The organism is Anaerobacillus sp. ABD4_527, from assembly GCF_056160805.1.
In genome coordinates, this window is the sequence record NZ_JBSWXZ010000003.1 from 115,344 (window position 1) to 163,445 (window position 48,102).

The 48,102-nt window shown below is 40.8% G+C and carries 48 protein-coding genes, 16 tRNA genes and 2 rRNA genes (1 of these 66 cut by a window edge); 15 read left to right on the plus strand and 51 right to left on the minus strand.

Features of this window, described 5'->3' with window-relative positions:
- From ACXAHI_RS17640 to ACXAHI_RS17655, 4 genes are all read right to left on the minus strand, one after another.
- A protein-coding gene (locus ACXAHI_RS17640; protein ID WP_474850139.1) for an ATP-binding protein crosses the window boundary here: on the minus strand, nucleotides 1-2,597 show its 5' portion. The gene continues 142 nt to the left of window position 1, outside the view; the window shows 2,597 of its 2,739 coding nt (coding positions 1-2,597); the start codon lies at nucleotides 2,595-2,597; its stop codon lies off the left edge, out of view.
- On the minus strand, nucleotides 2,594-3,838 hold the full coding sequence (locus ACXAHI_RS17645) for a metallophosphoesterase family protein (RefSeq protein ID WP_474850141.1): 1,245 nt from the start codon (nucleotides 3,836-3,838) through the stop codon (nucleotides 2,594-2,596). The genes ACXAHI_RS17640 and ACXAHI_RS17645 overlap by 4 nt, the downstream gene beginning before the upstream one ends.
- Nucleotides 3,839-3,959: 121 nt before the next feature.
- The gene (locus tag ACXAHI_RS17650) at nucleotides 3,960-5,213 is read right to left on the minus strand and encodes an ABC transporter permease (RefSeq protein ID WP_474850143.1); all 1,254 of its coding nucleotides are present in this window, start codon (nucleotides 5,211-5,213) and stop codon (nucleotides 3,960-3,962) included.
- Nucleotides 5,206-6,102: an ABC transporter ATP-binding protein gene (locus tag ACXAHI_RS17655; protein WP_474850145.1), complete on the minus strand. Its 897-nt coding sequence runs from the start codon at nucleotides 6,100-6,102 to the stop codon at nucleotides 5,206-5,208. Before ACXAHI_RS17655 ends, ACXAHI_RS17650 begins: the two co-directional genes overlap by 8 nt.
- Before the next feature lie 147 nt (nucleotides 6,103-6,249).
- Here ACXAHI_RS17655 and ACXAHI_RS17660 point away from each other — a divergent pair, with 147 nt between their 5' ends.
- On the plus strand, nucleotides 6,250-6,435 hold the full coding sequence (locus tag ACXAHI_RS17660; RefSeq protein ID WP_270182423.1) for a YhzD family protein: 186 nt from the start codon (nucleotides 6,250-6,252) through the stop codon (nucleotides 6,433-6,435).
- 468 nt (nucleotides 6,436-6,903) lie between these two features.
- Here ACXAHI_RS17660 and ACXAHI_RS17665 read toward each other — a convergent pair whose 3' ends face one another.
- A complete protein-coding gene (locus ACXAHI_RS17665) occupies nucleotides 6,904-8,385 on the minus strand; it encodes an aldehyde dehydrogenase family protein (RefSeq protein ID WP_474850147.1) in 1,482 nt (493 codons plus the stop codon).
- Between the two features lie 167 nt (nucleotides 8,386-8,552).
- Nucleotides 8,553-9,404 (minus strand): Cof-type HAD-IIB family hydrolase, encoded by an 852-nt coding sequence (locus tag ACXAHI_RS17670; protein ID WP_474850149.1) that lies wholly within the window; start codon nucleotides 9,402-9,404, stop codon nucleotides 8,553-8,555.
- Between the two features lie 203 nt (nucleotides 9,405-9,607).
- Between ACXAHI_RS17670 and ACXAHI_RS17675 the strand changes: the two genes are divergently transcribed.
- Nucleotides 9,608-9,823: an FmdB family zinc ribbon protein gene (locus tag ACXAHI_RS17675; protein ID WP_474850151.1), complete on the plus strand. Its 216-nt coding sequence runs from the start codon at nucleotides 9,608-9,610 to the stop codon at nucleotides 9,821-9,823.
- A gap of 129 nt (nucleotides 9,824-9,952) precedes the next feature.
- Here the strand turns inward: ACXAHI_RS17675 and ACXAHI_RS17680 are convergent, their stop codons facing one another.
- Nucleotides 9,953-10,324 (minus strand): YlbF/YmcA family competence regulator, encoded by a 372-nt coding sequence (locus ACXAHI_RS17680; protein ID WP_270182419.1) that lies wholly within the window; start codon nucleotides 10,322-10,324, stop codon nucleotides 9,953-9,955.
- Between the two features lie 81 nt (nucleotides 10,325-10,405).
- Complete coding sequence (locus tag ACXAHI_RS17685; RefSeq protein ID WP_474850153.1) at nucleotides 10,406-11,548, minus strand: DUF445 domain-containing protein; 1,143 nt, start codon at nucleotides 11,546-11,548, stop codon at nucleotides 10,406-10,408.
- A gap of 128 nt (nucleotides 11,549-11,676) precedes the next feature.
- Here ACXAHI_RS17685 and ACXAHI_RS17690 point away from each other — a divergent pair, with 128 nt between their 5' ends.
- The 10 genes from ACXAHI_RS17690 to ACXAHI_RS17735 all read left to right on the plus strand — a co-directional run bounded on the left by ACXAHI_RS17690 (nucleotide 11,677) and on the right by ACXAHI_RS17735 (nucleotide 20,956).
- Complete coding sequence (locus tag ACXAHI_RS17690) at nucleotides 11,677-13,029, plus strand: YheC/YheD family endospore coat-associated protein (RefSeq protein ID WP_474850155.1); 1,353 nt, start codon at nucleotides 11,677-11,679, stop codon at nucleotides 13,027-13,029.
- 13 nt (nucleotides 13,030-13,042) lie between these two features.
- Entirely contained in the window at nucleotides 13,043-14,095 is a 1,053-nt protein-coding gene (locus tag ACXAHI_RS17695; RefSeq protein WP_474850157.1) for a YheC/YheD family endospore coat-associated protein, read from the plus strand.
- Between the two features lie 173 nt (nucleotides 14,096-14,268).
- Nucleotides 14,269-15,471, plus strand: coding sequence for a YheC/YheD family endospore coat-associated protein (locus ACXAHI_RS17700; RefSeq protein ID WP_474850159.1), 1,203 nt, complete (start codon nucleotides 14,269-14,271; stop codon nucleotides 15,469-15,471).
- A complete protein-coding gene (locus tag ACXAHI_RS17705; protein ID WP_474850161.1) occupies nucleotides 15,468-16,634 on the plus strand; it encodes a YheC/YheD family endospore coat-associated protein in 1,167 nt (388 codons plus the stop codon). Before ACXAHI_RS17700 ends, ACXAHI_RS17705 begins: the two co-directional genes overlap by 4 nt.
- 49 nt (nucleotides 16,635-16,683) lie before the next feature.
- The gene (locus ACXAHI_RS17710) at nucleotides 16,684-16,908 is read left to right on the plus strand and encodes a DUF5342 family protein (RefSeq protein ID WP_474850163.1); all 225 of its coding nucleotides are present in this window, start codon (nucleotides 16,684-16,686) and stop codon (nucleotides 16,906-16,908) included.
- A 55-nt stretch (nucleotides 16,909-16,963) separates the two neighbouring features.
- A complete protein-coding gene (locus ACXAHI_RS17715) occupies nucleotides 16,964-17,146 on the plus strand; it encodes a hypothetical protein (protein ID WP_474850165.1) in 183 nt (60 codons plus the stop codon).
- A gap of 81 nt (nucleotides 17,147-17,227) precedes the next feature.
- The gene (locus tag ACXAHI_RS17720; protein WP_474850167.1) at nucleotides 17,228-18,112 is read left to right on the plus strand and encodes a PucR family transcriptional regulator; all 885 of its coding nucleotides are present in this window, start codon (nucleotides 17,228-17,230) and stop codon (nucleotides 18,110-18,112) included.
- A 141-nt stretch (nucleotides 18,113-18,253) separates the two neighbouring features.
- Complete coding sequence (locus ACXAHI_RS17725; RefSeq protein ID WP_474850169.1) at nucleotides 18,254-19,351, plus strand: ABC transporter ATP-binding protein; 1,098 nt, start codon at nucleotides 18,254-18,256, stop codon at nucleotides 19,349-19,351.
- 167 nt (nucleotides 19,352-19,518) lie between these two features.
- Nucleotides 19,519-20,304 (plus strand): transporter substrate-binding domain-containing protein, encoded by a 786-nt coding sequence (locus ACXAHI_RS17730; RefSeq protein WP_474850171.1) that lies wholly within the window; start codon nucleotides 19,519-19,521, stop codon nucleotides 20,302-20,304.
- The gene (locus ACXAHI_RS17735) at nucleotides 20,297-20,956 is read left to right on the plus strand and encodes an amino acid ABC transporter permease (protein WP_474850173.1); all 660 of its coding nucleotides are present in this window, start codon (nucleotides 20,297-20,299) and stop codon (nucleotides 20,954-20,956) included. The genes ACXAHI_RS17730 and ACXAHI_RS17735 overlap by 8 nt, the downstream gene beginning before the upstream one ends.
- A 34-nt stretch (nucleotides 20,957-20,990) precedes the next feature.
- On the opposite strand, the gene ACXAHI_RS17740 is transcribed toward ACXAHI_RS17735, so the two are convergent.
- The 9 genes from ACXAHI_RS17740 to ACXAHI_RS17780 form a co-directional block, all read right to left on the minus strand.
- Nucleotides 20,991-21,245 (minus strand): hypothetical protein, encoded by a 255-nt coding sequence (locus ACXAHI_RS17740; RefSeq protein WP_474850175.1) that lies wholly within the window; start codon nucleotides 21,243-21,245, stop codon nucleotides 20,991-20,993.
- Nucleotides 21,246-21,329: 84 nt separating this feature from the next.
- Complete coding sequence (locus ACXAHI_RS17745; protein ID WP_474850177.1) at nucleotides 21,330-21,548, minus strand: small, acid-soluble spore protein, alpha/beta type; 219 nt, start codon at nucleotides 21,546-21,548, stop codon at nucleotides 21,330-21,332.
- A 570-nt stretch (nucleotides 21,549-22,118) separates the two neighbouring features.
- A complete protein-coding gene (locus ACXAHI_RS17750) occupies nucleotides 22,119-23,471 on the minus strand; it encodes a TrkH family potassium uptake protein (protein ID WP_442865211.1) in 1,353 nt (450 codons plus the stop codon).
- A 197-nt stretch (nucleotides 23,472-23,668) separates the two neighbouring features.
- Complete coding sequence (locus ACXAHI_RS17755) at nucleotides 23,669-24,259, minus strand: hypothetical protein (protein WP_474850179.1); 591 nt, start codon at nucleotides 24,257-24,259, stop codon at nucleotides 23,669-23,671.
- Nucleotides 24,259-25,668, minus strand: coding sequence for a SpoVR family protein (locus ACXAHI_RS17760; RefSeq protein WP_474850181.1), 1,410 nt, complete (start codon nucleotides 25,666-25,668; stop codon nucleotides 24,259-24,261). The genes ACXAHI_RS17755 and ACXAHI_RS17760 overlap by 1 nt, the downstream gene beginning before the upstream one ends.
- Nucleotides 25,669-25,805: 137 nt before the next feature.
- Nucleotides 25,806-25,997: a hypothetical protein gene (locus tag ACXAHI_RS17765; RefSeq protein ID WP_270182402.1), complete on the minus strand. Its 192-nt coding sequence runs from the start codon at nucleotides 25,995-25,997 to the stop codon at nucleotides 25,806-25,808.
- A gap of 88 nt (nucleotides 25,998-26,085) precedes the next feature.
- Complete coding sequence (locus ACXAHI_RS17770) at nucleotides 26,086-26,643, minus strand: redoxin domain-containing protein (RefSeq protein WP_474850183.1); 558 nt, start codon at nucleotides 26,641-26,643, stop codon at nucleotides 26,086-26,088.
- A complete protein-coding gene (locus ACXAHI_RS17775) occupies nucleotides 26,640-27,263 on the minus strand; it encodes a hypothetical protein (protein WP_474850185.1) in 624 nt (207 codons plus the stop codon). Before ACXAHI_RS17775 ends, ACXAHI_RS17770 begins: the two co-directional genes overlap by 4 nt.
- Nucleotides 27,264-27,306: 43 nt before the next feature.
- Complete coding sequence (locus tag ACXAHI_RS17780; RefSeq protein ID WP_270182399.1) at nucleotides 27,307-27,567, minus strand: metal-sensitive transcriptional regulator; 261 nt, start codon at nucleotides 27,565-27,567, stop codon at nucleotides 27,307-27,309.
- A gap of 156 nt (nucleotides 27,568-27,723) precedes the next feature.
- Here ACXAHI_RS17780 and ACXAHI_RS17785 point away from each other — a divergent pair, with 156 nt between their 5' ends.
- Nucleotides 27,724-27,912: a hypothetical protein gene (locus ACXAHI_RS17785; RefSeq protein ID WP_270182398.1), complete on the plus strand. Its 189-nt coding sequence runs from the start codon at nucleotides 27,724-27,726 to the stop codon at nucleotides 27,910-27,912.
- A 79-nt stretch (nucleotides 27,913-27,991) separates the two neighbouring features.
- Here the strand turns inward: ACXAHI_RS17785 and ACXAHI_RS17790 are convergent, their stop codons facing one another.
- The 14 genes from ACXAHI_RS17790 to ACXAHI_RS17855 form a co-directional block, all read right to left on the minus strand.
- Nucleotides 27,992-29,728 (minus strand): phospho-sugar mutase, encoded by a 1,737-nt coding sequence (locus tag ACXAHI_RS17790; protein WP_474850187.1) that lies wholly within the window; start codon nucleotides 29,726-29,728, stop codon nucleotides 27,992-27,994.
- A gap of 179 nt (nucleotides 29,729-29,907) precedes the next feature.
- A complete protein-coding gene (locus ACXAHI_RS17795) occupies nucleotides 29,908-31,443 on the minus strand; it encodes a GNAT family N-acetyltransferase (protein WP_474850189.1) in 1,536 nt (511 codons plus the stop codon).
- A gap of 118 nt (nucleotides 31,444-31,561) precedes the next feature.
- Nucleotides 31,562-31,999, minus strand: a complete 438-nt coding sequence (locus ACXAHI_RS17800) for a CBS domain-containing protein (RefSeq protein WP_270182395.1) — start codon at nucleotides 31,997-31,999, stop codon at nucleotides 31,562-31,564.
- A gap of 76 nt (nucleotides 32,000-32,075) precedes the next feature.
- Nucleotides 32,076-32,927 (minus strand): ComEC/Rec2 family competence protein, encoded by an 852-nt coding sequence (locus ACXAHI_RS17805; RefSeq protein ID WP_474850191.1) that lies wholly within the window; start codon nucleotides 32,925-32,927, stop codon nucleotides 32,076-32,078.
- A 97-nt stretch (nucleotides 32,928-33,024) separates the two neighbouring features.
- Entirely contained in the window at nucleotides 33,025-34,191 is a 1,167-nt protein-coding gene (gene yhbH, locus ACXAHI_RS17810; protein ID WP_270182393.1) for a sporulation protein YhbH, read from the minus strand.
- 331 nt (nucleotides 34,192-34,522) lie between these two features.
- Nucleotides 34,523-34,687 (minus strand): hypothetical protein, encoded by a 165-nt coding sequence (locus tag ACXAHI_RS17815; RefSeq protein WP_474850193.1) that lies wholly within the window; start codon nucleotides 34,685-34,687, stop codon nucleotides 34,523-34,525.
- Nucleotides 34,688-34,747: 60 nt separating this feature from the next.
- Nucleotides 34,748-35,305 carry a signal peptidase I gene (gene lepB / locus ACXAHI_RS17820; RefSeq protein WP_474850195.1) on the minus strand — a complete coding sequence of 186 codons (558 nt, stop codon included), beginning with the start codon at nucleotides 35,303-35,305 and terminating at the stop codon, nucleotides 34,748-34,750.
- A 158-nt stretch (nucleotides 35,306-35,463) separates the two neighbouring features.
- Nucleotides 35,464-37,359: a PrkA family serine protein kinase gene (locus ACXAHI_RS17825; protein WP_270182390.1), complete on the minus strand. Its 1,896-nt coding sequence runs from the start codon at nucleotides 37,357-37,359 to the stop codon at nucleotides 35,464-35,466.
- A 151-nt stretch (nucleotides 37,360-37,510) separates the two neighbouring features.
- Nucleotides 37,511-37,816, minus strand: a complete 306-nt coding sequence (locus tag ACXAHI_RS17830; protein WP_270182389.1) for an antibiotic biosynthesis monooxygenase family protein — start codon at nucleotides 37,814-37,816, stop codon at nucleotides 37,511-37,513.
- A gap of 307 nt (nucleotides 37,817-38,123) precedes the next feature.
- The gene (trmL, locus tag ACXAHI_RS17835; protein WP_474850197.1) at nucleotides 38,124-38,597 is read right to left on the minus strand and encodes a tRNA (uridine(34)/cytosine(34)/5-carboxymethylaminomethyluridine(34)-2'-O)-methyltransferase TrmL; all 474 of its coding nucleotides are present in this window, start codon (nucleotides 38,595-38,597) and stop codon (nucleotides 38,124-38,126) included.
- Nucleotides 38,598-38,662: 65 nt separating this feature from the next.
- Entirely contained in the window at nucleotides 38,663-39,556 is an 894-nt protein-coding gene (locus ACXAHI_RS17840) for an amidase domain-containing protein (protein WP_474850199.1), read from the minus strand.
- Nucleotides 39,557-39,682: 126 nt separating this feature from the next.
- The gene (locus ACXAHI_RS17845; RefSeq protein WP_270182386.1) at nucleotides 39,683-40,222 is read right to left on the minus strand and encodes a methylated-DNA--[protein]-cysteine S-methyltransferase; all 540 of its coding nucleotides are present in this window, start codon (nucleotides 40,220-40,222) and stop codon (nucleotides 39,683-39,685) included.
- A 67-nt stretch (nucleotides 40,223-40,289) separates the two neighbouring features.
- Nucleotides 40,290-41,429 carry a tRNA epoxyqueuosine(34) reductase QueG gene (queG, locus tag ACXAHI_RS17850; RefSeq protein WP_270182385.1) on the minus strand — a complete coding sequence of 380 codons (1,140 nt, stop codon included), beginning with the start codon at nucleotides 41,427-41,429 and terminating at the stop codon, nucleotides 40,290-40,292.
- A gap of 35 nt (nucleotides 41,430-41,464) precedes the next feature.
- Nucleotides 41,465-43,165, minus strand: coding sequence for an ABC-ATPase domain-containing protein (locus ACXAHI_RS17855; protein WP_474850201.1), 1,701 nt, complete (start codon nucleotides 43,163-43,165; stop codon nucleotides 41,465-41,467).
- Between the two features lie 80 nt (nucleotides 43,166-43,245).
- Here ACXAHI_RS17855 and ACXAHI_RS17860 point away from each other — a divergent pair, with 80 nt between their 5' ends.
- Together ACXAHI_RS17860 and yvfG are read left to right on the plus strand one after the other, a co-directional pair.
- Nucleotides 43,246-43,914 (plus strand): B3/B4 domain-containing protein, encoded by a 669-nt coding sequence (locus tag ACXAHI_RS17860; protein WP_474814295.1) that lies wholly within the window; start codon nucleotides 43,246-43,248, stop codon nucleotides 43,912-43,914.
- A gap of 243 nt (nucleotides 43,915-44,157) precedes the next feature.
- Nucleotides 44,158-44,379 (plus strand): protein YvfG, encoded by a 222-nt coding sequence (gene yvfG, locus ACXAHI_RS17865; protein ID WP_270182382.1) that lies wholly within the window; start codon nucleotides 44,158-44,160, stop codon nucleotides 44,377-44,379.
- Nucleotides 44,380-44,422: 43 nt separating this feature from the next.
- Here the strand turns inward: yvfG and ACXAHI_RS17870 are convergent, their stop codons facing one another.
- The 20 genes from ACXAHI_RS17870 to ACXAHI_RS17965 form a co-directional block, all read right to left on the minus strand.
- Nucleotides 44,423-45,121 carry a DsbA family oxidoreductase gene (locus tag ACXAHI_RS17870; protein ID WP_474850203.1) on the minus strand — a complete coding sequence of 233 codons (699 nt, stop codon included), beginning with the start codon at nucleotides 45,119-45,121 and terminating at the stop codon, nucleotides 44,423-44,425.
- Nucleotides 45,122-45,195: 74 nt separating this feature from the next.
- Nucleotides 45,196-45,822, minus strand: coding sequence for a DUF421 domain-containing protein (locus ACXAHI_RS17875; RefSeq protein ID WP_474850205.1), 627 nt, complete (start codon nucleotides 45,820-45,822; stop codon nucleotides 45,196-45,198).
- A 170-nt stretch (nucleotides 45,823-45,992) separates the two neighbouring features.
- Nucleotides 45,993-46,077: transfer RNA gene (locus tag ACXAHI_RS17880), tRNA-Leu, on the minus strand.
- A 32-nt stretch (nucleotides 46,078-46,109) separates the two neighbouring features.
- Nucleotides 46,110-46,199, minus strand: a tRNA-Leu gene (locus ACXAHI_RS17885).
- A 26-nt stretch (nucleotides 46,200-46,225) separates the two neighbouring features.
- A tRNA-Cys gene (locus tag ACXAHI_RS17890) sits at nucleotides 46,226-46,300 on the minus strand.
- Between the two features lie 10 nt (nucleotides 46,301-46,310).
- Nucleotides 46,311-46,385 (minus strand) — tRNA-Gly (locus ACXAHI_RS17895).
- A gap of 8 nt (nucleotides 46,386-46,393) precedes the next feature.
- A tRNA-Gln gene (locus ACXAHI_RS17900) sits at nucleotides 46,394-46,468 on the minus strand.
- 6 nt (nucleotides 46,469-46,474) lie between these two features.
- Nucleotides 46,475-46,550, minus strand: a tRNA-His gene (locus tag ACXAHI_RS17905).
- A gap of 27 nt (nucleotides 46,551-46,577) precedes the next feature.
- Nucleotides 46,578-46,651 (minus strand) — tRNA-Trp (locus ACXAHI_RS17910).
- A 7-nt stretch (nucleotides 46,652-46,658) separates the two neighbouring features.
- Nucleotides 46,659-46,743, minus strand: a tRNA-Tyr gene (locus tag ACXAHI_RS17915).
- 71 nt (nucleotides 46,744-46,814) lie between these two features.
- Nucleotides 46,815-46,890, minus strand: a tRNA-Thr gene (locus ACXAHI_RS17920).
- Between the two features lie 4 nt (nucleotides 46,891-46,894).
- A tRNA-Phe gene (locus tag ACXAHI_RS17925) sits at nucleotides 46,895-46,970 on the minus strand.
- Between the two features lie 115 nt (nucleotides 46,971-47,085).
- A tRNA-Met gene (locus tag ACXAHI_RS17930) sits at nucleotides 47,086-47,162 on the minus strand.
- Nucleotides 47,163-47,184: 22 nt separating this feature from the next.
- Nucleotides 47,185-47,260: transfer RNA gene (locus ACXAHI_RS17935), tRNA-Asp, on the minus strand.
- 7 nt (nucleotides 47,261-47,267) lie between these two features.
- Nucleotides 47,268-47,343: transfer RNA gene (locus tag ACXAHI_RS17940), tRNA-Val, on the minus strand.
- Between the two features lie 24 nt (nucleotides 47,344-47,367).
- Nucleotides 47,368-47,442, minus strand: a tRNA-Glu gene (locus ACXAHI_RS17945).
- 15 nt (nucleotides 47,443-47,457) lie between these two features.
- Nucleotides 47,458-47,549 (minus strand) — tRNA-Ser (locus ACXAHI_RS17950).
- A gap of 1 nt (nucleotide 47,550) precedes the next feature.
- Nucleotides 47,551-47,625: transfer RNA gene (locus tag ACXAHI_RS17955), tRNA-Asn, on the minus strand.
- 10 nt (nucleotides 47,626-47,635) lie between these two features.
- A 5S ribosomal RNA gene (rrf, locus tag ACXAHI_RS17960) occupies nucleotides 47,636-47,752 on the minus strand.
- A gap of 257 nt (nucleotides 47,753-48,009) precedes the next feature.
- Nucleotides 48,010-48,102 (minus strand): 23S ribosomal RNA (locus ACXAHI_RS17965); the annotation flags it as partial.

A 48,102-nucleotide genomic window follows, 5' to 3' on the forward strand; every position in this document is an offset into this window, starting at 1 on the left:
AAGTTCACGAAGATATCATCTAATATTATTGGTAATTTTATCGACGTGACTGAAACAAGGGCAAGCCGTATACAAAGATAGAGCTGTTCCGCTGTCCCTCTGCTTAATTGCGAAGGAAGATAGACCGTACCATCTCTATGACGAATTTGAAAACCGTTCTTTTCTTTAGGAGCATGAATCGCTGTGTACCTTCCTTCCGTGATCGCTGAAAAATAGCGCTCAGCATGGTGTAGCACAGCTGGTAGGCGTTCTTCTTGATACTTCGCTTTCGCTTTTTGTAAAAGCTCTGAGGCGACTTTAAACACTGCCCACTTTCTCCCTAGTGAATGAAGCTCGTCTTCCTTTTGCTGACTTTTTAAAAGAAGATCTTCTAACGTTCCATCTTCTGTAAGTGTACGAAGCTGTTCCTGATGCGTTGCGATATCTTGATAAAGCTTTTGTTGCTCTTTCATCAAGACACCCTCCTCTTTCTCAATCCCAGCCTTTTCCTCTTCAATCTCTTCAACTGAGGAATGGTTTATACCGGCATCCTCAGCTCCGTCCAATTGTGAATCAACAATTACTTTTTGATTCAACAGTTCCCTCGCTTCTTTTTGCGCATTACCCTTAACGCGAAACGCTTCTTCTGTATTCACTTCAGCATCGACGAATAATTGATGAATCTGGTTGTTATATGAACGAAGCTTTGCTTGTTCATTTTTTTCTTTTTGCTTAAGGCTTGATAGCTTATCATGCATTTTTTCAATGTGCTGCATGGTCTCCCTTTGCTTGTCTGCTACTAACAAGAGTTGCTGAATGGCTGTCTCTACGTCGTCAAATGGAACCTCGACTTCTTCACATTTTTTCTTAATTCCATCTTCAACTACCCGCATCTCATAGTCAAGTTCCTCAATTTGCCTCTCAATCACCTTAGCGTCTTGTTTCATCTGCTTGATGACGGCAACCTTATCAACTAACTCGCTCATCAGTTCTGATGATAGTTCAATATGGAAGGAATAGTCTGCTTTCCATGTTTCAAACGCTTCATCCAACTGGAACCTTTCTAGCTCCCATTGATCTACTTTTTCTGCGGCTTTCGTATACGTCCTATTCAACCGCTCGACCTGCTCTTTCACACTCTCTGAACGCCTTCTCAGTTCGCGCTGTTCTGCATGTTCTTCATCACTTTTCTCACCGGTCAACCTCATGACTATGGCCCCAACTAATACAATCACTGCTGCACCGATTGCTAAAAGCCAGTTTTCAATAATACCGATTCCGAGGAAAAGTATTAATGAAATGAAGAGCATGACATTTGAAGATCGATATGTTGATTTTTTTGTTGAATGCTCTTCGGGACGGTCACCCTTTCTACGAGCGAGTAGCCTTTCGTACTCACCTTCCTCCCTTTCAAGTTCTTCACGTGCAGATAATAGTGAGTCGTTCAAATAATCATACTGTTGATCAGACCGCTGATAACGCTGAACGAGTGCTTTTAGCTCTTCTTTCGCACTAAACGACGTGACCATCTTACTTATTTGATGTTCTGATAGCTCTACTTCTTTCAAACTCGAATGAAGCTTATTGTCTCTCTCTCGTTTTTCCTTTTCTAATCGCTTCTTCTCGTCTTGTTTCGTTCGGTATACAACCAATTGCTCATTCAACTGGCTCACATGATGAAGGAGATCATGACGACCTTGAAGTTCCTGAGTTGTGATCTCTTTCTCAACCTCTGCCTGCTCGGTTTGAACTTGTTCGATCTCACCGGTAGTAATGACGACTCTCTCTTTCCATTTATCTAGTTGTGAAAGCCCATCTTCCGGAAAAGGAGTATGTGAAGGAAGAGACTCTAGCTGCCTATGTAACTTTGTTTGTTCTTTTACTAAAGGCAAGATTGTCTTTTCATAATCTAACTCTCGGCGTTTCTTTTGATAAGAGATCAACACTACCTTATTTTCTTCGATTCTTTTCTTCAGAGCTTCGATTTTATCTACCGTCTCGTTATACGTACGATTTCGCTTCTCTAGTTCATAAACACTTTTCTTAGTGTTTTCCCATTCCTCGAGCTTTGCATTGATAAGAGGCTTTCTTCCATTAGGCTTGAACAGTTCACTCTGCCGCTTCTCCAATTCTTTCTCGATCGTAAGTAGAGATGCGCCCCCTGTCATCCCTGCTTCATAAAGGATGCTGTTCCAGCTCTCTTCACTATGATCAGTATGATCATGTAACGTGTTCAAATTACAAAAGAACAGCTGTCTAAATGTTTTTCGATCCATCCCTTTTAACAATCGAGCAAGGTCCTCTTCATCACCTATTGTGCCATCGAAGTAATGAATCATGACATCTCCAGATGCTTTGCCTCTCGTACGCTCGATCGTTACTGGGCTCCCATCGAGTTCAAAGTACAAACACCCGCCAGTGCGAGAATACTTTTTCACAAAATAGCTCTCTTCTTTTCTACTAGAAAAACCAAATAAAATATTCTCTATAAATGCGATCAAAGTCGACTTACCAGCTTCATTTTCTCCATATATCGTCTGGAGCTGATCTGATAAGGTGGAAACTTTGAAGTCCTCGAATTTCCCAAATCCATAGATATGCCACCCGATCAGTTTCATGATGAACGCCCCCCTTTATCATCTATTAAATATGAGAGCAGCAATTCTTCAGCTTCTTCCACGACTGAACTCTGATCCTCGAGGGTAGGAAACGCTTTTTTTGCTCTTCTATGTTGATAGAGAGGAGCGATGCTTTCTGTTACATCCTCAGTGCTGTACGAATCTGAAACGTGAAGAAGATCTTGTAAAAATCCGTCCTGCTTTCTCAGCTCATTTCTATCCCAGGATGGCTGAGAATGAAGTGAAAGCTTATAAGGCCATACGAATCCGTCTAGCTCTCCTTCTTTTCCAATTTGAAGAGCCTGCAATAAATCATCCAGTACGTCATCTTGTAATAAGTGATGATGAAGAGTGCTGATTCCAATGAATTCATACTCGACTAAGTGGCCACCAGAACTGTACGTCTCATCATGAAGGCGTTCCTCACAAATTCGAAGAAGATCCTGAATCGTTTCAATCTTTGATAGATCGATGGTTTCCTTCTGCCATGTCACATCAGAAGTAGAATGAAAGGTTGTCGTAACGTTCCCTTCATCCATCGATACGATATAACACCCCTTTTGCCCTACTTCTTTTCGATGAGCACCTTGTATATTCCCTGGGTATACGATCGGTGGTTTTTCTACTAAGATCGTTCTAACATGAATATGACCGAGCGCCCAATAATCAAAGTTTCTATCGATCAAATCGCTTAAAGTAAAAGGAGCATAAGATGCATGGTCGGTGTTTCCTTCTACGTTTCCGTGCAGCATTCCGATCTGATAACTTTCATCGTCCACTCGTTCAAAATAAGCAGACATATTTTCACTAACATGCCGACGAGGATAACTAAACCCATGAATATCAGCAAGCTTCTCATTTCCTCTATAGAATGGAACAGACTCTACTTCCGGCCCGAAGAAGTAGCTGCTCTTAGGCCAGTCGATCGCAATCCACTCCCCATCGAGAGCGTCATGATTTCCATGAGAAAGAAAGCTACGAATTCCTGCTTTATCTAAACGTTGAAGTTCACGGTACAAAACCATCTGAGAGTGCAGGCTTCGATAACTGCTATCGAAAAGATCTCCTGCAAACAAAACAAAATCAACGCTGTTCTCTAAAGCTACATCGATGAGTTTATGTAACGATCGATGTGCACTATCCTTAACAAAGTTATGTATATCTGGAGGCAAGCTTTGTGCTCCAGAAAAGGGTCTGTCTAAGTGAAGATCCGCACAGTGCAGGAATGAAATTTCTTCCATTGCTTACCACCCTTTCTATTGCTATCTACCTTTAATTTTACCACATTAGGTAGAGCGCACGTTCGCATTGTATGTTTCTTCATAAAAAAACCCGTTCAAGGAGTACTTGAACGGGAAAATATCAATTATCTTTCTTAGATAATTTAAGTGCTTTTCCAATGTCTTTAATAGATGATGATTTTCCATACATCAGTACGCCACCTCTGTAAACTTTTGCCCCGAGGATTGCAAAGAACACCGTCGTTCCCACTAAGAGAACAAGACTAAGTGCAATTTCCCAAAACGGTACAGAAAGCATACCTATTCGTAAGAACATTACAACAGGCGTAAAGAATGGAATGTACGATGTCACCGTAATAATTGGTGCAGATGGTGTCGATAACCCAAACATTGCGATGAAGAACGCAATGATAATTAAGAATTGTACAGGCAGAATGACTTGTTGAACTTCTTCAGCTCGACTTACGAGAGATCCAACCATGGCAAGGATCGTTGCATAAAGCAAGTAACCTAATACGAAAAAGAGGACGGCATAGATAACGAGTGACGCTGATAGATTACTAAAGTCGAGAAACGACATAAACCCACTTGTTGTAAAGTCATCATCCTTGAACTTTAGGAATAAATAACCACACAAAATGATGACAGCATATTGAGTTAATCCTAATAACGCTACCCCTAGTATTTTTCCAAACATTTGTTTAACAGGAGATACGCTCGAAATAAGAATTTCCATCACTCTTGAAGATTTTTCTGCTGCTACTTCTACCGCAACCATGTTTCCATAAAAGATGACAGAGAAGTAAATCACAAACAAGAGGATGTATACAAATACTCTTGCTTGATTCAGTTCATCTTCGGTTTTGGCTCCTTTTTCAAGTGCTATCTTTTCAAACTTTACTGGTTGATCGATCTTAAGCAGTTGCTCCTGAGTGACACCCGCTTGTTCTGCTGCGATCGAGCTCTTTATTTGTTGAAGAGCAGACTGCAGAACTTGTGGGGTTTTTTGCTCCGCTACTGTTTCAGCCTTATAAACTCCTTGAGGGTTACCGTCCTCTGTACTTTCTAAAACAAGGTAACTATCGATCTCACCTGAATCTATTGCTTTTTGTGCTTCTTCCTCACTTCCTTCGTACGGCATAATCTCGATATTGGACTCCATCAAAGAGAGCTGTTGGTCTAGAAGAGAATAATAAGACTCTGAGCTCATCACGCCTACACGGTCAGCTTCGTCATTATCGAAAGAATCCATAATGCTTGGAAGATTTGTGATTAAGAAAATAAAGAGTATCGTTACTAATGTCGTAATAATGAACGGTTTGGATTTTAATCGGTTGAAGTAGGTTTGAAACAACACGATGAACAGCTTATTCATACGAAGCACCTACTTTCTCAATAAAGATGTCATTTAGAGAAGGTTCTTCTAACGCAAAATGTCTAACAAAACCGTTCTTCATCAATTCAGTCAGTACTTCTTGTGAAACAGCTTCATTTTCAATCTGTATGATGGATTGATTGACCCCACTCTTTATCCGCAGGACACCTGGTATGTTTTTAAGGAAATTGAGATCATAATCAACGTTCACAATAAGATTTTTCTTGCCATACGATTGCTTGATCTCTTTTAAATTACCATTCACCACAGGTTTTCCTTTATGTAAAATACACAAGTGCTCACATAATTCTTCAACATGCTCCATCCGATGACTTGAGAACAGAATCGTCGTTCCCTTCTCCTTTAGGTCTAGAACAGCGTCTTTTAGTAACTCCACATTAACAGGATCAAGACCACTGAAAGGCTCATCGAGAATAAGCAATTCTGGTTTATGGATCACTGCTGCTATGAACTGTATTTTCTGCTGATTCCCTTTTGATAGGTCCTCGACTTTTTTATTCGCATTTTCCGGCACACCAAAACGTTCGAGCCAACTTTTAATCTCAACCTCAATCTCTTCTTTCTTCATCCCTCTAAGCTTCCCAAGGTAAATCAATTGCTCTCTAACCTTCATCTTTGGATAAAGTCCTCTTTCCTCAGGTAAATATCCGATAAGATGACTTTTGTTATATGAAATATCATTGTTCTTCCATGAAATCGTCCCATCCGTTTGATCGATCAAACGCAACAGCATACGAAACGTTGTCGTTTTACCCGCTCCGTTCCCCCCGAGCAACCCGAACACTTCATTTTCTGGAATCGATAAGTTCAATCCATCGACAGCTGTAAACGAACCAAACTTCTTCGTTACATTTTCTAAACGAAGCATCTACTTCCCCCCTATTTCGAAATTCGATTATCCACTCATATTACTATAACGTTTCTCACTCTTAAAAGATTCGTTTTTTCTGAAAAAAGTGACAATACCGAATCGAATCGGTAGAATAATAACTATAACTAGTAGGAGGGACAGCACATGGAAAAGTACATTATTACAGCATTTGAAAAAGACGGAACCACCATCCTAGACGACAGCTTCGAAGCCCAAAACGACAAAGACGCAAAAAAAATAGGCCAAGAAATCCTAAACGAAAAAGGCTTCGAATCCAAACCCGCAAGAGTCGTTTCCTCAACCGGTAAATTGATTGTATTGCAAAGATGAAAAGTGAAGGCGAGCGCTTAGAAACGGAGAGATTGGAACTCTTACGCAGGAACACGTTTTTTGTGTTCCTGCGTAAGAGTGAAATCTCGTAGTTTCTGCGAGCCGCAGCTGGACTAATGAAAGGCGGAAGTGGGCGTTTAGGCCCGACAAGCGCTGGAACCTTTTCGAATGAACACGCTCTTTGTGTTCAATCGAAAAGGTGAAGCGATCGAGGGCCTGCCCACTGCAGCTGGACAATGAAAAGCGGAAGTGGGCGCGTTTTAAATCCGTAGGATGTTGGAGCCCGTGAGGATGAGACGATTTTGGTCTCAACCGAGGGGGCGAAACAGCCGGAGGATTTAGCCCACTGGAGCTAGACAATGAAAAGCGGAGGCGAGCGTTCAGTCCCAACAGCCTCTCGAACCTTTTTAAATGATTAAAATAACAAAAACGCTAGTCCGATTCGGACTAGCGTTTTTGATAGTAAACTTATTTAAGGTTGATCCACACGCTCTTAACTTCAGTATAGTTATCCAACGCGTAAGAGCCCATCTCTCTTCCGATACCAGACTGCTTGTATCCTCCGAATGGAGAAGCAGCATCGAATGCATTGTAGCAGTTCACCCAAACTGTTCCTGCTTTAATACGATTCGCTACATAGTGAGCAGACTTCAAGTTCTCAGTCCATAGTCCAGCTGCAAGGCCATAGTTAGAGTTGTTTGCACGCTCTACAACTTCATCTAAGTCCTCAAACGGCATAGCTGCTACAACTGGCCCAAAGATTTCTTCTTTTGCGATCGTCATCTTATCATCAACATCTGAGAAGATTGTCGGTTGAACATAGTAGCCGTTCTCATAAGGAACTTGTCCACCAGTAAGAAGCTCAGCACCTTCATCTTGACCTTTTGAAATATATTCAAGAACTTTTTTATGCTGCTCATCTGAAACAAGAGGTCCCATTTCAGTAGATGGATCAAGACCTGAACCTTGCTTAATCTTCTGACTGTGACTAACGAGGTCAGCCATCACATTGTCATAAGCTTTCTTTTGAATAAAGAGTCTAGAACCTGCAGAGCAAACCTGTCCCTGGTTAAACATAATACCGCTAAGTGCTCCAGGAATCGCTTTTGTCATGTCTGCATCTGGCAAGATGATATTTGGTGACTTACCACCAAGCTCAAGAGTTACTCTCTTAAGGTCGTTTGAAGCCTGGTTCATAATATACTTACCTACTTCAGTTGAACCAGTGAATGCGATCTTATCAACTTCAGGATGCTTTACAAGTGCATCACCTGCAGTTTCGCCGTATCCAGGAACGATGTTGACAACCCCTTCTGGGAATCCTGCTTCTTCCATTAGTTCTGCAAGATACAGAACAGAAAGAGGAGTTTGCTCTGCTGGTTTAAGGACTACCGTACATCCTGTTGCAAGAGCAGCACCAAGTTTCCACGCAGCCATTAGTAGCGGGAAGTTCCAAGGAATGATCTGTCCAACAACCCCGAGCGCTTCATGGCGCGTGTAGTTGAAGAAAGGACCGTTTACTGGAATTGTTTGTCCCATAATTTTTGTTGCCCATCCAGCGTAGTAGCGGAAATGCTCGATCGCAAGAGGTACATCAGCGTTTTTTGTTTCACGGATTGGTTTACCATTATCAAGCGTATCGATCATCGCTAGCTCTTCTTTGTTCTCTTCCATAAGATCAGCTAACTTATAAATTATTCTGCTTCTCTTTGAAGCCGACATTTTAGACCATGGGCCGCTATCGAATGCCTTTCTAGCCGCCATAACCGCTTCATCAATATCTTCTTTTACTCCTTCACTTACTGTTGCAAGCACTTCACCTGTTGAGGGGTTGAGCGTGTCGAAAGTTCTTCCTGATAACGAATCCTTAAACTGACCATTGATATAAAGTTGTTTCTTGCCTTTCAAGAATTCAGCTACCTTAGGATTCATGTCGAGAATTTTTTCCATTAATAACCCTCCATAATTTCAAAATTATCAAACATTATACTTATTAGATATTTTTCTTTGAAAGCCTTTTCATTTTGCGAAAATGCGCCAAAAGTCTCATAAAAAAAGCGCTTATCTCCTCGAAATTGAGGAAATAGCGCTAGGTTTTGCCAATAGATGTTGAAAAACTACTTTTTAAGTTGAAGACGCATTTGCTTCCTAAACACTTCTTTTACCATATAAGAAACCCCTTGTTGGTCATTCGATCGTGTGACCCAGTCCGCTAATCTTCTAATATCATTAGGAGCATTCCCCATCGCAACACCCAGTCCAGCTTGATAAATCATCTCTTTGTCGCAATCTGAGTCACCTATCACTACCATACTGTCAACAGAGATTCCGAGATGATCCCCTAAAAGACGAAGGCTCTTCGCTTTAGAGACACCTTTAGGAATAATTCCGAAATTACATTTCGTAGAGCGAACAATTGAAATGTTAGGAATGAGGTCTTCCAAAATTCTTTTGGCTTCCGCGCGTTCATCATCATCAAAAAAGTGCGCATCGATTTTAGGTGGTGACAGCTCTTTCTTCTCTAAATACTCACTAAGCGTCTCAACAAAATTAACAGGATAGAAAAGCGGATCTCCGATTCCGAGCGTCATCTTAGCTGACAGGTAATGGTTCTGATTCACCCTGTTTCCAACCGCTAACCGTTCATGAATAATACGAATATGGCAATCAAACTTTTCAAGTATATGAATGATGTCGCGAACATCATCTTTACTGATTCTTTCTTGATAGATCGGCTCTTGTACGTTTTGAGCGATAAATGATCCGCTATGAGTCACTATGATCGAGTCATCTAACTTTACGGATTTTGCGATCTTTTTAGCAGAGGCGAAATTTCGACTAGTGATCAGCGTGACATAAACCCCTTTATCTTTCACATACTCAATGGCTTCCTTCGTTTCCTTGTCGATTTTATGATTAGTCCTAAGCAGCGTACCATCAATATCTAAAGCCAATAGTTTATATACCATGTCGTCCCCCCTTTTCGCCTGAAAGTCGTCCCTATGTCATTTATTTTTATGAAGGGTGCAATTTGTCCTATCACAAAATTTTCTCTAGGAAAATCTCTTTAGAAAAATGCGTTTAAGTTTTTCTTCTCGTGGGAACTTCTACTATAAATCCACATATATTACAAAATTATTACAATAAAACTACCATGAAAGGGGTATTTAAAATGACAGAAGGCAAAGAGAGAATTAGGTTTGATTGTGTAGGTACGATTACTCAACCACATATATACAAATGTACGACATGTGATCATGAGTTTAGAGGGAAAGTTAAGATTGAAAAACACGAGCTTCAGTGTCCTGAATGTGAGCTGGAAGAACGAATCATCACGCAACCGAAGCAGTTTGAAGTCGTCGGAGTAATTGAAAACGTTGCATCATAAACATAGCTATAGTCATGATAGTTTGCTCATTTCATGAGAGTGACGTGAGTAAATCTTCACTCAAATAAGCAAGCTATCATGATCCTATAAAAAGAACTCTCGCAAGTCATTGCGAGAGTTCTTTTTGTCTTATTGTTGAACGTTGTCTTCGTCAGCTTTACCGTAAAGGTCTTCAAGCGGCTTTGTAACGATTTTGTTGATGTCTTGAATGACTTGGCTCATGCGCTGTTCTTGCTGCATAAGTTGAGAAATCACTTCGTGCTGTTGAACAAGTTCTACTTGTTGTTGAGCAGTCTGCGCTTCCTCTTCAGTGATTTGCTGACCAGTCATTTGCTTCTGTTGAAGCTCCATCTGCATGTTACGGAAGTTATCGAATAACTTCTTCGCAACTTCATCCTGGTTTACTTGATCGTAAAGTTCCTTAAGTTTTGTGTAGTCCTCATGCTCGCGCATAGCACTTTCTAGCTCATAAGCTACATCATAAAGATTTTTTTCAGCCATGATATATACCTCCTTAAATTATAAGGATTATTTTCGCTCTCATAACCCCGTACCTACCCACTATAACAAAGACAGACCAATTCATCCAATAATCGTAATAATGATTCCCTGTACGACTCCGATCAATCCTCCAAGAACAGCTCCAAGGTACGTGATCATCTTGAATTCTCTTCTAGAAATGGACAGAACCATTTCCTCGATTCGTCCAACAGAGAAGCCCTCTACCTGGCTTTTAACAATTTCAGCAAGCTGTAGTTGTTCCATTAACGGCTGTAATTGATGACTTAAATAATTTCCAGCTGCATCGACAATTCTTGGAACAAAATTTTCAATGATCCGGTCCTTAAACGGTTCGACTGCTTTCGAAAGCGGCAGTTCCATGATCTGGTCGATGGGGAGTTCTTTTACAATCGCTTCAGAAAGATCGTGTACGACCTCGTCCAGATTCACCTTATCTTCAAACGTCTCAACTTTACTTTCCTTTATAGAACTCCATTCTTTTTCAAGCATCGTGACGATGACTTGTTGGATATCTTTTTGTTTTAACAAACGAAGAAGTTCAGGCTGGACCTTATCAACGATCCTCGTATTCGTGAAGAACATATTGATCATGCTACCCAGCGTCCCTCGTTCTGCTAGATAAAGATCAATCATCACCGATAATTTTTCTTTACCTTCTGGTGAAGCGATATAATCACTTACTTTCGTTAGGATTAAATCAGAAAACGGTTCGATGCCACTATCGACTTTCGAAACAAGTCTATCAGGGAGCACTTCTCCTACTTCCTGCGCCTTCAATTCGTTTACCTTCACTCCAAGCTTTCCTTTTATATACGCTCTCGCTTTTTCCTTCGTCACAGTAGATGGTGATTCCATATGGAGACCTTTTGAAATTAGCTCTTCGATCGTATCTTCTTTATCAAGATACTTCATGACTTCTTTTTGGGCATATTCAACCATCGTTAACTTAAAAACAGGATCATGCATTTTCTTCTGAATGCCTTCTGGTGTTAATAAATGTTCCACAACCATTCTCCCAAGTTGTACCGCCAATTCATCTCGACGCTTAGGGATAAGGCCAGGAGTAAACGGAACTTTCCATTTCCCAATATATAGTGGTTTATATGGTCTGAATAGCATTTTTATCGCTAATGAATTTGTAAATCCACCTATAATCGCTCCGATAACGACCATAAATAGAATCGTAATAATAATGGACGACATAAACAATCAACCTTTCTATCTCACGTTTTCACAAAGAAAACTCCATCTTCATAGTATACGTTATCCGCAATTGCCTATCCAGTTTAAGGAAGGCAATCTATCGAAAAAATAGTTGAACGAGGGTTTCTATGAAACATACACATAAAGTGATTTTACACCCTTTACTCGAAGAAACGGGTAAAAACCGACTAATCATTCCTGAGTACCTAGCTACTAGATGGCACTTAGAGAATACAGACGTATTTTTTAAATGCGGATCTCTTCAATATCCAGTTCACCTGGAAAGCTATGAAACAAACTCTGATCAAGCAGTGTATTGTTCAGAAGAGATCTTGTCACGCCTTTTCCTTCCTAAAAACGAACTACGTGTTCTACTATCCTTTTGTAAAGAAACTAGCGTGATTACGTTAGGACCGATATTCTGCCTGACTACGAATGCACAAGGAAAGGAAGACACTCCTTTTTCTGCTTATACTGATTTTTGTTTAGAAATTGCAAAGTACTGTGAACAACACCATATCTTCTTTTTTGTTAACACTTTAAAAAGGTGGGACAACAACTCAGTAATCGGAAAGAGGTGGCAATCTGATCGATGGATTGAAGACACCCTTCCCTTACCTTCCATCATCTATAACCGCATTCACTCAAGACGGTTAGAGAATTCAAATGAAATTGAGAGCTTGAAGGAATTATGGCGAGAGCTCAACATACCATATTTTAATGAAGCATTCATAGATAAATGGGATGTTCACGAAAAACTTCTCTTATATGAGGAGCTCGCTCCCTACCTCCCTGAATCAGACATACTCGATACGATCGATAAAGTTGAACAAATGATGAATAAGTACAACACCATCTACCTTAAGCCGATTAACGGTAGTCAAGGAAGGCATATTTATCGGATCAGTAAGAGTGAAGATTGTTATTTGCTCGGCTACTCGAGTTTTAGCGGAAACAAGGTACTAACCTCCCCTACATTATCAGGCCTCTACCCTGCTATACGAGCGAGAAGCAAAAAGGTGCCATATTTAATACAACAGGGCATCCCCCTCTTTGAGGTAGAAGATTGCCCAGTTGACTTTCGCATTCTATGTTTAAAGGGACCTGGTGATAAATGGAGGGTTGTTTCAACAGTCGCTCGAGTATCTCAGTCGAAAGAGCAATTCGTTTCGAACATTGCTCGAGGTGGACTCATCAAGTCAGTAGATGACGTTCTCTCACAATTTGATAAAGTGTCCCGAAAACAAATCAAACGAATTCTTCCAGAGCTCGCTCTGGAAGTCTCTAAGGTAATCGATGGTGAAACGGACGGGATGTATGGAGAGCTCGGTATCGATTTAAGCATAGATAAAGAAGGGCATCCATGGATAATCGAGGTAAATACAAAACCCTCAAAAACCCCTGATCACCCTTCGAACACCAACTGCCGTCCTTCTGTAAAAGCATTGATTCAATTCGTTTATTGGTTCACTTCTAACTAAGAGAGGTGAAGAAATGGCAACTCTCGGGATCATGCAAACCTCATTTCGGCATGAGAAGCGTTATATGCGTGAACTTGCAAAAGCTGGTACGGCCTGTGGTTTTATGGTGTTTCGATTTCAACCTAGTGGGAATTTCCGATCCACCCTTCAAGGATTACACTACGATCATGATCATGATCGTTGGAGAAAAGCAACATTTGAAGTCCCAAGTTTTATCTATGACCGTTGCTTCCATACAGCTCCAACAAAGCAATCCCTTACGTTCATTAAAGAACTCAAACAATACTCGAACACCGTTTTCCTTGGATATGGCTTGCCAGGGAAGTGGGCTGTTCATAGCGTTCTAAAAAACGACAGTGATCTGAATGAACACCTTCCTCTAACGTTTCAGCTCAACTACCGAACGGCTATGAAAGTCATTCGAAGCCTATTAGATGAGAAAGCGGAACTATTATTAAAGCCCACTAACGGATCTCAAGGGAATGGCCTGGTCCATATCACACAGCTTAATGACGTTTTTCATTTGATAATCAATCATAAAGGAGACATTCACCGTCATAATTATGATACAACCAGGTCTTTTCATACTTTCATTGAGAACTTACTTTCAAAAAAGGAGTATATGGCACAGGAGATGCTTCATCTCCGAGATCAAAATGGTCGTCCATTTGACCGAAGAGTGGTGATGAAAAAACAAGCGGATTTATGGAAGGAGCTTGGTCGAGGAACGCGGGTTGGATTGCCTCATTCGTTCGTTTCAAACCTTCATAGTGGCGGAGTAATTAAACCATACGCTGACCTTGGCTTAAGTAAAGACCTTCTAGCAAGAGCAGATGAAAAGATTTCTGAGCTTTCCTTAAGAGCAGCTAGACTGTTAGAGCTGCATTTTCCACCTAAATTTGAGCTTGGACTCGACTTTGGTATTGATCAAACAGGACATGTTTGGCTTCTAGAAGCCAATTCAAAACCAGGACACTCGATACTTCAAAACAAACAAGATCTCCACTTCCTTCCTTTTCAATACTGTCGATACCTCCAATCTCAAAAGAAAGGGGTAAACAAATGATGACAGATCCATGTCCTTTAACAAAAGACACCACATCTTCTGGGTGTTTGTATGTTCCCCCCTCCACATTTAAGTCGTATGTTGAAAGGGTCTCCTTTCCTAACAAGCTTTGTTTTGGTACGAGGACATCTTTTTGTGCTGTGTCTCCACACCCAGACAACAAAGAAGAATATATGATATCTGAAGATTTGTGGAAAATACTCGGTATCCCTGAGAAAACTTCTGTTCACCTATTTCAACATGGAGACTCTCTTCATATCGGTCCTCTTATCGGAGTATTCACAGCTGGCTTTACAAAAGATAGTATGCGGCCGATCGGTGAACGAAGCATGTACTTTGCGAAGCTAATGACTGCAGCGAGGAAATGCGGTGCTTTTGCCTTTGTCTTTGGTGCGCATCAAGTGGACTTTAAGGATCAGTCGATCAAAGGGCTCATGTATAACAAAAAGGGTTGGAAACAAGTGAAAGTCCCGCTTCCTGACGTGGTATATGATCGGCTGCCGAATCGAAGCTCAGAATCCCTAGAACAGGTAGCTTCTACAAGGCACAAGCTACAATCTCAGTATTTGATCCCGTGGTTCAATCCAAGCTTTTTTGATAAATGGAAGGTGTTTGAGAAATTACAGGAAGACGATGCTGTTAGTCATTATTTACCAGGAACAATACTCAATCCAAAACAAGAAACCCTCGCAAAGATGCTAGAAGAGTATGAACAGATCTATATTAAGCCTGCTAACGGTAGTCTTGGTTTAGGAATCCAGCAAATCCTTAAGCCGGCTAACGAAAATTATTACTATTGTCGCTTCCGAACTGGCAAAGAAAACAGACTAAGGAGCTATAGCTCACTATCGAGATTAATCAAACAACAGTATCCTTCTGGGAAGTTAGATGGATTCATTGTTCAACAAGGAATCGACCTACACAAAATTAATCAGAGGCCAATGGATTACCGTGTTCATACAAATAAGAACAAGGAAGGAAAATGGGAAGTTAGTGCGATCGCTGCAAAAATTGCTGGAGAAGGCAGTTTAACGACTCACACATCATCTGAAGGCACAGTAAAAACCTTAAATGAACTCGTTACAGATTACGGTTTTAGTAAAGATTACGAAACATTGTTGAGTGATGCAGCATTAAAACTTAGTCATTCACTCGATGATAAAATACCTGGTTTCATCGGAGAGTTTGGTTTCGACCTCGGTATTACCAAAAACGGTGAGATCTATCTGTTTGAGGCAAATTCCAAACCAGGAAGAAGTATATTTGGTCATAAAAGATTGAAGGCAGAAGAATTGAGTACACGCGTTCTTCCGATAGAATACGCGATACACCTTGCTAAATCTGCAATTGAAAAAGCTCTGGTTAACCACAGATGATCACGCTATATTATGATGATGAAATGAAAAAATGGTCTCAAAGAAGTACGTATCAAACATTGTATTGGGGGAATGAGCAACGTCCGCTCTTCCCCCCTTCAACTAAACTTGCTAAATCGATCATCAAGATTTACTCAAGTAAAAACGGCATCCGCCCTTTGGTTGGTATTCTTGCTGGAGATAATGCAAACCACCACTTTAGTGGAAATGCAGCGATCTTTCATTCGATTCAAGAAGAAATCACCAAACAAGGTGGTTTATCGTTCGTTTTCACTCCTAGCAGTTTTTATAAGAACCATATCCTAGGTTATATCTTTGATGAAATAACACATAAATGGACAGGTTATCGCTTTCCTTATCCGAACATCGTCTATAATCGAATCCCAAATCGAGATGAAGAACGTTCTAAGTCAGTAACTAACATACTGAATTATTTAGATAAAATGGAGATTCCATACTTCAACAAGCGTTTTTTAAATAAAGCCGATCTATACGAGCTTCTAAAAACTCAAGAGGAATTGAAACCACATTTGCCACCTACAGTAATTCTAACAAAAGACACACTAGAACCTTTTCTGCGACAGCATCCAATCGCATACTGCAAACCTTCTGCAGGAAGTAAAGGTCACGGCATCTTTAAGCTCGAGAAGATCACGAATGCATACAAATATAGTGACCATGAAAACACACAGACGTTTGATACGGTTAGCGACCTCATTACTTATTTGAAACCATTCCTTAAAGAAGTGTATTTAATTCAAAAAGCTGTTTCACTTTGCACGCATGGCAGCTATCGATACGATTTCAGGGTTTTGCTTCAAAGACCTTTTGAGGACTGGAACGTGACTGGAATTGGAATACGCGCAAATCACATGAGCAGTATAACGACCCACGTGCCAAGAGGGGGACGCATCCTGTCTTTCACAAAACTCGCGAAACCTATGGATGAAGAAAAAATCAACCAGTTAGCAATTTCTACAGCATCACTTCTTAAGAAAGAAGGATTTTTCGCTGAGCTTTCAATGGATATTGGAAAGGATGATAATGGACAGCTATGGATTTTTGAGGTGAATGCCAAACCTATGCGTTTTGACGAACCGACCATCCATCGTGCATCGATGTCCTCCCTTATTTCTACGTTCCGCACGTTTTCAGCGTATTAGCTTGATGTGGTATGATAGAAAAAAGCGTTTTCAATTAGGGGGAGTTTAGATGTTATCGCATTTTCAATACAAACAAATAGGACCAAAAATTCGCAAAACGAAATGGGAAATCTCCTTCTTTTATCAAGGGACTTATTATCGTTCACTCTATCTTCACAACGGAGAATTCGACTGGTTTGAACCATCACCTAAAGAAGAAGATAAAAAGAAACTACAATCTCAAATTCATGAGCTGATGCTCTTTCACGTTTATGAAAACTCAACTAATAAATAGCTTGTTTTCAACGCATACTAACCCTATATAACCTTTATAGGGAGTTGAAAAAGCGATGCCGAAAAAACACACTGAAGGATCACAGTACGAAGGTCGAGACAAGTTCGACATGGATATCGACCGGATGGTGAATGAAGGAATGGCTGGAGGAGCTGTTCATCAAAGCTATAGACAAGCCCAAATCGAAGAAGCAATACCAGTCATGGAACAAGAACCGCCACGTCGATGTGACGAATAGTTTCTTGATGGTATAATAATGAGAACCTCTGCTATGAACAGGGGTTCTTTCTTATTGAAGGCCTTAAGGAGGTTCAGAACATTGAACAATTTATCAGAACTATATGGTGAAGATTATGCAGTTACATCTGAACAACCTGAACGATACTATTGGTATAAAACAGCTGGTGGAGAACGCTTCGGGGTTCGAAAAGCACGCCTCTCAGATGAAGAACATATGCTTCTTTGCACCCTCTTTTATCACGAGGTCGCCAGCGACTTGGGAGATCCCCTTCAACAAAAATGGGTATCTGTCCTTTTTGATGAGAACCTTGACGTTTCCCCAGTAGCAGCGAAACCAGTAAGATACATTCATTTTCATCTAAAAGAAGTTCCCTCCGACTTTACTGAGTTTAAAGAAGCGATGATTGGATTATTTTCAACTGAAGTCGTTTTTCTATTTAAAAATGAAAAAGAGGGTCTTATGGTTCAAGAAAACACGGAAGGCGAACAGCTCGTTGAAGAATTAGAACAAATGGCAGCTGCGTTAACCGCAGACTTTTTCATCGAAATGTCTCTCTTTGTGGGACAGGTTATCGAAGACACCTCCCCATCGAACTTGCTGAAAACGTATCAAACTGAAAAGAGATGGTTTACTTCTGGCATAAAGCTTATGCCGTCTCAATTGGTATTCACTCAACCTGCGATTGTGCCGGCAATCTTATTTAGTGAAGCAAGTAAAGAAACGATTCACTACCTAAAAACATTAATTGAACCTGTGAGTGAAGACACTGAATTACTGAAAAGCATACGTGCTTATCTAGAGGCAAACTTAAACATCACCATGGCTTCAAAACAGCTTTACGTACATAGAAACAGCTTGCAATACCGAGTAGATAAATTTATAGAACGAACCGGAATCGACGTTAAATCTTTCACAGGAGCCGTTATGGTTTACTTGGCTCTTCTTACTTACGAACTGCGTTAATCAACGCAGTTTTTTTATGCCATTCGTTCATTTTGCACAAAACAGCTATCAATTTTTGTGCAGCCTCCCAATTTACGACAGCGTTTTCATAACGTACACTTAGAACTATCAAAAGCACTTCACTTACTAGGAGGCATAACATTGGCTGAAATTAAATTGAATCACATTTATAAAAGATATGATAACAAATTCGAAGCTGTAAAAGACTTTAACCTTGATATTCAAGACAAAGAATTCATCGTATTCGTTGGTCCATCAGGTTGTGGTAAATCAACAACACTACGTATGATCGCAGGACTTGAAGATATCTCTGATGGAGACCTCGTTATCGGTGATAGACGCGTGAACGACGTTGCTCCAAAAGATCGAGATATCGCAATGGTGTTCCAGAACTATGCTCTTTACCCGCATATGAACGTATATGACAATATGGCATTTGGTCTAAAACTACGTAAATTCGACAAAAAAGAAATTGAGCGTCGTGTAATGGATGCTGCTCGTATCCTTGGTCTAGAAAACCTACTCGATCGTAAACCAAAAGCACTTTCAGGTGGACAGCGTCAGCGTGTTGCACTAGGACGAGCAATCGTACGTGATCCTCAAGTATTCTTGATGGATGAGCCTCTTTCTAACCTAGATGCAAAATTGCGAGTTCAAATGCGTGCTGAAATTTCTAAACTACACCAACGCCTTCAAACGACAACTATTTATGTAACACACGACCAAACGGAAGCGATGACGATGGCAACTCGAATTGTTATTATGAAAGATGGCGTCATTCAACAAGTTGGTTCGCCTAAAGAAGTATACGATGCTCCTGATAACGTCTTTGTAGGTGGATTCATCGGGTCTCCTGCAATGAACTTCCTTCGTGGCCAATTAGAAGACGGCTACTTCACGATGGATGATGTTCGAGTGAAAGTACCTGAAGGAAAAATGAAGACGTTACGTGACAACGGATATACGAATAAGGAAGTCCTTCTTGGTATCCGTCCAGAAGATATTCATGACGAGCCAGTTTTCATCGAATCTTCTCAAGATACAAAGATTAAAGCAGCAATCGATGTTGCTGAACTAATGGGTGCTGAAACATACCTCTACTCTAAAGTTGCAGATCAAGATTTCATTGCACGTGTCGATTCTCGCTCTGATATTAATAGCGGACAACACATTGAGCTTGCTCTAAATATGAACAAATGTCATTTCTTCGATACAGAAACGGAACAGCGTATTTATTAAATTCAAACAAAAACATCCTTTTTGAGGGTGTTTTTTGTTTTCCATAAATTGCATGAACTTAAGGTTAAACGTTAATAATGGTTCATGATTGACTTTAGAGCAAATGCTCACTAAAATAAAACCTGTAATTCATATCAATTTTGTAGGGATTTAAGGAGGAATTCAGTTTGAAAAAGACATGGTTAGGCATTGTTTTGGTGTTAGCTCTAGGTGTACTCGCAGCATGCGGTACAAATAGTGAGAATACAGAAACGTCAGAAGAAAATGATTCAAAGGAAACGCTATTGATCGGTACTGAAGCGACTTACCCACCTTTTAGCTACCGTGATGATAATAACGAAATTACTGGATATGACGTTGAAGTAGCTCGTGAAGTTGCGAAGCGTATCGGCATGGAAGCTGAGTTTAAAGCGATCGAGTGGAAAGGGCTTCTTTCCTCTCTAGAAACAGAACGAATCGATATGGTCGCAAACCAAGTCACGATCACGGACGAACGTAAAGAAAAATTTGATTTTACTACACCTTATACCATTTCAGGTGGACAGGTAATCGTTCATGAAGACAATGATGACATCAAAAGCATTGATGACTTAGAAGGTAAAACAGTTGGAACAACACAAGGTAGTAACTATCAACAAGCAGCGATCGACGCTGGAGCAGAAACGAAGATCTACAAAGGCGCGAATCAAGCATTAACTGACCTAAGCAATAAACGTGGAATCGATGCAGCGATGAATGATCGTCTATTCATCCTTACAGAGCTTCCAAAAACAGAATTTAATGTAAAAGGTGTAGGCGAGACGTTTAATCAAACAGAAATGGCCTTTGCATTACCTAAAGGGAAAGAAGACTTGGCTGAAAAAATCAATGGTGCACTTGAAGAAATGAAAGAAGATGGAACACTTGAAGAGTTATCCGCAGAGTATTTTGATGGAGAGAACGTAAGTGAGTGAACTAGCTAACGTATTGTGGGACGCTTTGCCCTTTCTATTAGATGGGGCAAAGAATACCCTTTTGCTGAGCTTCTTTTCAATCTTTGGTGCTCTTATCGTAGGATTAATCATCGCACTCCTTAGAATCTCAAAAATAAAAATCGCAATCGGATTTGCAAAACTATATGTATCGTTTTTTAGAGGCACACCATTGCTAATCCAACTATTTATTTTGTACTTCGGACTCGTATCCGTCAACATTCAATTAACTGCATGGCAAGCAGCGTATACTGGACTCATTTTACACTTCGGTGCTTATATATCGGAATCATTGCGTGCAGCTATTCTATCGCTATCAAAAGGACAATGGGAAGCAGCGATGTCACTTGGAATGAAGAAGTCTTTGATCTATAGAGAGATCATCATTCCTCAAGCTTGGAGAAGAGCCATACCTCCCGTTTGGAACTCGTTGATCGACATCGTGAAGGCATCTTCTCTTGCCTCTGTAATTACAATTTCTGAGCTCACCTATAACTCTGACCAGATTGCAGCATCTAGTTATGAAGTATTACCGATCATGCTTACGGCGGCATGCATCTACTGGTTCTTTACAACGGTGCTCAATCTCATACAAGGCTTTCTTGAGAAACGCCTATACATCCCATCCTCATAAAAGAAAAGGAGCTGTCATCACGACAGCTCCTTTTTTAGATCATCCATTCTTCAATCAGATAGACAACAGAAGTTCTACATTCTGGACATGATAAAACATGGGGACACTCATGATCCTTTTCATCTAAACCATACCCGTCCGTCATCTTCACTGATTCAAACGATTCATACGGACTATAGTCATCATAATAATCCGCTTCCCTTCCCTTATCTATAAGCGCACTACCGCAAGTTGAACAAGCTAGCTGGATAGATGTATAACTATTACAAAGAGGACACTCGAACGCCATTTGATCACTCCTCTTACATTGTCTATATGTAGCAATCAAAAGAAGGGATGGACTCGTCCACCCCTTCACAGCCATGGTATACAATTATTTTTGGTATCCACCAAGTTGTTGTTCAGCCATCTGAACTAGACGCTTAGTGATTTCTCCACCAACAGATCCGTTAGCGCGAGCAGTAGAATCTGGACCAAGTTGCACTCCAAATTCAGAAGCGATTTCATACTTCATTTGGTCGATAGCTTGAGCTACACCAGGTACTACAAGTTGATTTGAGCTTCCTTGTCTTGATTGTTGTTGTTGAGCCATGTGAATCACCTCCTTTGTACAACTAGTTTGTGATTTCTCGTTTTTTATATACTATATTTTTTTGGTAAATGTTTCTTGAAAAGCGGAGGTGGGCGTTTAGAAACGGAGATATTGGAACTCTTGAACTTGAACACGCTTTTTGTGTTCAGGTGAAAGAGTGAAATATCGCAGTTTCTGCCCACCGCAGCTAGACATACGAAAAGCGGAGACGAGCGTTTAGAAACGGAGATATTGGAGCTCTTGAAATAGAACACGCCTTTTGTGTTCTGTTGAAAGAGTGAAATATCGCAGTTTCTGCGAGTCGCAGCTAGACATCATGAAAAGCGGAAGTGACCGTTTAGGTCCGACAAGCGCTGGAGCGCTTTCCCATGAACACGCTTTTTGTGTTCTTGGGAAAGAGCGAAGCGATCGAGGGTCTGCCCACCGCAGCTAGACATACGAAAAGCGGAGACGAGCGTCTAGAAACGGAGATATTGAGACAATTAAAGGAACTCTTGAGATGCTTTGGATGGAATCATGAACCTCTCAATTCAAAACAAAAAAAGCACGAGGGTCTCCCCTCATGCTTTCCTAACCAATGATCACTCGTTCGGTTGGATAATGATATCTTTCTCGTAATACAGTCCCTCTAATCAAGAATAAGAAGGATAATATCCCGATCCGTCCGATAAACATCAAACAGATCGTAACGATCTTTCCGAAGGTACTGAGCCCCGGTGTGATTCCCATCGAAAGACCAGTAGTCCCGAATGCAGATGAAACCTCGAAAACAATAGCCACGAGCGGATAAGGTTCAGAGAATGAAAGCATGATAATTCCCGTGCTCCAAACCATAACGGCAACGGCAAATACGACAAAGGCCTTATGAACATCTTCTGGGTGAAGTTCTCTACCGAATACTTTAATTGAGCTTCCACCCTTTGCGAAAGAGTAAATAGCGATGAGCACGATAGCAAAGGTCGTTGTACGCACACCGCCTCCAACACTACTTGGTGAAGCACCAATAAACATCAGTGCAGACATCAATAATTGAGTAGGTTCTTGAAACTCGTTAACATCCATTGTTGATAGTCCACCACTTCGTGTCGTAACAGATTGAAACATCGCATAGAAGAATGACTCATGCCATGACTTATCAGCAAAAAACGTTGTCGCTTCAAACGCCCAGATCAATATGGCACCGAGCACGACTAGAACAAAAAATGTCATCGTTGTAAGCTTCGTAAACAATGAAAATTTATAACGATACGTATTCTGACGAGAGAATAAGAAATTTTTAACCTCGATTAAAACAGGAAACCCGATTGCTCCTGTTATGATCAAAAGGATATGAATAAATTGAACAAAATAATCTTGAGCAAAGGGCTGTAGTGATTTACCTGTGATATCGAAACCTCCGTTAGTCGTTGCACTAACTGAGGCAAAGAACCCTTGTAAATAAGCCTCCTGCCATGTTTCAAAAAATCGAAGATAATACGTTCCAAGCACAACGGCTCCAACTAATTCAATAATAAAAATCAGTGCTAAAATTTGTTTCATCAATTGTACTAGTCCAGATAATGTCGATTGGTTTTGATCTGTCATGATGAGCTGTCTTTCTTTTAACCCAATCTTTTTACCCATTACTAGCCATACAAACGTCCCAAGCGTCATGATACCAATCCCACCGATTTGTAGAACAAATGCAATGATGATGATACCCGTTACACTGAACGTATCAGCAGTTGTGACCACCGTAAGACCGGTTACGCTAACAGCACTTACGGCTGTGAACAGCGCATCAATAAATGAAAGTTCTTTCCCTGGCTGATGAGCGACGGGCAAACTTATTAATATGGTGGAAATAGTCACTGCTAGTAAATAAAACAAAACGATTAATTGTACGGATGTTAATCGTATGCGTCGAAAACGAGATCTTAACAAAGCACCCACAGCCTTTTCATGTAATTACATTCCCTATCATAAACCAAATGAATGATCTGTCAACGTTTGGTATAATCATCCTCATTATTGAGAATCTTCATTCGCTCTCTTTCTTATACCCATTTTGTCATAGTGGAGGTTCATTTTACACAAAACAAAAAAGAACCGTAATAATACGGTCCCCGTCCAGTATGCTATTAAAATGCCCTTTGTTTCCCTTTGTTGATCAATGCTTTCATCTCAAATTGACACACTTTTGCTTCTTTATGGCTGATTGCATCACCTAGCCTTGACTGAAGAGACATCAGTCTTTGCATCTCATCACTCGTTAAATAAACGGGTAGCTGACCATTCGTAGTCATAACGCCCTTAACTGCCGTATCTCCAGTGCTCTTCCCTTCTTCATCGTAGTACTGTAAGTTCTCAGTTTGTAAAAGGGTTGTGCTTTGTTCTTGGATAACATCGATCTTTCCGTCGATATATCGCTTTAAAAACGCACTGCTTCCGAATCCAGTGAGAATAGAAATATAGAGTAAATTCTCTACGTTTTCATATACTTCAACCATCAAGAGCGTCATTAAGAGCGCTCCAATACCACCGATAATTGGTTCTTTTAATGAACCGATACTATAATAATCGCCATGACCCTCGCTTTTGATTTTACGCCATAGCCTAAATTCACCGGTGAGAAGGATATTACCGATGCCACCTAACACACCTGCAGAGACAACAAACAGTACATATGTCCAAAAGTCCGTGAATGGCGTTCCTAACGCAACGCCACTCATCACAGATACCTACGGTGCATCTTCTTTCCATCGTAGGAGAATACGACTTCCTTTTCTTCTACCATTGTTTCCATATGAACAGGGCGGCCCCATACTTGATGAATGTAAGGCAGAACGCGCTCTAAATATTGAAGATCGAGCTCAGTATCTTCGTAAGAGTGTTTGATGTACATCTCTCCAGCCCTCATGTAGTCCCCGTCAACAACTGTTAAATATGGAAAACCTCCGTTCACTCTCATCGTCACGAGCTGATCTCGAATCATTTCCCACTCTTTATCAACAATTTTATAGTCTCTACCTTTTTTCTGGAATAAGTACAAATCTTCTCTATGAACAAGATCTTTCGTTAAATAATTTCGAATGAACGAGATATCAGCCTCTACTTCTCGAACTTCAAACATCTTTTCTCTCCCACTACCAGGCTTTACTCCCCTCATTAACATCTCTTCGGTAGGGTTATCATGGACCTCTTCAATGTTTTCAAAAATTTTCAACCCTAAGTAGTATGGGTTTATTCTTGTTCTTGAAGGCTGAACAACATTTGCATTCAAAGAAGCAAACTCGATGGATTCTTCAGTTGTTAAATCCATTTCACGTAAGATTCTCTGATGCCAATAACTCGCCCATCCTTCATTCATGATCTTTGTCTCAAGCTGTGGCCAGAAATAGAGCATCTCTTCTCTCATCATCGTCATGATGTCACGCTGCCAATCTTCGAGCTCTTTACTGTATTCCTGTATAAACAATAAGAGGTCCTTCTCAGGTTGAGGAGGGAATTTTTTTCTTTGTTTTGGACGCTGCTCGTCCTTCGTGTCGTCACCATCTAACGACCATAGATCATTATAAGGTGAATCGTCTTTTACCACTTTCACCTCTTCATCATCTTGACTAAGATCATAAGCTAACTTCGCACGCATAATGGAAGGGTCGATGTGCTCTTGTATCGAAAGCACTGCATCTAGGAAATTCTCAACTTCTTCTTTTCCATACTGATGTTCATAATTCGCAATTCGTTCTGCAGTTGCAGTCATGCTTTCCACCATATCGCGACGGGTGTTCGAAAATCGAACGTTGTTTTTAAAGAAATCACAGTGTGCAAGGACGTGCGCGATAATCAACTTATTCTGAATCAACGTATTTGTATCTAACAAAAAGGCATAACATGGATCTGAATTAATAACGAGTTCATAAATTTTGCTTAATCCTAAATCATACTGCAGCTTCATTTTGTGGAATTGTTTCCCGAAACTCCAGTGCGAAAACCTTGTTGGCATACCATATGCCCCGAACGTATAAATAATATCTGCCGGGCAGATTTCATAACGCATTGGATAGAAATCAAGGCCGAACCCCTTGGCTATTTCTGTAATCTCTTCGATAGCGTAAAAAATCTCTTTCTCAGCACTCATTTCCTTCCCTCCTAAAATATTGCTTATTAATATGTATGTGAGGACAAACCACTTCATGATTAAGGCAAGGAAATACAGGTTTTTAGAAAAAAACATAAAAAGCTACTGGAAATCCAGCAGCTTTTTATGTTCCAAATTCAATTGTAAAGTTGGGTGATCCCTGAAGTAACTAGATAGCCCACTAGTAGACCTAAAACGATCGATGTAACGATATAGGACCTAGTCGAGCTAAATTCGATCGCTGGTCCATGCGTAGGTTCATAGAACCAGCTGTACTGAACGAACCCTAACATGATAAAAAATATGATTCCATAAAGAAAACTCGTCAATCGATCCCCTCCTTTTTCATTTCAGATACCAGACCATTCAATAAAACGAACGACTCAGCGAACGAAACCCCTAATAATTAGCTGGCATCTATTGCACTGACGATACCAGCTCTTCCATTTTGTCTTTACTCATTGGTCCAACTAATCTCTGTTTAATTATACCATTTCTGTCAATGATATAGGTGGTTGGGATCGTGATTGTTGCAAATTTTTCTGCTTGTTCTCCTTCAACATCTAAAAGAACAGGAAACGTTACACCATATTCTTTTACAAATTCTTCAACTGAATGAACAGAATCATTTGAAGTGAGGTTAACCGCTACAATTTCTACTTCCTCAGAATTCTCTTCATAGAAATCTTGCATATGAGGCATTTCAGCCTTACATGGAGGACACCAGGTAGCCCAGAAATTCAAGAATACGACCTTACCTCTATAATCAGATAGGTTTGTTTTTTCACCTGAAAGGGTCTCTAATGAAAAGTCAGGTGCAAGATTTCCATTTTGGATACCTTCTTCAACTTGAGCTAACGCCTGTTGACCAGCATCCTTTTGTGGAGACGTTCCGGAACCATCTGTAAAAGATGATACTACCGCATAAATGACTAAACTAACTACGACGATGATGCCTGGAATCAAACGCTTCATCTAGCTTTCCTCCTAAACACATCATATTGTGTCCAAACAGTATAAACGGCCACGAAAAGATATAACCATTGCTGCTTTGATAGTTGAAACATCACATCTTGCCTTATCATACCCACGATGAAGATAAGAATACTGCCCCACAACATTACATCGAGGAAGCGCCATTCGTACGATTTCCAATAAACCATTAATAACACCATCGATAGTAATAGCACGACGAGAAGCATCGAGCTCTTAGTAGGAAAGTGAAAAGATTCATAGCTGATCGTTCCAATTAGTAACCCGAATCCAAGTAAGTATAGATTATTTTTGCGGTTATCGCCCTTTAGCTTGAAATGAAGATATACCATACTAATAAAAAGCGCAATAATATAGCCCGTCTCACCACCAGTAAAATATAAGAGCGATAGAGGAGACTCAACAACCAGCAGCGGACTCACTATGATTAGACTCGCCTTCCAAGCGACAATAAAGGAAACGACCGTTTCGAAAGCTAGATCAGTAGCATTGGATGATAAGCTTAGGATTTTATGAATAATAGCGATACTAAAAAGTGCGAGAGCTATGCTTGCCCCCATCAAAATGAGATGTTCTGGTACTGATACGTTTCCTATTTGCACAACTTAACTCCTTAGCGTTCTTTGAATAGTATAATGACCAAACTTAACGACTCTTAACAAGGAGGTTCACTGCTTCTTTTACAACTTCTTCAGTCGACTCTCCCTTATCGAGCTGCATTCGGATGCACTCCTCAAGGTTAGACCCTACGATCAAACCGATTGTACGATCGATCGCTGTTCTGCTTGCCGATAGTTGGGTAATGACATCTTTACAATCTTTTTCTTCCTCCAACATGCGCAAAACGCCGCGTATTTGTCCTTCTACTCGTTTAAGCCGGTTCTTCATCTCATTTGTATATTCCATACTCCGAACTCCTTTCCATTAGGCTAAATCTATTTTAAAAGCATATACTTTTTTATAAAAGATTAAACACTTGCGCCTTCTCTTCATATATTGTAAAATAAATCTTAATTTAAGGATAGGAAAAAGGGTTATTTCATTTAAAGGAGGCAGGACCTTTTGGAGTTATCCGAAGATGATAAACGATTATCTAAGATTTACAGAAAAATTGTAACTTCAAATGAATACAAAGCAGGAAAGATTCTGGAAAAATTGGATAATGAGACGAAAGATAAAGTATTTAAGCTCATTCGAATGAACAAAGCTGAATACGAAGCACAATTAAACAAACAACATTTACATCAATAATAGAAAACCGGCTTTTAAGCCGGTTTTCTTTTGTTTTTCATGAAATAACCAGGACGAATATCGTCCTGGTTATTTTCTGTTATAGTCGTTCGTTAACTTTTGACATAACGGAAGATCTCAGCGCGTCTAGTTTTCTTTCGCTGTCTTCAAGGCTTGTACTGTTTACTCCAAAATAAAACTTAACTTTTGGTTCAGTGCCTGATGGTCGTAAACAAAACCATGAGCCATCTTCAAGCTTGTATTTCAATACGTTTGATTTAGGTAGGTCGATTGTTTCACTACGGTTATCCTTCATATACGTACGTGTACTCGTTTGGTAGTCTTCTACAATCGCAACATTTAATTCTGCAGCTTCTGATGGTGGCTCTTCACGGAATTGAGTGAGGAGTGAATTGATTTTCTCCGCACCTTCCTTCCCTTTAAGCATTAGGGATTCAAGGCCTTCTTGATAATAGCCATATTGCTCAAAAACTTCTAGTAATCCTTCGTACAACGTCATTCCTTTTGATTTGTAATAAGCCGCTACTTCTGCCGCTACTAAACATGCTTGAACCGCATCCTTATCCCGAACAAAGTCTCCGATCAAGTAGCCATAACTTTCTTCATAGCCAAATAGGAAGGTGTGTTCACCAGAAGTTTCGTATTCTTTAATTCTTTCCCCAATAAACTTAAAACCTGTAAGAGTATCATACGATGTAAGTCCGTTATCTTCTGCGATTACTCTACCGATTTCAGAAGTTACGATCGTTTTCAGCACAGCACCGTTTTCAGGAAGTTCACCTTTTTCCTTCTTTTGAGTAATGATGTAATCCAATAATAGTGCACCTGTCTGATTGCCAGTAAGCACAACATATTGACCTTCTTTATTCTTAACCGCAACACCTACACGGTCTGCATCCGGATCAGTTGCAAGTAAAACATCAGCATCTTCTTTCTCGCCATATTGAATGGCAAGTTCAAATGCAGCATGTTCTTCAGGGTTTGGTGATGATACTGTGGAGAAGTTCGGGTCTGGTAATTCTTGTTCTTTAACGACAGTGACATGCTTGAACCCATAAGCTTTAAGTCCATCACGAACAGGATGGTTAGCAGTTCCATGTAATGGCGTAAAAACGATTTTAAGCTGATCTCCCATCTCTTCTAAGAGAGATTCATTCACGCGTAGCGTCTTTAACTGCTCAATGTATTGATCATCAATTTCAGAACCGATCATTTTGATTAGGCCCTGACTTTTTAAATCAGCTTCTGAAGAAACGTTCACCGCTAATTCGTTTTCTACACTGTTAACATATGAGATGACTTCCTCTGCTACTTTAGGAGGTAGTTGTCCACCATCTTCCCCATACACTTTGTAGCCGTTATACTCAGGAGGGTTATGACTAGCTGTGATAACGATTCCCGCGAAAGCATTCAGCTTCCTTACAGCGAACGAAAGCTCCGGTGTTGGCCTTAGTTCTTCAAATACGTATGTTTGGATACCATGACTAGCCAATACTTTTGCAGATTCCATCGCAAACTCTGGTGATTTATGACGAGAATCATAGGCGATCGCTACTCCACGTTTCTTAGCACTTTCGCCATTCTTCAATATGTATTGAGCCAGACCTTCTGAAGCTTTTCTTACCGTGTACGTGTTCATTCTGTTAATACCAGGACCAATTTCTCCACGCATGCCACCTGTACCAAACTCAAGGTTCTTATAAAATGCATCTTCTAGTGATTTTTCATCACCCTCAAGCATCGTAAGGTCGCTTTTTAAGTCCTCATCAAGGTCAGTTGCTGTATTCCATCGTTTGTATTCGTTTTTCCAGTTCATCTCTGCCTCCTGTGTTGTGTCTAGCTACTTTTAGCATATACTTGTCTTCTATGTAATGAGCAAAATTCCTTCTACCTAAACAAGAAAACCCTGCTCTCAGAGTTAATATTAATATGGATTCCAACGAATTCCAATAAAAATATGAAAGGATATAAAAAAAGAAGCAAGCCGTGAAAGGCTTACTTCTTGTAATGAATCTCATATAAGTCTTTTCTTCTGTCTCTTAATTGACGAACAGTACCAGATTGGCGCTGCCTTCTTAATATTTCGAGGTCGACATCACCTACAACGACCGTTTCGATGTTGGGGTGACACTCTCCAACAATACCATCTCTTGAAAACGCAAAATCTGATGGCGTAAAGATGCCAGATTGTGCATACTGTACGTCCATATTCTCCACCTGTGAAAGGTTTCCGATCGTTCCTGCTATAACGGTATAGATTTGGTTCTCAACCGCACGAGCCTGAGCACAGTAACGTACTCTTAAGTACCCTTGGCGATCATCCGTACAGAACGGTGTGAAGATAATGTTAGCGCCCTTGTCTGTCGCAATACGACCAAGTTCAGGGAATTCGATATCGTAACAGATTTGGATCGCGATTTTACCGCAATCTGTATCGAACACTTCGATTCCGTCAGAACCGTGTATCCCCCACCAACGTCTTTCATTTGGGGTCACATGTATTTTATATTGTTTCTCAATCGTACCATCTCTTCTGAAAAGATACGCGATATTATAGATCTTCTCATCTTCTAACACGAAGTGAGAGCCTCCGATAATGTTTACATTGTATTTCACGGCAAGGTCTGTAAATAACTCGATGTATGGTTCAGTATAGTCCGTTAAACGTCTCACAGCTTTACTAGGAATGTCTTCATCCATAAACGACATGAGCTGTGTCGTGAAGATTTCAGGGAACACTGCGAAATCCGATCCGAAATCAGCTGCAACATCCACATAATATTCAACTTGATTAGCAAATTCATCAAATGAGGAAATTTTCTTCATCGCGTATTGGATCGCACAAATACGAACTGGGAATGAAGATCTGAAATGGCGTCTTGTCTTGGCTTTGTATTCAACGTTATTCCATTCCATAAGCGTAGCATAACGTCTTGAAGCTTTATCATCTGGCAAGTAGTTAGGATTGATCCTCATCACATTAAATCCATTCATAAGCTGGAATGTAAGGACAGGATCATAAATATTTTGGAATTTTACTTCCTCAACATATTCCGATGGTTTCATCTGATCAGCATACTTATGATAGTTCGGAATGCGTCCACCGATGATGATACTCTTTACATTTAATTCTCTTGCTAAATCTTTTCTGGCATCATACAGACGTTTACCGATTTTCATTCGTCTATACTCAGGATGAACCATTACCTCAATTCCATATAAGTTATAACCATCTGGGTTATGGTTTGTAATATAGCCTTCGTCCGTAATGTCATCCCATGTGTGTTGATCGTCATACTCATCGAAATTCACCATCAAGCTCGAGCAGGTACCTATGATTTTCCCTTCATATTCAACACAAAATTGACCTTCGGGGAAAACAGCTAGATGACTTTCTAAGTGCTCTCGCTTCCATGGGTCCATGCCTGGGAAACATTCATTTTGTAAAGCGAGTATTTCGTCGATATCTTCTTTTTTGATACCTCGTAATTCCATCTTTTTTTCGAATTTAGAAACATCTAATTCAGACATCTTATCTACCTCCACGTAACTGCCTATCTTACTATGTACCCAATTTCATATTCATTTTATCATAGAGGTAACAATTTTCAGAATAAGAAGAGGCTGACATCAGCCAGCCTCAACATCGTTATGCTCGAGTTGTACCGTTTTGAGAAATGCTGGATAGAGCTGGACCAGCTTCCTGTTGATCCGGTGTTTTCGTAGCAAAGTCCCCAAGCGAAACCATTCCGACTACCTGGTTGTTTTCAACGACTGGCAGTCGACGGATTTGGTTTTGTGCCATTAATGCTGCTGCTTCATCTGCTGACATGTTAGGGTTCGCTGATACACAGTTGTTCGACATACACTGTCCTACCTGTGAAGTTGCTGCCCCGCCACTAGCAGTCGAACGCGTCGTAATATCTCTATCGGTAATGATCCCACACAGTTGTCCATCCTTCATTACAGGAAGGGCACCGATATTATGCTGACTCATCAATGCGGCTGCTTCCTGAACAGATTGTTCTGGTGTAACAGATACGACGTTTCTAGACATGACGCCTTGCAGATTATTATGCACAAACATTCCTCCCAGTTGATAAATGGTAAAGACTCAAAAGACGAGGTCTTACACAAACTAGTGTGAGCTTCGTTTGGTCAAATTATTTTTCCTTTTTTTGACCCGTATGAAAAACGATCCTTTCCCCATCGCTTTTAGCGATAATTGTCCCAAGTTGGTCTGTCCTGAAAATGGGGATCTTCATCGTACTAAGCGTCTTTAAAACAGATTTATCTGGATAATGATAAGGATTGTTTTTGCCAACTGAGATAATGGCTGCTTGAGGAGCTACCGCTTTTATAAATGGTTTGGTTGAAGCAGAATCAGCTCCATGATGACCGATCTTAATCACATCTGAAGGGAGTTTTTTCTTTGCATCTGCTAATATCTCCTTTTCAGCTTGTTCACCAGCGTCTCCCATCAGCAAAAATGAATTATTGTGATGCCTTAATTGAACGACTGCGCTGTAGTCATTAAAATCCTCATATTCTGCATGGCGGATCGGGGAAAAAAAGTGAAGCGTGATTCCCTTTCCAAACCTTGCTTTCTTTCCGCTCTCAGCGACACTAACCGGTATCTCTCTCTTTTTGATCGCCTTCATTAAAGAGCGGTAATGTCGAGTGGGGTAGGATACGTCAGGCATGATCACTTTTCCTATTTTGAAGTCGTTCACGATTTCATCCATTCCCCCAATATGATCGTGGTGTGGATGGGTCGCGATTAGGTAATCTAAACGTTTGATACCAAGATTTTTTAAATAACTCGAAACTTTGTCACCATCCTTATTATCTCCAGCATCGATGAGCATTGCTTTCCCCCCTTGCAGTACAAGGATACTGTCAGCTTGTCCGACATCAATGAAATGAAGCTCTGCGCTAACTTCATCAGCTACCGCAATGAAAGGTTGAAATAGGATAAGGATGAAGGAAATAAATGCTACGGAAGCACTCTTCATAAGCAATCCTCCATTACTCGTTGTTGATTTTAGTATGAAGCTTCCTTTTCTTTTCATGCTTCCAAAACAAAAAAATGGTTCCCCTGGTGGGAAACCATTACGAATGAACTTCTTCCTTTTTGAAAAAACTCTTCATTGCGTGGTAAACATCCTTCTTCTCTTTCAAAATATAGTGTCTAAACATTGGATCATGGATATTCTTATAGGCACTCATCAATGTTGAGTGGCGATTGTAGGCATTAACTTCCCCGTACCCAAACATATTCGACACTTTCATGATCTGATTCACAAGCTTCACACAGCGTGAATTGTCGGAAGTAAGGTTATCACCGTCTGAGAAATGAAATGGATAGATATTATAGCGAGCTGGTGAATACTTTTCTTCAATCAGTTCTAAAGCTTTACGATAGGCAGATGAACAAATGGTTCCACCGCTTTCACCTTTTGAAAAAAAATCGTCCTCAGAGACGACTTTCGCTTCGGTATGGTGAGCAATGAACTCGATTTCCACAGTTTCGTATTTCGAACGTAAGAAGCGTGTCATCCAAAAGAAGAAGCTTCTCGCCATATATTTCTCCCATTTACCCATTGATCCACTTGTATCCATCATAGCAAGTACAACAGCTTTTGATTCTCGTTTTATTTCTTCGTTCCACGTTTTAAAGCGAAGATCATCTTGATAAATCGGTGCTATTCCTGGCCTTCCTTCGATTGCATTTCGCTTGTAAGCAGAAAGGATCGTTCGTTTCTTATCGATGTTACCCATCAAGCCAGTTTTACGAATATCATTAAACTCAACTTTCTTCTTCACAACTTCAGCTGTCTCTTTTTCACGTAAATTAGGTAGTTCCAATTCTTTAAAGAGAATTTCCTGCAGCTCCATCAATGAGACTTCAGCTTCATAAAAATCATCGCCAGGTTTATCCCCAGCTCCTTCGCCTTTACCTCCACCAGGCTTCTTCTCACCTGATCCGTCACGGGCGATAACATCTCCAACCTGACTATCCCCGTCACCCTGGCCAACATGCTTTGATTTGTCATAGTTATACCGAATTTTATATTCATCAAGAGAGCGAATTGGTATTTTAATTACGTCACGACCGTTAGATAGTATAATGTTCTCCTCACTAATTAGATCTGGTAAATTATTTTTGATAGCATCTTGAACCTTCTCGGAATGTCGCACTTGATCCTGATAGCCTTTTCGGTGGAGGGACCAATTCTCCTGAGAGACAACAAAGTTTTTGGTGTTCCTGTCTTTCATGCCATATTCCCCTCCTTAAAAAATAATATTTCTATCGGATATTTATTCAATGATCGATGATCGCTCATGGTGATTGTTCAAAAGCGGAATACTAATTTTGACTCCCTGAATCTAAAAGGTAGTATACTTTATCCTATGCAAATACAAGCGATAATTGACAATTAATTCTGACAAATCAAGCTCGGAACGTACGAATTGTAAAACTATTGATAGATTGTATAAGAAATGCATTAAGAATATTCTCTTTTCGTTAATTGCCCATGCTGCCTACACACTTTTTTAACAAAAATGAGGCTGCCGAGAACATCTCGACAGCCTTCAAACATGGGCATTATTCTTTTTTATCATTTTCGTTTTGGACAGGGTCAGGGCGTCGCCCATTTTTCTTTAATTCCTGGTTAGTTTCAAGCTCTTCCATCTCTTTACCAAGCTCTTTCATTTCTTTCTCATCCATTGCCATTGAACTGTTTGCAGGTTTATCTTTTCGTTCTGACACAATGAACTACCTCCTTAAGAAGAGAATACCCCTGCTTCACCTTTTTGGAACCTAAAAAATTCATTTCTTGAAAGTGAAATCAAATTCTTCGATCGGCCAATAACGCAGGTTCACCTCACCGACAACTTGGTCGATCGGGACGAGACCGATATGTCTGCTATCATAGCTATGCCGTCTATTATCACCCATTAAGAATAAATACCCCTCTGGCACTACAGCTTTCTCCGTTTTATCTTCGAGTTTAAAGTTCTCAGTCAAATTCCCATTAAAGACTTCACTTTTAAAATGAGTTAGATACGGTTCTTTCATTTTCTTGCCATTTATATAAAGTTGGTCATCTTTATACTCAAGCGTATCACCGGGAAGTCCTATCACTCTTTTGATATAGTCTTCATTCTCGTTCGCATGAAACACGACGAGATCAAAGCGATCCGGATCAGATACTTCATATCCTATCTTATTGATGATCAGCCGATTTCCATCCTGAATGGTAGGCATCATGGATTCTCCGTGAACAACATAGTTCGTTATGATAAATTCACGAATTACAATCGCCAGGACAACGGCTATTGAAAATGCTTTCAGCCATTCCCAAAGCGGACTGCGTTCCTTTTTCATGTCAAACCTCTCTTCAATACGTCTTTACGTATAATCTATCACTCATACTAAAAAGGCACAAGCACCCGGTTAATCTCACTATAGGATATACAAACTTTTCACAAATTAGACGCTGTTCAAGAAAAAAAGCACACCTGTTAGGCATGCTTTTTCACCAGTTATCGATTCAATAAGCTTCCTACATAACGAAGAAGTTCATTGGCAGAGATTGAATTGTATCCATGCTCATCGATCAATCGAGCGATAACATCATTAATTTTCTTCAACTGATTTTCATTCGGCGTTTTAGAAGAAGTCGTGATCTTCACAACATCCTTAAGGTCAGCGAACAATTTCTTTTGAATCGCTTCTCTTAAACGCTCATGCGAATTGTAATCGAATTTCTTTCCTTTTCTTGCGTATGCCGAAATTCTGATCAAGATTTCTTCACGGAAAGCTTTCTTTGCGTTCTCTGAAATACCGATCTGTTCTTCAATGGAACGCATCAACTTATCATCTGGACTCATCTCTTCACCAGTAAGAGGATCACGAAGCTTATTCTTATTACAGTACGCCTCTACGTTATCAAGGTAGTTATCCATGAGCGTCTTAGCACTTTCTTCATAAGAATATACAAATGCCTTCTGAACTTCTTTCTTAGCAATCTCGTCGTACTCTTTTCTAGCAACTGAGATAAAGTTCATGTAGCGCTCTTTATCTTCCTTTGAAATGGAAGCGTGCTGATCCAAGCCGTCTTTCAATGAACGAAGCACATCCAGTGCATTGATTGAAGGTACTTCTTTTCTGATGATCGTAGAAGAGATTCGATTGATGACGTAACGCGGATCAATACCACTCATTCCTTCATCAGAATGCTCTTTCTGCATCTCATCAACATCTACCTGATTGAATCCTTCAACAATTTCCCCGTCATACAAACGCATCTTCTTGACGAGGTCTACTCCCTGACGCTTTGAATCCTTCAATCTTGTGAGGATAGAGAAAATTGCAGCGACTCGAAGTGCATGTGGCGCGATGTGGACATCAGCAACATCACTTTCTCGAATCATTTTCTCGTAAATGCGCTCTTCCTGGCTTACTTTTAAGTTGTACGGTACAGGCATCACGATGATACGGGAATGGAGAGCTTCGTTCTTTTTATTTGAGATGAACGAGCGATACTCGGCTTCGTTCGTATGAGCTACTACTAATTCATCTGCTGATATCAATGCAAAGCGACCGGCTTTAAAGTTTCCTTCCTGTGTTAACGATAGCAAATGCCATAAAAACTTTTCATCACACTTCAGCATCTCCTGGAATTCCATCATGCCTCGGTTTGCTTTGTTTAATTCACCGTCGAATCGATATGCTCTTGGATCAGATTCAGAACCAAACTCTGCAATCGTCGAGAAATCGATACTACCAGTGAGGTCTGCTATATCCTGTGACTTCGGATCAGAAGGACTGAATGTTCCAATTCCTGTCCGTTTGTCTTCATTGAAGAAAATTCGTTCGATCATAACTTCTTCGATTCTGCCACCGTATTCTTGTTCGAGACGCATAAGGTTTAATGGAGATAGGCTACCTTCGACTCGAACACCGTATTCTTTGTAGAACTCCTCTCGCATGTGGTGAGGAATTAAGTGAAGCGGATCTTCATGCATCGGGCAGCCCTTGATTGCATAAACCGCTCCTGCATCTTCGTGTGAATATTTCTCCAAGCCTCTTTTTAAAATGGTAACGAGCGTGGATTTACCTCCACTTACAGGACCCATAAGCAATAAGATACGCTTTCTGACGTCTAATCGCTTTGCAGCTGGGTGAAAGTATTCTTCGACTAACCTTTCGATTGCTTCCTCAAGACCATAAAGTTCTTCAGCGAAGAAGTTGTAGCTTTTCTTGCCATCTACCTCGTTAATACCAGCATCTTTTATCATATTATAAACGCGTGAATGAGCTGACTGCGCTACTTCAGGTCGTTCTTTGATAATTTCTAAGTACTCGCCAAAGGTTCCTTCCCACTTCAGCCGCCTCTCTTCATCTCGATGCTGCTGGATTTTACGTAAGATATCCATTACGAGCCCCCTCCAAATTTGATTCATCGGATTTAATACATGGTATGCGGGGATGTCCTATAACATTCTGTTTTCTTTCTTACGTAGAAAAGGTTGTTTTTATCTCTGGTCCTAACGTCTACCACAAACAAAAAAACCGGCATAGCCGGTTTTACGTGTGGTAAACAACATTAAATTCACTTAGCTCGTTTCCAGATGCAGGAGACTTTTCTTTTGATTCACGCTTTTCTTTGTGTGCATTTTTGAATGAGTCAGAATGAATCCATTTTTGATAGGCATCTTCATCTTCCCATTTTGTAAACACGATCAGCTTTCCATTTTCAGATGGTTGTTCAAGAAAAAGAAACTCAAGACAACCTTCAACGTTCTTCATGCTTTCTGCACTTTTTCCAAAGCGTTCTTTCATTACAGCTTTGTGTTCATCAGGTACTTTCAGTTCGTTCATAACAACATACATAAACAAAAGCCTCCTTTAATCGATCTCCTTCTATCGTATAGGAATGTGGCAAATTTTCCAACTCATTCATCCCGAAGAGTATCGAATTACCCTCAAAACATTCACAACACCTTCAACATCGTTTATAATCATAGATAGACTTGGACATAATTTTACCTGAGGAGGATGAAACCATGAGTTTCCTGGGTATCTTAGTAGTAATACTTGCATTTCTAGCAGCCATCTTTACGGCTGGTTACAATGATCGACCTCAAAAAACCAAAAAAGGTAGTCGATAAAAAAGAACGACCGTTAAGGTCGTTCTTTTTTATTTCATATTAGGATATCCTTGTTGTCTAAGTGCCTCATACACCATGATTGCCGCTGTATTCGATAGATTAAGCGCACGCACGTGGTCTGTCATAGGTAAGCGTAGACAGCGCTCCTTATTATTCTCGATCAGCTCATCCGGCAAACCGTTTGTTTCTCTTCCAAAAACAAAGAACGTATTTTTACTAACATCCGAATAATCGAAGTCAGTATGAGAGTTCGTACCATACTTCGTAATATAATAAAATTCTCCGCCTTCATTCTGATTAAAGAATATTTCTAGAGAATCGTAATAATGAACGTCAGCATATTTCCAGTAATCGAGACCTGCACGTTTTAGCATCTTATCATCTGTAGAGAAACCTAATGGACGAATAAGATGAAGACTTGTGTTCGTAGCCGCACAAGTACGAGCAATATTCCCAGTATTTGCAGGAATCTCCGGCTGAAATAGAACGATATTTAAAGACATATTGATTCACCTCCGCTTCAAAACATATCTATTATAGCATGTTTTCCACGGAGAGAAAGAATATGCTATTCATCTTCAATATGAAAAAATTTATACTGGATGTTCGGCGTCCATGCCGTTGAGTCCTCATAGTCCCAATAGCGCATACGACAGTTCGTGTTATGCCCGTTTACAAGCGGCTGCCCTTTTCCATCTTGATCGACTACGATCGTCGTATGTTGCCAGTTCCCATCTCCAGTAAAATCATAGCTGATCACATCGCCCGGTACTAAATCATCAGGCTGATAGACTTCTCTTGCTTTTAGCCCACTCTTTGAACCACTAAGATACCACCGTAATGCATGAGCGACTGACCACGAATAGCTCCAGCTGTTTTTTCGCACCCACCATCCTCTGGTTCGATCAGGATAACCCCTCATAGGTGCCTTACCAGCATGGATACATTGAGAGACATAGTTCGTACAATCTCCATCAAATATTGGATAAGCAGGATTATAATCATCCCACCAGTTTTCAGCATATTTAACAGCAGATAAACGATCATAATACGATCCCTTCAACCTTTCATCTCCCCTGCCTGCCCGTACAGGATTATCACAGTGTACACCTTCTTGCTCAACGGATCGATCATGAATTAGTTCTCCATCGATTAACTCTGCAAGCCTTTTTTCAAAGCGCTCTTCTTGGTACATCTTCTTACCATGCTTGATCACGAATTGCTGGTGGAGATAATAATCATAGATTCGAGTTTTAGATAACTTTTTTTTACCGAGAAGTACACCTTTATTCAGTACTCTCACAACGGTAGCTTCGCGAGCGCTGCATTTCTTAATAAACCTGTTAACAGCTTCTTCTTCAGTAGCCGGACGTTTCCCATTACTTCTAAAAGATAGCGATCCGTTCATTAAGTATGATGCTTGTTCCTCCCAAAAGGGTTTAAGCTGCTCTTCCCACCCCATTTTGCGTTCCCCCCTCTTCGCACTTTATGTTGTTGAATGGTTACACATACCACTTAGTGCAGGGTGAAACTTTAATAGCACAAAAAAGCTCGGAAGTTCGTCTATGAACTCCGAGCTCGATAATACTTATGAAGTTACTGCTGTTTGAATTGCGGTCTGCTGTTCGAGTGATAGCAAGTATTCCTTCTTATCCATTCCTCCACCATATCCAACAAGTGCACCATTGCTCCCAATCACACGATGACAAGGAATAATGATCGGCAGTGGATTGCGGTTATTGGCAGAACCGATCGCACGGACTGCTCGAGGAGCAGAAATATCAACAGCAACGTCTTTATATGAGCGGGTCTCACCGTATGGAATCGTGCTAAGACTATTCCATACTTTCTTTTGAAAAGGTGTTCCAATCAAATTTAGTTTTAAATCAAACATCCTTCTTTTTCCGCTAAAAAACTCTTCTAATTGAACAATAATCGGGTCGATGATTTCATAATTCATAACGAAATCTGGTTTTACATGATTTTTCTTAAACCATGCTTCAGCCGCGGGTAGCATATCTTCAGCAAATCCGAAATCAAGTCTGTAAACTCCTTCAGAACCCGCAAATAATGTCAGCGTTCCAATCGGTGATTGAAACTCCCCATAACTGATCACTTGTTTCTCCATGCTATCCCTTCTTTTATTCAACATTTTTCATTATCTTACAAGACATTATATTATTTGACCAACACCATTAAGACTTATTTTGAAGCATAGACAGCCCTTTTTCAATCTCATCTGCCGCTTCCTGGTCTTTTTCTTTCATTTGCTCATTTATTAAGGCATCATACGCCTTGTTTCCACCGATCTTTCCGAGTGCCCAAGCGGATGTCCCTCGAATGACAGGCCTTGGGTCATTTCTCATCAAATCAATCAGTGTATCTACAGCTGCTTCGTCTTTGTAATGCGCTAGAGCAAGGATGGCGTTTCGTTGAATTGGCTTCTTCCCACGCCACGAACCAGCCGCTTTTCCAAACTTCTCTTTAAATTCTCTATTACTCATCGTAAGCAGTGGAATTAACTTTGGTTTCACAACTTCTGGATCTGGTTCAAGTTCAGGGTGATGGTGAAAATCGATACCCTTGTTTTTCGGACATACAAGCTGACACGTATCACACCCATAAAGTCTGTTGCCTAACTTTGAGCGATACTCATCAGGAAGAAAACCTTTAGTTTGAGTTAAGAAAGCAATACATTTACTTGCGTTCAACTGGCCACCTTCAACTAGTGCTCCAGTTGGACAAGCATCTACACAAATATTACAATCTCCACAACCTTCTTCAACTGGTTCATCCGGCTCTATAAAGACATCTGTGATCATCTCACCAAGATAGACCCAAGAACCGAACTCTTCCGTAATCAGCATCGTGTTCTTCCCAGTAAAACCAAGTCCAGCTCGTTCGGCTACTGCTCGATCAGATAATTCGCCTGTATCAACCATCGAGCTTGTTTGAGCAGTTGGAACTTTCGATTTTATAAATGATTCAAGAAGGGAGAGCTTTTCTCTTAACACGTGATGATAATCGACGCCCCATGACGCTCTACAAAATAGACCTCTCCGCTCGCCTCTTTTACTTCTTGGGCTATCCTTCATTTTTGATGGATATGCGATGGCGATCGAAACGATCGTAGTCGCGCCACGTAACAAGAGCTCAGGCTCCGTTCGTTTCTCAATATCAGGTTCTTCAAACCCTGATTGATAACCTAACTGCTGCTGTTGCTTCAACCGCTCTTTGAGCGATTTGAAGGGATCAGCTGCCGCAAAACCTATCTTATCAATTCCAATTGATTTACTGTATGCAACAATCTCTTCCTTTAACTGGGCGTTTGTCACTTTACTCCCTCCCTTCTTCATGAAAATTAACGTTATTAGACGATTTTCAATGTTCTAAGTCGATTCAATACTGCTGCCAACTCTGTTCTTCTAATACGAGCAAGATCACCTGGATGTTGATTGGCAAACATAGAGAATGATCCGATCCCCTCTTCATCCATTTGTTTTTCAACTGCATCCAAAAGCTCAGAAACAGATACGTCTCCAAGTTTGTTCTTCCTTTCAAGAAAATGAAGAATCTCCGCAGCTAATCGCGTTTGACTTGGATCGATCAGTTGCTCGACTTGAAGAAGTGAAATATCAGTATTGCCATATAGAATGTGGTGAAGTCCTTTTGCAGAAACCTTCGCCTTTTTCCCTTTTTGACTATTTAAACTAGATTTATGAGGAAGGCGGCGGTCCACCTCTCCGAAAAGGTCGCCACCTTCTTTATTTCGAGCTATAGTAGACTCAGCTGAAATCCTTTTAGCCTCATTCGTTACATCATATGGAAGGTAATTCTCCATCAAAATAACCGTATCGGCTACATCGAAATAATCGCCTGAGCCCCCCATGACGAGTACCGTTGAAACACTATGTTGGTTATATAGTTGCTGTACACGGTCTATAAAAGGTGTGATCGGCTCTTTGTCTTTTGAGACGAGTTGCTGCATCCGAACATCTCGAATCATAAAATTCGTTGCACTCGTATCTTCATCGATCAACAGTGCATGACAGCCTGCTTCTACTGCTTCTATTATATTTGCTGCCTGAGATGTACTTCCACTAGCATTTTCTGTAGTGAAGGAACGAGTATCTTTCCCAAACGGTAAATTCTCAATAAACGGTGAGATGTTTACCCCTGTCACCTTCCTGCCATCTTCAGAGCGTATTTTCATAGCTAGTTCATCAGTGATCACATACTCTCTGCCATCACCTGCAATATGATCATAAACGCCATGCTCGAGTGCATGCAAGAGGGTACTTTTGCCATGATACCCGCCCCCTACTATGAGGGATATTCCTTTCTCGATCGCCATCCCTTTTATCGGTTCCTTTTTATGGGGGATCGAGATATAGACTTCTTTGCTAGACGGAGACTTGAATGGAACAGCTTTATTCTGTAACGGCCGATCGCTGATACCGCTCTCTCGAGGCAGTATGGCACCGTTCGCGATAAACGCTACGTACCCTCTATCTTTTAAGAACATTCTAATCGTTTCTTGTTGATCCGCTAGATGAATGGCTTCAATTACCTCACCCTCATTTAGAGAGAAGATAGATGCTTTTAGGATCTCTGGTAAATACGTCGTTAACATTTGCTGAGCTTGTCTACCTAGTACACGTCTACCTTGTGCTGGTAAGCCCACTGATAAGCAGATCGTAATGTTGTTTTTTGTTACTGACACAGCCGTACGTTCTAAAACTTTTTGTTTAGGTGCATCAATGATAAACGTGCCACTCTTACCGGAACCCTTGATATTTCCTTTGTGTTTGTAAATGGACTTTGCTACCTTCCTTGCGATAAGGTCTTCTAACCTGATCTGCCTTTGATCCCCATCAAACCATTCAGTCTTCACCTTAGCTTTGTGACGAGGAATGATAGCTCTTATTCTAGAAGGGCTTGCGAATGGATCTCCTTGTACATAATCGATCGAAAGAGTGTAATTCTCGAAATCATAGCTCCCTCTTATATCTTTATAAGCTTTATAACTTTTTCCATCTATACGTTGTAAATGATCGATCAAATTCTTCATATGAGGTGAGCCTCCTTTTGAGCTTCTAGTAGTCTCTTATGATAAAATGAACGGAAATAAACATTAAGGAGAACGGTAACATGACTAACATTTCTCTCTCAACATCTATTACCGAAATACTTCCTGACTTTAAAATTGGATGGATCACTTATCATGATATCGTGGTTGAAAACTCACCGCAAATGGTGCGCGGGAGATATCAGTTTTACCTTGAAACCATGATGATGGACTTAGAAGATGCAGAGATTACATCTTTTCAACCAGTTAAAGAATGGCGAACAGTATTCAAAAAGCTCGGAACTGACCCTTCACGGTATCGCCCATCGTCAGAAGCACTTTTAAGACGACTTAAGAAAGGTTCTGACCTTCCGAGGATTCATTCTGCTGCAGATATAAACAACCTTCTCTCATTGCAGTATAAGATTCCGATCGGTATCTATGATCTAGATAAGGTAGAAGGTTCGATCTCCATCGAACTGGGCGATGAGACTACAACGTATCAAGGATTGAATGGTCGAGAAGTGAACTTCACTAACAAGCTAGTCTCTCTAGACGAAAAAGGTCCATTCGGAAGTCCAATTGTGGACTCAGAGCGTACTGCGGTTACTGAGGAAACGACAAATGCTATACAGCTATATTATATTCAACCTTCCCTCTCAAATGAGGAGGCAAATAAACTTTTACAAGCTTCTGGGGAAATGTTTAATCAGATTCATGGCGGAGACTTTAATTACGGATTAGCAAACTGAACGATTGTAGAGCAAACATAAAAAAACGCAACGCTTCGTTAATCATAACGAAACACTGCGTTGGGTAAATGGTGAAAATTCGAGGTTTTTCTACAAACCTCGCTGATGTAGTTAGAATAACACAAAGTATAATAGCAAAACAATAGGTAATTTTAATTTTCTTTAGATTTGCTTTACAATATTTCAATATAGATTCTACAAGTGTATGATAGTGACTGAAACCAATGTGAAAGGAATGAGCATATGGAACCTTTTTCAATACCTTTCTTTGAAGAAAACTTTAGACAGTACATAAAGAAAAACGATGATGTGTTCTCAAAGCAAGAAGCGATGAACAGTTACTACCGGTCAGTTGTGTCGTCTATGATTTACGACAATCTTAACAAAAATTCTGAGATCGTTCGTAGAATCCGAAACCTGGATACTGCATACAAGACGATTAAAGAAGAAAAGACGGAAGAATAACAAAAAGCTCTCTTACAACGTGTAAGAGAGCCTTTTTATTTGTTTACTTGATGTCACATGAATCAGTACCACAAGCGTCACCTTCACTAGTGATTACCTGAAGCTGCTTATCCTCTTCCCAGGCTTTGTTTAACGCCTGTTGGAACATCTCTGGAGGCTGGGCACCTGAAACAGCATACTTTTCATTAAAGACGTAGAATGGAACGCCTTGAATGCCTAATTGGCTGCCAAGAGACTCATCAAAGCGTACTTCTTTTGAAAACTCTTCACTACGAAGGACATCATTCACTTCTGCCCTATCAAGTCCCACCTCTTCAGCTAGGTTACAAAGCGTGTCAAGATCAGAGATGTCTTCCGTTTCAGTAAAGTAGGCATAGAAAAGTCTTTCTGCCATCTTTTCCATTAAATCGTGTTTTGCAGCAAACTGAAGCAGTCGGTGAGAATCAAAAGAATTAGTAGGCTTCATATTCTTAAAATCAAACGTTAAGCCTTCGTTTTCTGCTTGTTGCCTCATGTTCTCACACATACCTTCAGCCTGTTCAAGGCTGACATTATACTTACTCGCTAAAAGCTCAGCTTTGCTTTTTCCAGTTGCTTTCTCTGCGTTCGGATCAAGTTCAAAGCTTCTATAAACGACCGTAACCTCGTCACGATGTGGAAAGGATTGAAGCGCGGTTTCTAAGCGTCTTTTTCCTATATAGCAAAAAGGACATACAAAATCAGACCATATTTCTATTTTCATGATTATCACTCTTTCATAGTAAACGATTTACAGTCAGTGTACCATTTTTCGCATATACAGCGATAATGTTACGCTCATTGTAAGTTATTGTGTTCATCATTCGGAGAAGAGGACATCGATGCCTCAACTTCAGAAAACAATTTAGAATTCATTGGGCCTGTCGTTATCACTGAATTGGATGGACTGCTACCTAATAACCGTTGAATCGCCATGAGATCCTGACGTAATGAATCGACATCGCCTTTTGTCGCTGTTTGCATGTGAGGCTTTAGTGTATAACCCAGTTGGCCATTCGCTTCCATTGTAGCTTCCTGAACGTCTTCGATCGAGGAGATTTGAGAGTGTCTTAATTTCATTTCTAATTGATCAACAGTTAATCTCAGCTTTTTTAGTTCTTTCTCTTGCAATGTACCGTCCTTAATAACCATCTTAGACCGCCCAGAAACCAATCCTTCGATCCAGTCAACTTTCAGCTCACCAAGTTCGATTAAAACCAGAGTAAATACGAGTACTAAAGCAATTACAAACGTCACTAGCACGTTTTCCCCAGCAATCGGCTGTACGATCAAAGAACCCATTCCAATCATAATAACGACCTGAGCGATCGTCATCTGATTAATCGATTTTCGTCCTGCAATCCGCAAGATGAACGTTCCTCCAACCACGAGTAATACTGCTTTCCATAACAATGAGTAATCCAAAACACCCACTCCTCCTTCTCATGAGGTCTATCTACGACGATCCCACATTCTAGTTTTCACTGAAAGATGAGACATTATGAAGAAGTGGTTGTTTCTAATTAAGGTTTAAGACAATAAAAAAAGACTTCTACACTGTAGAAATCCTGACGTTTAAGTATCAACTATGTAACTGGTACCGGTGGTCGGGTTCGAACCGACACTCCTCACGGAACACGATTTTGAGTCGTGCGCGTCTGCCAATTCCGCCACACCGGCATAAAGACAATTTTTTAATTTCGGAAAGTAAATGGTGCCGGAGGCCGGGCTCGAACCGGCACGGAGGTACACCCTCCGCAGGATTTTAAGTCCTGTGCGTCTGCCAATTCCGCCACTCCGGCAGGACTTTTTTAAAAAATATGAAGATTGGAGGCGGCACCCGGATTCGAACCGGGGCGTAAGGGTTTTGCAGACCCGTGCCTTACCACTTGGCTATGCCGCCGTTATAAAAATGGAGCGGAAGACGGGATTCGAACCCGCGACCCCCACCTTGGCAAGGTGGTGTTCTACCACTGAACTACTTCCGCAACTAAAATGGCTGGGCTAGCTGGATTCGAACCAGCGCATGACGGAATCAAAATCCGTTGCCTTACCGCTTGGCTATAGCCCAACATAATGGGGCGACTGATGGGAATCGAACCCACGAATGCCGGAACCACAATCCGGTGCGTTAACCACTTCGCCACAATCGCCACAACAACAAGTTTTAAAAAATAAATTGGCAGGGGTAGTAGGAATCGAACCCACACCGGAGGTTTTGGAGACCTCTGTTCTACCTTTAAACTATACCCCTATCAAGATGGTGGAGGGGGACGGATTCGAACCGCCGAACCCTGAGGGAGCGGATTTACAGTCCGCCGCGTTTAGCCACTTCGCTACCCCTCCGAATAGACAATTATCATTGTAATATATACTATATATAAAAACAATGGGAATTGATACCTTTTCAGGAAAAATGGTGCCGGCCAGAGGACTTGAACCCCCAACCTACTGATTACAAGTCAGTTGCTCTACCAATTGAGCTAGACCGGCAACATGGTGGCTCCGGACGGAATCGAACCGCCGACACGTGGATTTTCAGTCCACTGCTCTACCGACTGAGCTACAGAGCCATTCTTTTAAATTAATTTTAACGGTCGATCTAAGAAAAGAGAATAGGTTGCCCCTAAAGGGACTCCGATTAAATTTTAGCTTAGAAGATAAATCGACGTAGTTAAAATTTTATTTTGGTTGCGGGGGCAGGATTTGAACCTGCGACCTTCGGGTTATGAGCCCGACGAGCTACCGAACTGCTCCACCCCGCGACGATATTAAAGTTGAATAAAATGGCGGTCCCGACGGGAATCGAACCCGCGATCTCCTGCGTGACAGGCAGGCATGTTAACCGCTACACCACGGGACCTTTGTAATGGTGGAGGATGACGGGCTCGAACCGCCGACCCTCTGCTTGTAAGGCAGATGCTCTCCCAGCTGAGCTAATCCTCCACAGAGTAAAACAATGAATTAAGTTGGTGACCCGTACGGGATTCGAACCCGTGTTACCGCCGTGAAAGGGCGGTGTCTTAACCGCTTGACCAACGGGCCAATCTAGTATGTAGCTGGCGGAGAGCGAGGGATTCGAACCCTCGAGACGGCGTTGACCGTCTACACGATTTCCAATCGTGCTCCTTCGGCCACTCGGACAGCTCTCCATGGCTCCACAGGTAGGATTCGAACCTACGACCGATCGGTTAACAGCCGATAGCTCTACCACTGAGCTACTGTGGAATAATGTTTAGCCTGGCGACGTCCTACTCTTGCAGGGGGAGAGCCCCCAACTACCATCGGCGCTGAAGAGCTTAACTTCCGTGTTCGGCATGGGAACGGGTGTGACCTCTTCGCCTTCATCACCAGACTTCTAACAGCTCGCACATTCGTGTGATTGCTAGCGACAAGATATATATTACAATATATTTTGTCGTTTTTCAAGAGAAAATTTATTCCCTGAAAACTAGATAGCACTCGCAACGTATTTCAACAACATTTTTCGCGATGTCTAGTGCCGCAGGCTATATCCTTGCCCATTTCACTCTTTCACTTCAGGCGGAAAACGCCTTACGTTCAAGAGCTCCAATGGTCTCTGAATATGACCAAGCCTGCTTTACTTTTCGTTTGGTTAAGCCCTCGATCGATTAGTATTCGTCAGCTCCACGTGTCGCCACGCTTCCACCCCGAACCTATCAACCTCATCATCTCTGAGGGATC

Excerpts from the sequence above, each read along its gene's own strand:
- ACXAHI_RS17645 (WP_474850141.1), bottom strand. The coding sequence starts at position 3,838 with ATGGAAGAAATTTCATTCCTGCACTGTGCGGATCTTCACTTAGACAGA.
- ACXAHI_RS17650 (WP_474850143.1), bottom strand. The coding sequence starts at position 5,213 with ATGAATAAGCTGTTCATCGTGTTGTTTCAAACCTACTTCAACCGATTA.
- ACXAHI_RS17655 (WP_474850145.1), bottom strand. The coding sequence starts at position 6,102 with ATGCTTCGTTTAGAAAATGTAACGAAGAAGTTTGGTTCGTTTACAGCT.
- ACXAHI_RS17660 (WP_270182423.1), top strand. The coding sequence starts at position 6,250 with ATGGAAAAGTACATTATTACAGCATTTGAAAAAGACGGAACCACCATC.
- ACXAHI_RS17665 (WP_474850147.1), bottom strand. The coding sequence starts at position 8,385 with ATGGAAAAAATTCTCGACATGAATCCTAAGGTAGCTGAATTCTTGAAA.
- ACXAHI_RS17670 (WP_474850149.1), bottom strand. The coding sequence starts at position 9,404 with ATGGTATATAAACTATTGGCTTTAGATATTGATGGTACGCTGCTTAGG.
- ACXAHI_RS17675 (WP_474850151.1), top strand. The coding sequence starts at position 9,608 with ATGACAGAAGGCAAAGAGAGAATTAGGTTTGATTGTGTAGGTACGATT.
- ACXAHI_RS17680 (WP_270182419.1), bottom strand. The coding sequence starts at position 10,324 with ATGGCTGAAAAAAATCTTTATGATGTAGCTTATGAGCTAGAAAGTGCT.
- ACXAHI_RS17685 (WP_474850153.1), bottom strand. The coding sequence starts at position 11,548 with ATGTCGTCCATTATTATTACGATTCTATTTATGGTCGTTATCGGAGCG.
- ACXAHI_RS17690 (WP_474850155.1), top strand. The coding sequence starts at position 11,677 with ATGAAACATACACATAAAGTGATTTTACACCCTTTACTCGAAGAAACG.
- ACXAHI_RS17695 (WP_474850157.1), top strand. The coding sequence starts at position 13,043 with ATGGCAACTCTCGGGATCATGCAAACCTCATTTCGGCATGAGAAGCGT.
- ACXAHI_RS17700 (WP_474850159.1), top strand. The coding sequence starts at position 14,269 with ATGATATCTGAAGATTTGTGGAAAATACTCGGTATCCCTGAGAAAACT.
- ACXAHI_RS17705 (WP_474850161.1), top strand. The coding sequence starts at position 15,468 with ATGATCACGCTATATTATGATGATGAAATGAAAAAATGGTCTCAAAGA.
- ACXAHI_RS17710 (WP_474850163.1), top strand. The coding sequence starts at position 16,684 with ATGTTATCGCATTTTCAATACAAACAAATAGGACCAAAAATTCGCAAA.
- ACXAHI_RS17715 (WP_474850165.1), top strand. The coding sequence starts at position 16,964 with ATGCCGAAAAAACACACTGAAGGATCACAGTACGAAGGTCGAGACAAG.
- ACXAHI_RS17740 (WP_474850175.1), bottom strand. The coding sequence starts at position 21,245 with ATGGCGTTCGAGTGTCCTCTTTGTAATAGTTATACATCTATCCAGCTA.
- ACXAHI_RS17745 (WP_474850177.1), bottom strand. The coding sequence starts at position 21,548 with ATGGCTCAACAACAACAATCAAGACAAGGAAGCTCAAATCAACTTGTA.
- ACXAHI_RS17755 (WP_474850179.1), bottom strand. The coding sequence starts at position 24,259 with ATGAGTGGCGTTGCGTTAGGAACGCCATTCACGGACTTTTGGACATAT.
- ACXAHI_RS17760 (WP_474850181.1), bottom strand. The coding sequence starts at position 25,668 with ATGAGTGCTGAGAAAGAGATTTTTTACGCTATCGAAGAGATTACAGAA.
- ACXAHI_RS17770 (WP_474850183.1), bottom strand. The coding sequence starts at position 26,643 with ATGAAGCGTTTGATTCCAGGCATCATCGTCGTAGTTAGTTTAGTCATT.
- ACXAHI_RS17780 (WP_270182399.1), bottom strand. The coding sequence starts at position 27,567 with ATGGAATATACAAATGAGATGAAGAACCGGCTTAAACGAGTAGAAGGA.
- ACXAHI_RS17790 (WP_474850187.1), bottom strand. The coding sequence starts at position 29,728 with ATGAACTGGAAAAACGAATACAAACGATGGAATACAGCAACTGACCTT.
- ACXAHI_RS17795 (WP_474850189.1), bottom strand. The coding sequence starts at position 31,443 with ATGTCTGAATTAGATGTTTCTAAATTCGAAAAAAAGATGGAATTACGA.
- ACXAHI_RS17800 (WP_270182395.1), bottom strand. The coding sequence starts at position 31,999 with ATGTTTGTGCATAATAATCTGCAAGGCGTCATGTCTAGAAACGTCGTA.
- ACXAHI_RS17805 (WP_474850191.1), bottom strand. The coding sequence starts at position 32,927 with ATGAAGAGTGCTTCCGTAGCATTTATTTCCTTCATCCTTATCCTATTT.
- yhbH (WP_270182393.1), bottom strand. The coding sequence starts at position 34,191 with ATGAAAGACAGGAACACCAAAAACTTTGTTGTCTCTCAGGAGAATTGG.
- lepB (WP_474850195.1), bottom strand. The coding sequence starts at position 35,305 with ATGAAAAAGGAACGCAGTCCGCTTTGGGAATGGCTGAAAGCATTTTCA.
- ACXAHI_RS17825 (WP_270182390.1), bottom strand. The coding sequence starts at position 37,359 with ATGGATATCTTACGTAAAATCCAGCAGCATCGAGATGAAGAGAGGCGG.
- ACXAHI_RS17830 (WP_270182389.1), bottom strand. The coding sequence starts at position 37,816 with ATGTATGTTGTTATGAACGAACTGAAAGTACCTGATGAACACAAAGCT.
- trmL (WP_474850197.1), bottom strand. The coding sequence starts at position 38,597 with ATGTCTTTAAATATCGTTCTATTTCAGCCGGAGATTCCTGCAAATACT.
- ACXAHI_RS17840 (WP_474850199.1), bottom strand. The coding sequence starts at position 39,556 with ATGGGGTGGGAAGAGCAGCTTAAACCCTTTTGGGAGGAACAAGCATCA.
- ACXAHI_RS17845 (WP_270182386.1), bottom strand. The coding sequence starts at position 40,222 with ATGGAGAAACAAGTGATCAGTTATGGGGAGTTTCAATCACCGATTGGA.
- ACXAHI_RS17855 (WP_474850201.1), bottom strand. The coding sequence starts at position 43,165 with ATGAAGAATTTGATCGATCATTTACAACGTATAGATGGAAAAAGTTAT.
- ACXAHI_RS17860 (WP_474814295.1), top strand. The coding sequence starts at position 43,246 with ATGACTAACATTTCTCTCTCAACATCTATTACCGAAATACTTCCTGAC.
- yvfG (WP_270182382.1), top strand. The coding sequence starts at position 44,158 with ATGGAACCTTTTTCAATACCTTTCTTTGAAGAAAACTTTAGACAGTAC.
- ACXAHI_RS17870 (WP_474850203.1), bottom strand. The coding sequence starts at position 45,121 with ATGAAAATAGAAATATGGTCTGATTTTGTATGTCCTTTTTGCTATATA.